Source organism: Micrococcus sp. 63XJN7_8_ISO-PGPR-S23-253, from assembly GCF_056173425.1.
The window spans coordinates 1,182,959-1,240,629 of the sequence record NZ_CM149673.1; the positions used below are offsets into that span (position 1 = coordinate 1,182,959).

45 protein-coding genes and 1 tRNA gene (1 of these 46 cut by a window edge) are annotated in these 57,671 nt (G+C 72.9%); 7 read left to right on the top strand and 39 right to left on the bottom strand.

Features of this window, described 5'->3' with window-relative positions:
• The 9 genes from AC0VX4_RS05435 to uvrA all read right to left on the bottom strand — a co-directional run.
• Positions 1-534, bottom strand: partial view of a phosphoglycerate kinase gene (locus tag AC0VX4_RS05435; RefSeq protein ID WP_002855648.1) — the start only. The gene continues 714 nt to the left of window position 1, outside the view; 534 of the gene's 1,248 nt are visible here — the first part of the coding sequence; it begins with the start codon at positions 532-534; its stop codon lies off the left edge, out of view.
• 108 nt (positions 535-642) lie between these two features.
• Positions 643-1,653: a type I glyceraldehyde-3-phosphate dehydrogenase gene (gene gap / locus AC0VX4_RS05440; protein WP_002855649.1), complete on the bottom strand. Its 1,011-nt coding sequence runs from the start codon at positions 1,651-1,653 to the stop codon at positions 643-645.
• Between the two features lie 185 nt (positions 1,654-1,838).
• Positions 1,839-2,465 carry a superoxide dismutase gene (locus tag AC0VX4_RS05445; protein WP_002855650.1) on the bottom strand — a complete coding sequence of 209 codons (627 nt, stop codon included), beginning with the start codon at positions 2,463-2,465 and terminating at the stop codon, positions 1,839-1,841.
• Between the two features lie 149 nt (positions 2,466-2,614).
• Positions 2,615-3,580 (bottom strand): DNA-binding protein WhiA, encoded by a 966-nt coding sequence (gene whiA / locus AC0VX4_RS05450; RefSeq protein ID WP_002855651.1) that lies wholly within the window; start codon positions 3,578-3,580, stop codon positions 2,615-2,617.
• A 31-nt stretch (positions 3,581-3,611) separates the two neighbouring features.
• A complete protein-coding gene (locus tag AC0VX4_RS05455) occupies positions 3,612-4,658 on the bottom strand; it encodes a gluconeogenesis factor YvcK family protein (protein ID WP_036334520.1) in 1,047 nt (348 codons plus the stop codon).
• Positions 4,655-5,551, bottom strand: coding sequence for an RNase adapter RapZ (gene rapZ / locus AC0VX4_RS05460; protein ID WP_002855653.1), 897 nt, complete (start codon positions 5,549-5,551; stop codon positions 4,655-4,657). The genes AC0VX4_RS05455 and rapZ overlap by 4 nt, the downstream gene beginning before the upstream one ends.
• On the bottom strand, positions 5,548-7,473 hold the full coding sequence (gene uvrC / locus AC0VX4_RS05465; RefSeq protein ID WP_002855655.1) for an excinuclease ABC subunit UvrC: 1,926 nt from the start codon (positions 7,471-7,473) through the stop codon (positions 5,548-5,550). Before uvrC ends, rapZ begins: the two co-directional genes overlap by 4 nt.
• Entirely contained in the window at positions 7,466-8,137 is a 672-nt protein-coding gene (locus AC0VX4_RS05470) for a lysophospholipid acyltransferase family protein (protein ID WP_060774937.1), read from the bottom strand. The genes uvrC and AC0VX4_RS05470 overlap by 8 nt, the downstream gene beginning before the upstream one ends.
• A gap of 40 nt (positions 8,138-8,177) precedes the next feature.
• Positions 8,178-11,162, bottom strand: coding sequence for an excinuclease ABC subunit UvrA (gene uvrA / locus AC0VX4_RS05475; protein ID WP_002855659.1), 2,985 nt, complete (start codon positions 11,160-11,162; stop codon positions 8,178-8,180).
• Between the two features lie 114 nt (positions 11,163-11,276).
• On the opposite strand from uvrA, the gene AC0VX4_RS05480 reads away from it, so the two are divergent.
• The gene (locus AC0VX4_RS05480; RefSeq protein ID WP_002855661.1) at positions 11,277-11,957 is read left to right on the top strand and encodes an MBL fold metallo-hydrolase; all 681 of its coding nucleotides are present in this window, start codon (positions 11,277-11,279) and stop codon (positions 11,955-11,957) included.
• A 30-nt stretch (positions 11,958-11,987) separates the two neighbouring features.
• On the opposite strand, the gene AC0VX4_RS05485 is transcribed toward AC0VX4_RS05480, so the two are convergent.
• On the bottom strand, positions 11,988-12,911 hold the full coding sequence (locus tag AC0VX4_RS05485) for a methyltransferase domain-containing protein (protein WP_002855662.1): 924 nt from the start codon (positions 12,909-12,911) through the stop codon (positions 11,988-11,990).
• A gap of 42 nt (positions 12,912-12,953) precedes the next feature.
• Between AC0VX4_RS05485 and AC0VX4_RS05490 the strand changes: the two genes are divergently transcribed.
• A complete protein-coding gene (locus tag AC0VX4_RS05490; RefSeq protein WP_475464668.1) occupies positions 12,954-15,587 on the top strand; it encodes a DEAD/DEAH box helicase in 2,634 nt (877 codons plus the stop codon).
• A gap of 32 nt (positions 15,588-15,619) precedes the next feature.
• Positions 15,620-17,086: an alpha/beta fold hydrolase gene (locus AC0VX4_RS05495; RefSeq protein ID WP_002855666.1), complete on the top strand. Its 1,467-nt coding sequence runs from the start codon at positions 15,620-15,622 to the stop codon at positions 17,084-17,086.
• A 53-nt stretch (positions 17,087-17,139) separates the two neighbouring features.
• On the opposite strand, the gene AC0VX4_RS05500 is transcribed toward AC0VX4_RS05495, so the two are convergent.
• The 7 genes from AC0VX4_RS05500 to coaE (AC0VX4_RS05530) all read right to left on the bottom strand — a co-directional run bounded on the left by AC0VX4_RS05500 (position 17,140) and on the right by coaE (AC0VX4_RS05530) (position 26,421).
• Positions 17,140-18,399: a TerC family protein gene (locus tag AC0VX4_RS05500; RefSeq protein WP_002855667.1), complete on the bottom strand. Its 1,260-nt coding sequence runs from the start codon at positions 18,397-18,399 to the stop codon at positions 17,140-17,142.
• Between the two features lie 245 nt (positions 18,400-18,644).
• The gene (locus tag AC0VX4_RS05505) at positions 18,645-19,688 is read right to left on the bottom strand and encodes a TerC family protein (protein ID WP_002855671.1); all 1,044 of its coding nucleotides are present in this window, start codon (positions 19,686-19,688) and stop codon (positions 18,645-18,647) included.
• 76 nt (positions 19,689-19,764) lie between these two features.
• Positions 19,765-20,529 carry a hypothetical protein gene (locus tag AC0VX4_RS05510; RefSeq protein ID WP_002855672.1) on the bottom strand — a complete coding sequence of 255 codons (765 nt, stop codon included), beginning with the start codon at positions 20,527-20,529 and terminating at the stop codon, positions 19,765-19,767.
• The gene (locus tag AC0VX4_RS05515; protein ID WP_002855673.1) at positions 20,526-21,164 is read right to left on the bottom strand and encodes a SatD family protein; all 639 of its coding nucleotides are present in this window, start codon (positions 21,162-21,164) and stop codon (positions 20,526-20,528) included. The genes AC0VX4_RS05510 and AC0VX4_RS05515 overlap by 4 nt, the downstream gene beginning before the upstream one ends.
• Before the next feature lie 76 nt (positions 21,165-21,240).
• Positions 21,241-23,370: an excinuclease ABC subunit UvrB gene (gene uvrB / locus AC0VX4_RS05520; RefSeq protein ID WP_002855674.1), complete on the bottom strand. Its 2,130-nt coding sequence runs from the start codon at positions 23,368-23,370 to the stop codon at positions 21,241-21,243.
• A 37-nt stretch (positions 23,371-23,407) separates the two neighbouring features.
• Positions 23,408-24,055: a dephospho-CoA kinase gene (gene coaE / locus AC0VX4_RS05525; protein WP_002855677.1), complete on the bottom strand. Its 648-nt coding sequence runs from the start codon at positions 24,053-24,055 to the stop codon at positions 23,408-23,410.
• Positions 24,052-26,421, bottom strand: coding sequence for a dephospho-CoA kinase (coaE, locus tag AC0VX4_RS05530; protein WP_002855679.1), 2,370 nt, complete (start codon positions 26,419-26,421; stop codon positions 24,052-24,054). The genes coaE (AC0VX4_RS05525) and coaE (AC0VX4_RS05530) overlap by 4 nt, the downstream gene beginning before the upstream one ends.
• 154 nt (positions 26,422-26,575) lie before the next feature.
• Between coaE (AC0VX4_RS05530) and AC0VX4_RS05535 the strand changes: the two genes are divergently transcribed.
• Both AC0VX4_RS05535 and AC0VX4_RS05540 read left to right on the top strand, forming a co-directional pair.
• On the top strand, positions 26,576-27,277 hold the full coding sequence (locus AC0VX4_RS05535) for an IMPACT family protein (protein WP_098471674.1): 702 nt from the start codon (positions 26,576-26,578) through the stop codon (positions 27,275-27,277).
• On the top strand, positions 27,270-28,487 hold the full coding sequence (locus AC0VX4_RS05540) for a class I SAM-dependent methyltransferase (protein WP_410992334.1): 1,218 nt from the start codon (positions 27,270-27,272) through the stop codon (positions 28,485-28,487). Before AC0VX4_RS05535 ends, AC0VX4_RS05540 begins: the two co-directional genes overlap by 8 nt.
• Before the next feature lie 136 nt (positions 28,488-28,623).
• On the opposite strand, the gene rpsA is transcribed toward AC0VX4_RS05540, so the two are convergent.
• From rpsA to polA, 3 genes are all read right to left on the bottom strand, one after another.
• Positions 28,624-30,081 carry a 30S ribosomal protein S1 gene (rpsA, locus tag AC0VX4_RS05545; protein WP_060774931.1) on the bottom strand — a complete coding sequence of 486 codons (1,458 nt, stop codon included), beginning with the start codon at positions 30,079-30,081 and terminating at the stop codon, positions 28,624-28,626.
• Between the two features lie 142 nt (positions 30,082-30,223).
• Entirely contained in the window at positions 30,224-31,597 is a 1,374-nt protein-coding gene (locus AC0VX4_RS05550) for a GNAT family N-acetyltransferase (protein WP_060774930.1), read from the bottom strand.
• Positions 31,581-34,394 (bottom strand): DNA polymerase I, encoded by a 2,814-nt coding sequence (gene polA / locus AC0VX4_RS05555; protein ID WP_475464669.1) that lies wholly within the window; start codon positions 34,392-34,394, stop codon positions 31,581-31,583. Before polA ends, AC0VX4_RS05550 begins: the two co-directional genes overlap by 17 nt.
• A 67-nt stretch (positions 34,395-34,461) precedes the next feature.
• Between polA and AC0VX4_RS05560 the strand changes: the two genes are divergently transcribed.
• The gene (locus AC0VX4_RS05560) at positions 34,462-34,983 is read left to right on the top strand and encodes a PaaI family thioesterase (RefSeq protein ID WP_036334547.1); all 522 of its coding nucleotides are present in this window, start codon (positions 34,462-34,464) and stop codon (positions 34,981-34,983) included.
• A 60-nt stretch (positions 34,984-35,043) separates the two neighbouring features.
• Here the strand turns inward: AC0VX4_RS05560 and mnhG are convergent, their stop codons facing one another.
• The 7 genes from mnhG to AC0VX4_RS05595 all read right to left on the bottom strand — a co-directional run bounded on the left by mnhG (position 35,044) and on the right by AC0VX4_RS05595 (position 41,231).
• Entirely contained in the window at positions 35,044-35,421 is a 378-nt protein-coding gene (gene mnhG, locus AC0VX4_RS05565; RefSeq protein ID WP_002855692.1) for a monovalent cation/H(+) antiporter subunit G, read from the bottom strand.
• Positions 35,422-35,434: 13 nt separating this feature from the next.
• Positions 35,435-35,725, bottom strand: a complete 291-nt coding sequence (locus AC0VX4_RS05570; RefSeq protein WP_002855694.1) for an MrpF/PhaF family protein — start codon at positions 35,723-35,725, stop codon at positions 35,435-35,437.
• Complete coding sequence (locus AC0VX4_RS05575; protein ID WP_002855696.1) at positions 35,722-36,162, bottom strand: Na+/H+ antiporter subunit E; 441 nt, start codon at positions 36,160-36,162, stop codon at positions 35,722-35,724. Before AC0VX4_RS05575 ends, AC0VX4_RS05570 begins: the two co-directional genes overlap by 4 nt.
• Positions 36,159-37,790 (bottom strand): monovalent cation/H+ antiporter subunit D family protein, encoded by a 1,632-nt coding sequence (locus AC0VX4_RS05580; RefSeq protein WP_475464670.1) that lies wholly within the window; start codon positions 37,788-37,790, stop codon positions 36,159-36,161. Before AC0VX4_RS05580 ends, AC0VX4_RS05575 begins: the two co-directional genes overlap by 4 nt.
• Positions 37,787-38,242, bottom strand: a complete 456-nt coding sequence (locus AC0VX4_RS05585) for a sodium:proton antiporter (RefSeq protein ID WP_002855699.1) — start codon at positions 38,240-38,242, stop codon at positions 37,787-37,789. The genes AC0VX4_RS05580 and AC0VX4_RS05585 overlap by 4 nt, the downstream gene beginning before the upstream one ends.
• Complete coding sequence (locus AC0VX4_RS05590; RefSeq protein WP_145031708.1) at positions 38,239-41,079, bottom strand: DUF4040 family protein; 2,841 nt, start codon at positions 41,077-41,079, stop codon at positions 38,239-38,241. Before AC0VX4_RS05590 ends, AC0VX4_RS05585 begins: the two co-directional genes overlap by 4 nt.
• A gap of 70 nt (positions 41,080-41,149) precedes the next feature.
• Positions 41,150-41,231, bottom strand: a tRNA-Leu gene (locus AC0VX4_RS05595).
• Positions 41,232-41,404: 173 nt separating this feature from the next.
• On the opposite strand from AC0VX4_RS05595, the gene AC0VX4_RS05600 reads away from it, so the two are divergent.
• The gene (locus AC0VX4_RS05600; RefSeq protein WP_145031711.1) at positions 41,405-42,001 is read left to right on the top strand and encodes an ANTAR domain-containing response regulator; all 597 of its coding nucleotides are present in this window, start codon (positions 41,405-41,407) and stop codon (positions 41,999-42,001) included.
• A gap of 18 nt (positions 42,002-42,019) precedes the next feature.
• Here the strand turns inward: AC0VX4_RS05600 and pyk are convergent, their stop codons facing one another.
• From pyk to hisF, 12 genes are all read right to left on the bottom strand, one after another.
• On the bottom strand, positions 42,020-43,507 hold the full coding sequence (pyk, locus tag AC0VX4_RS05605; RefSeq protein ID WP_145031714.1) for a pyruvate kinase: 1,488 nt from the start codon (positions 43,505-43,507) through the stop codon (positions 42,020-42,022).
• Between the two features lie 76 nt (positions 43,508-43,583).
• Complete coding sequence (locus tag AC0VX4_RS05610) at positions 43,584-45,044, bottom strand: glutamate synthase subunit beta (RefSeq protein ID WP_145031719.1); 1,461 nt, start codon at positions 45,042-45,044, stop codon at positions 43,584-43,586.
• Positions 45,037-49,689 (bottom strand): glutamate synthase large subunit, encoded by a 4,653-nt coding sequence (gltB, locus tag AC0VX4_RS05615; RefSeq protein WP_065573022.1) that lies wholly within the window; start codon positions 49,687-49,689, stop codon positions 45,037-45,039. Before gltB ends, AC0VX4_RS05610 begins: the two co-directional genes overlap by 8 nt.
• Before the next feature lie 203 nt (positions 49,690-49,892).
• Positions 49,893-50,876, bottom strand: coding sequence for a prolipoprotein diacylglyceryl transferase (lgt, locus tag AC0VX4_RS05620; protein WP_002855715.1), 984 nt, complete (start codon positions 50,874-50,876; stop codon positions 49,893-49,895).
• A gap of 2 nt (positions 50,877-50,878) precedes the next feature.
• Positions 50,879-51,685, bottom strand: a complete 807-nt coding sequence (gene trpA, locus AC0VX4_RS05625; protein ID WP_145031722.1) for a tryptophan synthase subunit alpha — start codon at positions 51,683-51,685, stop codon at positions 50,879-50,881.
• On the bottom strand, positions 51,682-53,007 hold the full coding sequence (gene trpB, locus AC0VX4_RS05630; RefSeq protein ID WP_060774921.1) for a tryptophan synthase subunit beta: 1,326 nt from the start codon (positions 53,005-53,007) through the stop codon (positions 51,682-51,684). Before trpB ends, trpA begins: the two co-directional genes overlap by 4 nt.
• Before the next feature lie 29 nt (positions 53,008-53,036).
• Positions 53,037-53,843 carry an indole-3-glycerol phosphate synthase TrpC gene (gene trpC / locus AC0VX4_RS05635; protein ID WP_002855718.1) on the bottom strand — a complete coding sequence of 269 codons (807 nt, stop codon included), beginning with the start codon at positions 53,841-53,843 and terminating at the stop codon, positions 53,037-53,039.
• Positions 53,844-53,848: 5 nt separating this feature from the next.
• On the bottom strand, positions 53,849-54,163 hold the full coding sequence (locus AC0VX4_RS05640; RefSeq protein WP_002855719.1) for an HGxxPAAW family protein: 315 nt from the start codon (positions 54,161-54,163) through the stop codon (positions 53,849-53,851).
• A 125-nt stretch (positions 54,164-54,288) separates the two neighbouring features.
• Positions 54,289-54,894, bottom strand: a complete 606-nt coding sequence (locus AC0VX4_RS05645) for a Trp biosynthesis-associated membrane protein (protein ID WP_136940650.1) — start codon at positions 54,892-54,894, stop codon at positions 54,289-54,291.
• Positions 54,894-56,444 (bottom strand): chorismate-binding protein, encoded by a 1,551-nt coding sequence (locus AC0VX4_RS05650; RefSeq protein ID WP_002855721.1) that lies wholly within the window; start codon positions 56,442-56,444, stop codon positions 54,894-54,896. The genes AC0VX4_RS05645 and AC0VX4_RS05650 overlap by 1 nt, the downstream gene beginning before the upstream one ends.
• A complete protein-coding gene (gene hisI / locus AC0VX4_RS05655; RefSeq protein ID WP_002855722.1) occupies positions 56,441-56,821 on the bottom strand; it encodes a phosphoribosyl-AMP cyclohydrolase in 381 nt (126 codons plus the stop codon). The genes AC0VX4_RS05650 and hisI overlap by 4 nt, the downstream gene beginning before the upstream one ends.
• 44 nt (positions 56,822-56,865) lie before the next feature.
• Entirely contained in the window at positions 56,866-57,636 is a 771-nt protein-coding gene (gene hisF, locus AC0VX4_RS05660; RefSeq protein WP_002855738.1) for an imidazole glycerol phosphate synthase subunit HisF, read from the bottom strand.
• Between the last annotated feature and the right edge of the window lie 35 nt (positions 57,637-57,671).

Here is a 57,671-nt window from a genome sequence, read left to right on the forward strand (position 1 = left end):
ACCCTGGTAGGCCGGCAGCTGCGCCGCGACGTCGAACACGGAGGCGTGCTTGCGGTGGACCGCGCCGAAGGCGTCGCCCACGTAGGCGCCGTCCTCGCCGGCCAGGGCCGCCATCTCGCCGGCGAGTGCGGCGCGCTCGGCATCGTCCTTGGAGGTCTCGCGAGCGTCGAAGCGCACGTTCTCCAGCAGCAGCACCTGGCCGTCCTGCAGGGCGGCGGCCTGGGCGCGTGCGTCGTCCCCGGTCACGTCCGCGGCCAGGGCGACGTCGGTGCCCAGCAGCTCGGCCATGCGCGCGGCGACGGGGCGGAGGGAGTACGCGGGGTCCGGCTCACCCTTGGGGCGGCCCAGGTGGGCCATGACGATCACGCGCGCGCCGGCCTCGGCCAGGTCCCGGATCGCGGGCAGCGAGGCGCGGATGCGGCCGTCGTCGGTGACGGTGTCCCCGTCCAGCGGGACGTTCAGGTCGGACCGGATGAGCACGGTGCGGCCGGCGACGCCGGCCTCGAGCAGATCGTTGAGGGTCGATGCGGGCATGATGCCTCCTGGGGTGCCGGAGCGGGGTCGGTTCACGGTGCAGTCTAGGGGCGGACGGCCCGGGCCGACGGGGGAACCATCGGCCCGGGCCGTCGGGCGCCGTGGGGCTCAGAGCTTCGAGCCGATGAGGTCCGCGAAGTCCATGAGCTGGGAGGTGTAGCCGTACTCGTTGTCGTACCAGCCGATGATCTTCACGGTCTGGCCGATGGACTTGGTCAGCGGGGCGTCGAAGGTGCACGCCGCCGGGGAGGTGATGATGTCCGAGGACACGATCGGGTCCTCCGAGTAGACCAGGCGGCCCTGCAGCGGACCGGACTCCGCGGCCTTCTTGAACGCCGCGTTGATCTCCTCGACCTCCACGTGGCGGGTCAGCTCCACGGTCAGGTCGGTGGCCGAGCCGGTGATGGTCGGCACCCGCATGGCGAAGCCGTCGAGCTTGCCCTTCAGCTCCGGGATGACCTCGCCGATGGCCTTCGCCGCGCCCGTGGAGGTGGGCACCATGTTCTGGGCGGCGGCGCGCGCCCGACGGCGATCCTTCTTGTGCACGTTGTCGTGCAGGTTCTGGTCGCTGGTGTACGCGTGGATCGTGGTCATGATGCCGTCCACGATGCCGAACTCGTCGTTGAGGACCTTCGCCATCGGGGCCAGGCAGTTGGTGGTGCACGAGGCGTTCGAGACGATGTGCATCGTCTCCGCGTCGTAGGTGTGCTCGTTCACGCCCATCACGAAGGTGCCGTCGACCTCCTTGGCGGGAGCGGAGATGAGGACCTTCTTGGCCCCGGCGTCGAGGTGGGCCCGCGCCTTCGGGCCGGTCGTGAAGATGCCGGTGCACTCGATGACCAGGTCCACGCCGAGCTCGCCCCACGGCAGCTTCGTCGGGTCGGCCTCCTGGAAGAACGCGACGTCGCGGCCGTCGATGCGGAACCCCTTCTCGGTCCGCTCCAGCTCGCCCGGGTAGCGGCCCAGGATGGTGTCGTACTTGGTCAGCCAGAACAGGTCCTCGGGGTCGGCGAGGTCGTTCACCGCGACCAGCTCGAGGTTCTCGTGGCCGCGGTCCTTGAGCACGCGCACGATGTTGCGTCCGATGCGGCCGTAGCCGTTGATGGCGATCTTGGTCATGGTGGTCCCTCTCGTCGGTTCTCGTTGCGTGGTGCCCGTGGCGGTGGGTGTGGGGCGGTGCGGTCGAGCGGTCGCGCCCGGTCCGGGCGCGCGGTGGGGACAGGGCCGGAGAGCCGAGCCCCTCCCCGCACCGGGGCGCTGACGTCGTGGGGCCACGACGTCAGCGCCCCGGTGCGGGGTGTGGATCAGGCCGGGAGGATCAGGCCGGAGGCGCCGGTGCGGGCGGCCTCGAAGCGGGCCTGCACGTCGGCCCAGTTCACGATGTTCCAGATCGCCTTGACGTAGTCCGCCTTGACGTTCTGGTAGTCGAGGTAGAAGGCGTGCTCCCACATGTCCAGCTGGAACAGCGGGATGGTGGCGACCGGCACGCCGTTCTGCTGGTCGTAGAACTGCTCGATCACCAGGTTGCCGCCGATGGGCTCGTAGGCCAGCACGGCCCAGCCGGAGCCCTGGATGCCGAGGGCGGCGGCGGTGAAGTGGGCCTGGAACTTGTCGAACGAGCCGAAGTACTCGTCGATGGCGGCGGCCAGCTCGCCGGTCGGCTTGTCGCCGCCCTCCGGCGAGAGGTTCTTCCAGAAGATCGAGTGGTTCGTGTGGCCGCCCAGGTTGAAGGCGAGGTCCTTCGACAGCTGGTTCACGGAGCCGAAGTCCCCGGCCTCACGCGCGGCGGCCAGCTTCTCCAGGGCGGTGTTCGCGCCCTTGACGTACGTGGCGTGGTGCTTGGAGTGGTGCAGCTCCATGATGCGCGCCGAGATGTGCGGCTCCAGCGCGGCGTAGTCGTAGTCCAGCTCCGGAAGGGTGTATTCGGTCATGCTTCCTCCTTGATCAGGCGAGGCTGCGGGCGGGACACCCGCGGCCTCCACCTCGGGCAACCCCGCGTCTCGGCGGCGTATTCCGTACGTCCCCATTGTGATCGGGGGCGGAGCGACGGGGCCAGATCCCGTCGACCGTGATCCCGCGCTCAGCCCTCGGAGGCCGCGTCCGTCCCGGGGATGCCCCGCTCGGCGGCCCGCTTGTCCGCCATGGCCAGCAGCCGGCGGATGCGCCCGGCGACGGCGTCCTTGGTCATCGGCGGGTCCGCGAGGCGGCCGAGCTCGTCGAGGGAGGCCTGCTTGTGCTCGAGGCGCAGCCGACCCGCGTAGCGGAGGTGGTCGGGCACCTCGTCGCCGAGGATCTCGAGGGCCCGCTCCACCTTCGCCCCGGCCATGACGGCGGCCTGGGCGGAGCGGCGCAGGTTGGCGTCGTCGAAGTTCGCCAGGCGGTTGGCGGTGGCCCGGACCTCCTTGCGCTCGCGCCGCTCGCGCCAGAGGGTCGCGGTCTGCACCGCGCCGACGGCGGCCAGCAGCGTGGCGATCGCCTCGCCGTCGCGGACCACGACGCGGTCCGACTGACGCACCTCGCGGGCCTTCGCCGCCACGTGGAGCCGACGCGCGGCCCCCACCAGGGCGAGGGCGGCCTCCGGGCCCGGCGTGGTCACCTCGAGGGCCGCCGAACGGCCGGGTTCGGTGAGGGAGCCATGGGCCAGCAGGGCCCCGCGCCACACGGCGGCGGTGGCCGCCGTCGTCCCGCTGACGAGGACCGGCGCGAGGCCGCGCACGGGCCGTCCCCGCTGGTCGATGAGCCCGGTCTGCCGGGCGAGGTCCTCTCCCCCGCGCACGACCCGGAGCACGTACCGCTGACCACGGCGAAGGTTGCCGCCGGAGACCACCACGATCTCCGGGGCCAGGCCGTACAGCTCGGTGATGGCGGCGCGCAGGCGGCGCGCGCTGGCGCCGTGGTCCAGCTCGGCCTCGACGACGACGCGGCCGGCCACGAGGTGCAGTCCCCCGGCGAACCGCAGCATCGCCGCCGTCTCCGCCCGCCGCTCCGGGGTCGCGGCGACCGGCACACGGGCCAGCTCCTCCTTGAGGGTCATGGTCAGCGCCATGCTCGTGCTCCTTCTCGGCGAGGTGCGCGCGTCAGTGGGTCATCGCCTCGTCGATCGCGACGGCCAGGCGCAACGGGTCGTGGACCTGGGGATCCTGGGCACTGCTCACTCTACTGAACGCCACGCGCGCGCCCATGCGGGCCGCCTCGGCCTCCACCGCCGCCCGGTCGGTGACCGCGTCCACGTCGGCGATCACCACGTCCAGCCGGAGGTCCGGCGCATACGAGCGCAGCACCTTGAGGTGGTCGGCGTGGGCGAGGCCGGTGGTCTCCTGGTCGCCCGTGCGCAGGTTCAGCACCATGAGGCGCCGGGCGGTGGTGGCGGCGAGCGCCGAGCGCACCTCCGGCATCAACAGGTGCGGCAGCACCGACGTGTACAGCGAGCCGGGTCCGAGCACCACCCAGTCGGCCAGCTCGATCGCCGAGAGCGCCTCCGGGGTGGCGGGGGCGTCGGACGGGCTCAGGCGGACGTCGGTGACGCGCCCCTCGAACGCGGCGACCGCGAGGGCCACCTGGCCCTCCACGCATCGGGTGCGCAGCCGGCCGTCCGGACCGGCGCTGAGCACGTCCCCGCCGATGGTCAGCGGCACCCGCGAGACCGGCAGGACCTCGCCGTGCGCCCGCAGCAGGGCGCCGGCCCAGCGCAGCCCGTCCACCGGGTCGCCCAGCAGCTCCCAGAGGGCGACGATCAGGAGGTTCCCGAGCGCGTGGTTGTCCAGGGTGGCCTGGTCGGCGGGCACCTCGGTGGAGCGGAAGCGGTGCTGCATGACGTGGGCCCAGGTCCGACCCCAGTCGGTGTCGTCGCACAGGGCGGCCAGCGCCATGCGGAGGTCGCCGGGCGGCAGCACGGCCATCTCCCGGCGGATGGTGCCGGAGGAGCCGCCGTCGTCCGCGACCGTGACGACGGCCGTGAGGTGCCCGGCCACGTGCCGCAGGGCCGCGAGGGACGCGGAGAGGCCGTGGCCGCCGCCGAGGGCGGTGACCCGGGCCGTGGGGCGGGACATGCCGGCGCCCACCCCGCGCCCTTCCGAACCCATCCCGGGCGGCAGGGGCAGCTGGCCGGTGAGCGGGGACGTCATTCGCGCCCCATGTCCCGGTGCTGGACGTGCACCGTCACGTGGGGCACCTGGGCCAGGCGCCGGGCCAGCTCCTCGGCGACGGCCACGGAGCGGTGCTTGCCGCCCGTGCAGCCGATGGCGAGCGTGGCGTAGTGCTTGTTCTCCCGCCGGTAGCCCTCGAACACCGGCCCCAGCATGGCGACGTACCTGCGCAGGAAGTCCTCCACACCGGGGCGGGAGAGCACGTAGTCCGCGACCGCGGCCTCCGTGCCCGTGTGCGGGCGCAGCGCCGGCACCCAGTGGGGGTTGGGGATGAAGCGCATGTCCGCCACGAAGTTCGCGTCCGCCGGGACGCCGTACTTGAACCCGAAGCTCATGATGGTCAGGCGCAGCGTGACGGGGCCGGACTCCGTGAACAGCTCGGTGATCTCCGTGGCCAGGCCGTGCACGTTCAGCTCGGTGGTGTCCACCACGACGTCGGCACGCGCCTTGAGCGGCTCGACGACGTCCCGCTCCGCGCGGATGCCGTCCAGCAGCCGGGCGTTGCCCTGCATCGGGTGGGGGCGGCGGCCGGCCTCGAAGCGCCGGAGGAGCACGTGATCGTCCGCATCGAGGAACACCGTGCGGTACTCCACCCCGCTGTTGGCCAGGTGCTGCAGGGCGGCGTGCAGCTCCTCGAAGTAGGAGCGCGAGCGCACGTCCACCACGATCGCCAGGCGCGGGAACGCCTCCGGCGAGCGGGCGATGAGCTCGGCCAGCGTGCCGAACAGGGCCGGCGGCATGTTCTCCACCACGTCCCAGCCGTGGTCCTCGAGCGCGTGCGCGGCGGTGGTCCGTCCGGCGCCGGACATGCCGGCGATCACGAGCACCTCCGACGTCGGCGGCTTCTCCGGCTGGAGGGTCTCCTCGGTCATGGCTCCACTGTATCCGCGGGCGTGTCGGCCGTGAGCGCCGTGTGGACGGCCTCGGCCAGCCGCGGCCCGATGCCGGCGACCTCGGTCAGCCGGTCCACGCCGGCGGCCCGGATCTCGGCGACGGAGCCGAAGTGGTTCAGCAGCGCGGTGCGCTTGGCCGGGCCCAGACCCGGGATCCCGTCCAGGGCGGAGACGGTCATCGCCTTGGACCGCCGGCTGCGGTGGCCGGCGATCGCGAACCGGTGCGACTCGTCGCGGATGCGCTGGAGCAGGTACAGGCCCTCCGAGGTGCGCGGCAGGACCACCGGGAACTCGTCGCCCGGCAGCCACACCTCCTCGAGCCGCTTGGCCAGCCCGACCACGGGCAGGTCGTCCAGGCCGAGCTCCTCGAGGACCGCCGCGGCCGCGGCCACCTGGGGCGGGCCGCCGTCGACCACCACGAGCGAGGGCGGGTATGCGAAGCGGCGCCCCGACTCCTGATCGTCCCCCTCGACCTGGCCGGAGAGCGGGGCTCCCTCGGCGCGCTCCTTGGCCAGGCGGGCGAAGCGGCGCCGCAGGACGTCGCGCAGGGACGCGGTGTCGTCCCGGGCGGCCTCCCCCGTGACGTTGAAGCGGCGGTAGTCCTTCTTCTTCGGCAGGCCGTCCTCCATGACGACCATCGAGCCGACCACGTTGGTGCCCTGGGAGTGGGAGATGTCGTAGCACTCGATGCGCAGCAGGGGCTCGGTGATCTCCAGGGCCTCCTGCAGCTCCCGCAGGGCGGCGGAGCGGGTGGTGAGGTCCCCGGACCGCCGCGACTTGTGCAGCTTCAGGGCCATCTCCGCGTTCTCCCGGACGGTCTCCATGAGGTCCGCCTTCGAGCCCCGCCGGGGCACGCGCACGGCGACGCGGGACCCCCGCAGGCCCGAGAGCCACTCGGTGAGCTGTGCGGCATCGTCGGGCTCGACCGGGACGAGGATCTCGTGCGGGATGCGCTCCGACCCCTCGAGGTCGCCGTAGACCTGCTGGAGCAGGTGCGCGACCATCTCCGGCTCGGCGACGTCCTCCACGCGCTCCATCACCCAGCCGCGCTGGCCGCGAATGCGTCCCTGCCGGACGTGGAACACCTGCACCGCGACCTCCAGCTCGTCCGCGTGCAGGGCGAAGATGTCCGCCTCCGTGTTCTCCGGCAGCACCACGGCGTTGCGCTCGAACACGCGGCGCAGCGCGGCGATGTCGTCCCGCAGCCGTGCCGCGTCCTCGTAGCGCAGCTCCTCGACGGCGCGGGCCATGGCCTTCTCCAGCTCGCCGATGAACCGGTTCGCGTCCCCGGCCATGAAGTCGCAGAAGTCCTGGGCCAGCGCGCGATGGTCCGCCGGGCTGATCCGGCCCACGCAGGGCGCCGAGCACTTGCCGATGTAGCCGAGCAGGCACGGCCGGTCCTGGGCGCGGGCCCGCTTGAACACGCCCGCCGAGCACGTGCGGACCGGGAAGACGCGCAGCATCAGGTCCACGGTCTCGCGGATCGCCTTGGCCGGGTGGAACGGGCCGAAGTACTTCACGCCGGGCTTCCGGTCGCCGCGCATCACCTGGACCCGCGGGAACTGCTCGTTCATGGTCACGGCCAGGTACGGGTACGACTTGTCGTCCCGGTACATGATGTTGAACCGGGGGCGATACTCCTTGATCCACGTGTACTCGAGCTGGAGGGCCTCCAGCTCGGAGCCGACGACGGTCCACTCGACCGCGGCCGCCGTGAACACCATGGTCCGGGTCTTGGTGGCCAGCCGAGCAGGGTCCTGGAAGTAGGAGTTCAGGCGCGCGCGCAGGTTCTTCGCCTTGCCGACGTAGACGACGCGTCCGTCCGCGTCGCGGAAGCGGTAGACGCCGGGGGACGTGGAGATCTCGCCCGGAGCCGGGCGGTAGGAGGCCGGATCAGCCACGGGCACCCGGGGCGGCGTTGTACGCGTCCACGCGCTCCTGCCCCGAGAGCGCGCCGATGGCGTCCATGATCGCCGCCGTCGCGTCGCGGCGCTGCGGCAGGGTGTGACGACGCCCGGGGTGGCCGAAGTCCAGGGGGGCGCCCACGCGCACGGAGAACCGGTGGGGACAGAAGCCGTTGGTGTCCGGCGGCTGGAGGTGCTGCGTGCCCACGAGGCCCACGGGCACCACGGGGGCGCCGGTGGCCAGGGCCAGCCAGGCCGCACCGGTGCGGCCGCGGTAGAGGCGGCCGTCACGGCTGCGGGTGCCCTCCGGGTAGATGCCGACGCCCTGGCCGGACTCGAGCAGGCCCACGAGGGACTCGAGCGCGGCCACGGAGGCGGCCTGCTCGCCCCGGCGGACGGGCACGGAGCCCACGGACTCGAAGAACCGCCGCCGGGCCCGGCCCCGCAGGCCCGTGCCCGTGAAGTACTCCTCCTTGGCGAAGAAGTGGACCGGGCGGGGGGCGAGGGCCTGGAGGATCACCGAGTCGAAGAAGGACAGGTGGTTGGAGGCCATGACGAAGGGGCCCCGCGCGGGGACATGCTCCATGCCGACGACCTCGGGGCGGCAGGTGAGCCGCAGCAGCGCGGCGGCGCTCCTGCGCACGGGCTCCGACGTCGCCATGGCACTCCTTCGTCCTCGTCCTGCGTGGGCGGGGTCCATGCTACGCGAGCAGTTCCGCGAGGAACCGGCCCGTGTGGCTCTCCGCGACGCGTGCGACCTCCTCGGGCGTGCCCGTGGCCACGATCGTGCCGCCCCCGGAGCCGCCCTCGGGACCGAGGTCGATCACGTGGTCCGCGCTCTTGATCACGTCGAGGTTGTGCTCGATGGTGAGCACCGTGTTGCCCTTGTCCACGAGGGACTGGAGCACGTGCAGGAGCTTGCGGATGTCGTCGAAGTGCAGCCCCGTGGTCGGCTCGTCCAGCACATAGATGGTGCGGCCGTTGGAGCGCTTCTGGAGCTCGGCCGCCAGCTTCACGCGCTGGGCCTCGCCGCCCGAGAGCGTGGTGGCGGGCTGGCCCAGGCGGACGTAGCCCAGGCCGACGTCGACGAGCGTGTCCAGGTATCGCGAGATGCGGGTGTACGCGCTGAAGAAGTCCGCGGCCTCCTCGATCGGCATGTCGAGGACCTCGGCGATGTTCTTGCCCTTGTAGGTAACCTCGAGCGTCTCCCGGTTGTACCGGGCCCCGTGGCACACCTCGCACGGCACGTAGACGTCCGGCAGGAAGTTCATCTCGATCTTCAGCGTGCCGTCGCCCGCGCACGCCTCGCAGCGCCCGCCCTTGATGTTGAAGGAGAACCGGCCCTGCTGGTAGCCCCGGACCTTCGCCTCGGGGGTCTCCGCGAAGAGCTTGCGGATCGCGTCGAACACGCCCGTGTAGGTGGCGGGGTTGGAGCGCGGCGTGCGCCCGATGGGGCTCTGGTCCACGTGCACCACCTTGTCCAGGTGCTCGAGCCCCTCCACGGACCGGTGCCGGCCGGGCACGAGCTTGGCGCCGTTGAGCCGGTTGGCCAAGACCTTGTAGAGGATCTCGTTGATCAGCGTGGACTTGCCGGAGCCGGACACGCCCGTCACGGCCGTGAGGACCCCGAGCGGGACCTCCACCGAGACGTCCTTCAGGTTGTTCTCCTGAGCGCCGCGGACCGTCAGCACGCGCCCCTTCTCCGGGACGCGACGCCGCTCCGGCACCGCGATGGAGCGGCGGCCGGAGAGGTAGTCGCCGGTGACGGACCGCGTGTTCGCCTTGAGATCCGCCAGGGAGCCCGAGTGCACGACCTCGCCGCCGTGCTCGCCCGCGCGAGGACCGATGTCCACGATCCAGTCCGCCTCGGCGATCGTGTCCTCGTCGTGCTCGACGACGATGAGGGTGTTGCCGAGGTCCCGCAGGCGCAGGAGGGTCTCGATGAGGCGGCGGTTGTCCCGCTGGTGCAGGCCGATGGACGGCTCGTCGAGCACGTAGAGGACGCCGACCAGCCCGGAGCCGATCTGCGTGGCCAGGCGGATGCGCTGGGCCTCGCCTCCGGAGAGGGTGCCGGCCGGCCGCTCCAGGTTGAGGTACTCGAGGCCGACGTCCAGCAGGAACGCCAGCCGGGCCAGGATCTCCTTGAGCACCTGGTCCGCGATCTGCCGCTCCCGGTCCGTCAGCCGCAGCCCCGAGAAGAACTCCATGGCCTCGCGCATGGGCAGGCGGGTGGCGTCCGCGATGGACAGGCCGCCCACGAGCACGTTCAGGACCGTGGGGTTGAGGCGGGCCCCGTGGCACGCCGGGCACGGGATCTCCCGCATGAACGACTCGTAGCGCTCGCGGGCGCCGTCCGACTCGGTCTCCCCGTGCTTGCGCATCACGTAGGGGATGACGCCCTCGAAGCCCGTGGTGTAGCGGCGCTCGCGGCCGAACCGGTTGCGGAACGTCACCTCCACCTTGAAGTCCTTGCCGTGCAGGACGGCGTCGCGCTCCGCCTCCGTCAGCTCCTTCCACGGGGTGTCCAGGGAGAAGCCCATCTCCTTGCCGAGCCCGCCGAGCACGCGCAGCCAGTAGTCCGAGGTGGACTTGCCCAGCGACCACGGCACGACGGCGCCCTCGCGCAGGGACAGCTCGTCGTTGGCGACGACGAGGTCCGGGTCCACCTGCAGGCGGGAGCCGATGCCGGTGCACTCGGGGCACGCGCCGAACGGGTTGTTGAAGGAGAACGAGCGCGGCTCGATCTCGTCCACGGTCTGTTCGTGCCCGTTGGGGCAGGAGAGCTTCTCGGAGAACGAGCGGTACCGGGGGTTGCCCTCGGCGTCCCGCCCGCCGAACTCCGCGGTGTTCTTCTTGCCCTTCTCGGCGACCGGCTCCACGTCCACGAACTCGGCCACGACGAGGCCGTCCGCCAGCTTCAGGGCGGTCTCCACCGAGTCGGTGAGGCGCTGGCGGATGCCCTCCTTCATGGCGAGGCGGTCCACGACGACGGCGATGGTGTGCTTGACCTGCTTCTTCAGCACGGGCGGGTCCGAGAGCTGGACGGCCTCCCCGTCCACGACGGCGCGGGCGAAGCCCTGCGTGGACAGGTCCTTGAACAGGTCCACGAACTCGCCCTTGCGGCCGCGGACCACGGGCGCGAGCACCTGGAAGCGGGTGCGCTCGGGCAACTCCTCGAGCTGGTCCACGATCTGCTGCGGGGTCTGCCGGCTCACCGGCTCTCCGCACTGCGGGCAGTGCGGCACCCCGACGCGCGCCCAGAGCAGGCGCATGTAGTCGTAGATCTCGGTGATGGTCCCCACCGTGGAGCGCGGGTTGCGGTTGGTGGACTTCTGGTCGATGGACACGGCCGGGGACAGGCCCTCGATGAAGTCCACGTCCGGCTTGTCCACCCGGCCCAGGAACATGCGGGCGTAGGAGGAGAGCGACTCGACGTAGCGTCGCTGGCCCTCGGCGAAGATCGTGTCGAAGGCCAGGGAGGACTTGCCCGAGCCGGACAGACCCGTGAACACGACCATGGCGTCCCGCGGGAAGCTGACGTCCACGTCCTTCAGGTTGTGCTCGCGGGCGCCCTGGACGACGATGCGGTCCCGCTCGCCCGAGCGCGCGCCGCCGGGGCCGGAGGCGAGGCCGCCGGCATGGGTCTCGACGGCGGAGGAGACGGTGGTGGAGGAGTTCTTGGGCACGCGGCCAGCATAGGGGCGGGCGCGGACACGACACCGGGGTCTCGCCTGTGGGCGAACCGACCGCCGGCCCGGCCCGCCCTGGCGCGTCGCCGACCCGTCCGTACACTGTTGCGCATGCCCGAGACCGCCCGGAACCGCCTCCTGCACGATCTGCCCGCCGTCACGGTGCGCACCTGCTCCGTGTCGGAGATGGACAACAACGTGTACCTGCTCACCTCCAAGACCACGGGGGCGCAGGTGCTGATCGACGCCGCCGCCGAGGCCGAGGCCATCCGCGACCTCATCGCCTCGGCCGCGGGCGACACCCCGTGCGAGCCGCGCCTCGAGATGATCGTCACCACGCACCGACACTGGGACCACGTGCGGGCGCTGCCGGCGCTGGCGTCCCTGACCGGGGCCCGCACCGCGGCCGGCGAGGACGACGCCGACGCGATCGCCGAGGACACGGGGGTCGCCCCCGACGTGCGCCTGCGCCACGGGGACATCGTGGGGGCGGACGGGCTCCGGCTCGAGGTGGTGGCCCTGCGCGGCCACACGCCGGGGTCGATCGCGCTGGTGTGCCGCCCCGAGGCGGACGAGCCGGCCGTGCTCTTCACCGGCGACTCCCTCTTCCCGGGCGGGGTGGGCAACACCGAGGGCGACGACGGCCGGTTCCGTCAGCTGTTCACGGACGTCACGGAACGGATCTTCGACGCGTTCGACGACGACGTGGTGGTCCACCCCGGCCACGGCGCCTCCACGACCCTGGGCGCCGAGCGCCCCCACCTGCCGGAGTGGGCCGAGCGCGGCTGGTGATGGCCCGCCCGGGCGGCCCCGGGCCCGGCGTCAGGCCGGCTTCTGCCCCACCATGAACAGGCGCCGGGCCGGGAAGATCGTGACCGGGCCGCCGTCGTCGGCTGTGACGCCGGGCACAGGCGGATACGCCTCGCGCATGGCGGCGCGGTACCTGTCCACGAACGCCTCGAGCAGCCCGGCGCCCTCGGCGGAGCCCTCCTCGGCGTCCCAGCGGGCCAGGGCCTGCAGGCTCGGTCGCAGGGCCGCGCCGGAGGTCCACCGGAACACCGGGTCCTCGCCCGTCAGGACCTGCTGGTACTCCGTCTCCCAGACGACCGGGGACCACCCCGCCTCGAGGAACAGCCGCGTGTACTCCTCGGGCGGCGCCACGGTGCGGGTCGTCGCCACGCCGTGCAGCGGCTCGGAGAAGGCCGGGTCCTCGGCCAGCGCCACGATCGCCGCGTGGGAGGGCTGCTCGTAGGGCCGCGGGATCTGCGCCGCGAACCAGGCCCCCGGCGTGAGGTCCCCGAGCCAGCGCCGGATCAGGCGACGGTGCGTCGGGATCCACTGGAGCATCGCGTTGGACACCACGACGTCCGTCGCCCTCGACGGGCGCCACTGCGAGGCGTCGACCGCCTCGAAGCGCAGGTTGGCGGGGGCGCCCGTGCGGGCCGCCTGCTCCCGGGCCCGCTCGAGCATCGCGGGCGAGTCGTCCAGACCGATCACCTCGGCGTCCGGCCAGCGCTCGGCCAGCGTCCGGGTCAGGGTCCCCGGGCCGCAGCCCAGATCCACCACGACGCGCGGCGCCTCGGCGCGCACGCGCCCCACCAGGTCGTGGAAGGGGCGGGCGCGATGCTCGGCGAAGCCCTCGTACTGCGCGGGATCCCAGGTGAACCCCCCGCCCTGTCGGCCGGTCACGTCCCCGACGACGGCGTCGGTGTCCGGGTGCGGGCTCTCAGGCGCGATCTGACTCATGGCGGCACCGTATCGCGCGGAGCGGCCGATACGCTGGGAGCGATGACTTCTCCCGCCACGAACCCGCCCTCGCTGACCGACCGCATCAACGCGCTCCCGCCGACCCCGGACGCCGACGACGTCTTCGGGGCCTTCGCGGCCTGGACCGAGGACCGCGGCATCTCGCTCTACCCCGCCCAGGAGGAGGCCGCCCTCGAGCTCGTCCAGGGCCGGCACGTGATCCTGGCGACGCCCACCGGCTCCGGCAAGTCCCTGGTGGCGCTGGCCGCACACGCCGACGCGCTCGCCCACGACGCCGTCTCCTACTACACGGCGCCGATCAAGGCGCTCGTCTCGGAGAAGTTCTTCGCGCTGGTGGACGTGTTCGGCGCGGAGAATGTGGGCATGGTCACGGGTGACTCCACCGTCAACGGTGACGCGCCGATCATCTGCTGCACCGCCGAGATCCTCGCCAACCGCGCGCTGCGGGAGGGCTCGGGCATGGAGATCGGCACCGTGGTGATGGACGAGTTCCACTACTACGCGGACCCCTCCCGTGGCTGGGCTTGGCAGGTCCCCCTCCTCGAGCTGCCGCAGGCCCGGTTCCTGCTGATGTCGGCCACCCTCGGCGACACGACCCGCCTCGAGGCGGACCTGATCGAGCGCACCGGGCGCGAGGTCGCCGTCGTCGCCCACGCGGAGCGGCCGATCCCGCTGACGTTCGAGTGGTCCGAGGTGCCGCTGCAGGAGAAGGTCGAGGAGCTCGTGAGCACCCACCAGGCACCGGTGTACATCGTGCACTTCTCGCAGCTGGACGCCGTGGAGACGGCCCAGGGGCTGTCCTCGATCTCGGTGACGTCCAAGGAGGAGAAGGAGGCGATCGCCGCGCGGATCGCCGGCTTCCGCTTCTCCGCGGGCTTCGGGCACACCCTGAACCGCCTCGTCCGGGCGGGCATCGGCGTGCACCACGCGGGCATGCTGCCCAAGTACCGCCGCCTCGTGGAGAAGCTGGCCCAGGACGGGCTCCTCAAGGTCATCTGCGGGACGGACACGCTCGGCGTCGGGATCAACGTGCCGATCCGCACCGTGCTGCTCACCGCGCTGTCCAAGTTCGACGGCGAGAAGACCCGCCTGCTCCAGGCCCGCGAGTTCCACCAGATCGCCGGCCGGGCGGGCCGGGCCGGCTTCGACACCTCCGGCACCGTGGTGGTCCAGGCCCCCGAGCACGTGATCGAGAACAAGGCGGCCGAGCGCAAGGCCGCCGCGAAGTTCGCGAACGTCAAGGACGAGGCCGAGCGGGCCAAGCGCATGAAGCAGTCCGTGAAGTCCGGCAAGCGCAAGACCCCGCCCGCCGGCTTCGTCTCGTGGGGGCCGGCGACGTTCGAGCGCCTCGTCTCCGCCGAGCCGGAGCCGCTGGTCTCCCGCATGCGGATCACGCACTCCATGCTGCTGAACATCCTCGACCGGCCCGGCGACCCGGTGATCGCCGTCCGGCGCCTGCTGCGCGGCACCCACGAGACCCCGGCCCGCCAGGCGGTGCTCATGCGCCGCGCGCTCGGGATCTTCCGGGAGCTGTTGGCCACGGGCGTCGTCGAGCGTCTGCCCGAGCCGGACGCCGAGGGCCGCACCGTGGACCTCACAGTGGACCTGCAGCCGGACTTCGCCCTCAACCAGCCGCTCTCCCCCTTCGCCCTCGCCGCGCTCGACCTGCTGGACCCGGCCGAGCCCGACCACGCCCTCGACGTCGTCTCCGTGATCGAGGCGACCCTCGACCCGCCGCGCCAGGTGCTCTCGGCCCAGGTCAAGCACGCCAAGGGCGAGGCCGTGGCCGCCATGAAGGCCGAGGGCATGGACTACAACGACCGCATGCGGGCCCTCGACGAGGTCACCCACCCGCGCCCGCTGGCCGAGCTGCTCGAGCAGCAGTTCGAGCTCTACCGGCAGGACGCCCCGTGGCTCGCGGAGTTCGAGCTGACCCCCAAGTCCGTGGTGCGCGACATGTTCGAGCGGGCCATGGGCTTCGGCGACTACGTCCGGTTCTACGGGATCGCCCGGTCCGAGGGCGTGCTGCTGCGCTACCTCACGGACGCGGTCAAGGCGCTGCGCCACACGGTGCCCGAGGCGGCCCGCACCGAGGAGCTCCAGGTGCTGTTGGACTGGCTCGACGAGATGGTGAAGCAGACCGACTCGTCCCTCCTGGAGGAGTGGGAAGACCTGGTGGCCGGGGACATCGACGAACTGCGCCGGGACATGGAGGCGCTCGAGCCGCCGGCGCCGCCTCGCCTGACGGACAACGAGCCCGTGTTCCGGGTGATGGTCCGCAACGCGATGTTCCAGCGGGTGCGCCTGTTCGGCGACGAGCGGGACGCGGCGCTCGCGGCCCTGTCCGGCGACCTGTCCGCCGACGACTGGGCCGACGCCCTCGACGCCTACTTCGACGACCACGAGGACATCGACGACGGCCCCGCCGCGCGTGGCCCCGAGCTGTTCCGCGTGGCCGCGGCCCCCGACGTCGCCGCTCCGGTCGAGCTGGTCGGCCCGCGCTGGTGGGCGGTGCGGCAGGTCCTGAAGGACGCGGACGGGGACCTGGACCACGGGATCAACGCCGTGGTCGACCTGGACGCCTCCGATGAGGCGGGCCACCCCGTGATCCGGGTGGTCTCCGTGGGCGCGCCCGAGTCCGGGTGGGGCCTGTGAGCGCCGGGGACGCCCGGGCGGCAGGACGGCCCGTGGCGGGCGACCCGCGCGGCTTCGCCCCCCTCGAGCCGGCCCGCCACCGCGTGGGCGAGCGCACCGAGCTCTACGACGGCACCGTCACGGTGGACCACTGGTTCACGGTGCCGATCGACCACGCACTGGGTCTCGCCGAGGCCGAGGCGCAGGACGCGGAGGGCACCGGCGTCGGGCCGCACCGGCGCGGCACGCTGACCGTCTTCGCCCGCGAGATCCGGGCGAAGGACGACCCCGAGGGCGAGCGTCCCTGGGCCCTGTACCTCCAGGGCGGCCCCGGCAGTGCCGGGCCCCGCCCGGCGCGCCTGAACGGCTGGCTCGGCGCGCTGGCCGAGAGCCACCGCGTGCTGCTGCTGGACCAGCGCGGCACGGGTCGCTCGACCCCGGCCACCGTGGCGACCCTCACCGCCCCGGGCGCCTTCGCCACGGACGAGGCCCGCGCCGAGCACCTGGTGCACCTGCGGGCACCCTCGATCGTGCGGGACGCCGAGATGCTGCGCCTCGCCCTCGGCGCCGGACCGTGGACCACGCTGGGCCAGAGCTTCGGCGGGTTCTGCACGCTGAGCTACCTCTCCTTCCACCCGGAGGGCCTGCAGCGCAGCCTGGTGACCGGCGGCCTCGCTCCGCTCACCGGCCACGCCGACCGGGTCTACCGGGCCACCTACGCCCGGATGCGCGCCCGCGCCGAGGAGTTCTTCGACCGGCACCCGGCCGACCGCGACGCGTGGTCGGAGGCCGTGGGACTGATCCGCGCCGCCGAGGCCGCGGGCGACCCGCTCCCCCTGCCCGGCGGCGGGCCGCTCACCGTGGGACGGGCCCAGGCCCTGGGCATGCTGCTGGGCGGCAACACCCGCGTGGACCGCCTGCACTGGGTCCTCGCCGAGGCCGTGGACCGCACCGGCCCCGCGCCGCGCCTGTCCGAGACGTTCCTGGCCGCCGTCGCCGAGCAGGACGACCGCCTCGTCAACCCGCTCTACACGGTGCTGCACGAGGCGATCTACGCGCAGTCGGCGGACCTGGCCGACGGCCGGTCGGACACCGGCTGGTCGGCGTCCCGGATGCTCGCCGAGCACCCGGACTTCGACCCCGAGGCGACCGCGGTCCCGCTGCCCACGGGCGAGCACGTCATGCCCTGGTCCGTCGAGGTCGACCCCCGGCTGCGGCCCCTGGCCGGCACGGCGCGGCTGCTCGCCGAGCGCACGCAGTGGGGCCCGCTCTACGACGTGGCCGCCCTGGCGCAGAACACCGTTCCCGTGGCCGCCGCCGTCTACGCCGACGACGTGTACGTGGACCGGGACCTCTCGCTCGAGACGGCGGGGCGCGTCCGTGGCCTGCGGGTGTGGGAGACCGACGCCTTCCACCACGACGGCATCGCCGACGACGGGCCGGCGATCCTCGACCGGCTCCTGGCGATGACCGCGGCGGACGGCGCCGGGACGACGACGGCCCCCGACCCGGTCGACTGACCGGCTCGGGGGCCCGGGCGCCAGCGGAGTGCTCCCCCGGCGCCGTGATCGGCTCAGACGGTGGGCCCGTCCTGCCGCACGATCTGCTCGGAGACCCCGCGCGCGTCGTCGTCACGGGGATCCGCGAACCGGGTCTCGTGGGCCGTGCGGATGATCGCCGACCACGCGTCCTTGTGCTCGAGCAGCTGGTCGCGCCAGCGCTGGTCCAGGGCCTCGGCCCGGGCCGTCCAGCGGTCCATCAGGGCGGCGGCGCGCTCGCGCTCGGCCGGGTCGGCGTCCTCGGCCAGCTTCGAGTACCGGTACGAGTACTTCTCGGCGTTCTGCAGCGCCCGCAGGGCCTGGCCCTTGGGCGAGTACAGGGACACGAGCACGGTGATGGCCAGGATGACCACCACGACGACGAGCGAGAGGTTCGTGGGGATCTCCGCCACCGGCACGTTCTCGCCGCCGTTGATGAACGGCAGGTTGTTCTCGTGCAGCGCGTGCAGGATGAGCTTGACGCCGATGAACGCCAGCAGCGCGGAGAGCCCGTAGGCCAGGTAGACGAGGCGGTCGAGCAGGCCGTCGATCAGGAAGTACAGCTGGCGCAGGCCCATCAGGGAGAAGGCCGTGGCGGTGAAGACGATGTACGCCTCCTGGGTCACGCCGAAGATCGCGGGGATGGAGTCGAAGGCGAAGAGGATGTCCGTGGCGCCGATCGCGATCATCACGAGCAGCATCGGCGTCATGAGGCGCTTGCCGTCCACCGTCGTGAAGAGGCGTTCGCCGTCGAACTGGTCGGAGGCGGGCAGGAACCGCTTGACGAGGCGGACCATCACGTTGTCCGCCTCGTCCTGGGCGCCCTCGGCGTCGCCGGACATCTCGCCCTTGAGCTGGCCGCCGGCGATGATCAGCAGGAACAGGCCGAAGAGGTAGAACACGTCCGACCACGCGGCGATGACGGCGGCGCCGAGCAGGATGAACAGGGTGCGCGAGATCAGCGCGAAGGTGATGCCGAACAGGAGCACCTTCTGCTGGTACTCGCGCGGCACCCGGAAGCTGGCCATGATCACGAGGAACACGAACAGGTTGTCGACGCTGAGCGCCTTCTCCAGCAGGTAGCCGGTGTAGTACTCCACGGCGTGCTGCGTGTCGCCGAAGGCGAAGAACACGAGGCCGAAGACGAGCGCGAGGCCGACGTAGACGCCCGACCAGACCGCGGCCTCCTTGATGGTCGGCGTGTGCGCCTTGCGCACGTGGGCGAAGTAGTCGAATGCGAGGAGTCCGACGATCAGGGCGATCGTCAAGCCCCACGTGAGTCCATTGATTTCCACAGGGTCACCTTTCGGCGTCAGGGGTCAGTTCTGCGCCGCAAGTCTCTCCGCCCCACCGTGGGTTCTCCGGTGCAGGCCCCTGTGTCCGGCCGGCGGCGCGCTCTCGGCGGCCGCGGCGTGCTGACGTCCACAGTGTTCGGGATACTCCCCTACGTCGCCGGTCAGTCTACCCCGTCACACGACGACGCCCCGCTCCGCGGCGGGCAGAACGGGGCATCGACGGGCCGGCTGGCGCGGGCGGCGGGTCAGCGGTCGTCGCGGCGGGCCCGGTCGGCGTAGTCCTCCATGCGCTGGACCTGGCCGGTGAGCGGGGAGGCGGACTCCCGGTCCGTGCGGCCCCAGATCAGCGACGCCACGGTGGCCAGCACCAGGGTGCCGAGGATGACGCCGAGGGAGACGAACGTGGAGATCTCCGGGACGGCCGTCACGGGGTGACCGCCGTTGATGAAGGGCAGCTCGTTCTCGTGCAGGGCGTGGAACACGAGCTTGACGCCGATGAAGGCGAGGATGAACGCGAGCCCGTGCTTGAGGAACACGAGACGGTCCATGAGCCCGCCCAGCAGGAAGTAGAGCTGGCGCAGGCCCATGAGGGCGAAGATGTTGGCGGTCAGGACGATGAACCAGTTCTGGGTGAGGCCGAAGATCGCCGGGATGGAGTCCACCGCGAACATCACGTCCGTCAGGCCGATCGTGATGAACACGACCACCATGGGGGTGAACATGCGCCGGCCGTCCACGGTGGTGCGCAGTCGGTTGCCGTCGTAGTCGGGCGCCACGTTGAGGCGGCGGGTCAGGCGGGCCACGACGCCCGGCTCGGACTCCTCGTCCTCGCCGTCGTCCTTGAGCTGCTGCCAGGCGGTCCAGAGCAGGAAGGCGCCGAAGATGTAGAACACCCACGTCAGGTGCTCGATGGCGACGGCACCGACCGCGATGAACACCGCGCGGGCGATCAGCGCGATGATGATGCCCACCATCAGCACCTCCTGCTGGTAGCGGCGGGGCACCTGGAACTTGGCCATGATGATGAGGAACACGAACAGGTTGTCCACGCTGAGGCTGTACTCGGTGACCCAGCCGGCGAGGAACTCGGTGCCGTGCTGCGCATCGCCCAGGGCGAAGAGCAGCCCCGCGAAGACCAGCGCCAGCGCCACGTAGAACCCGATCCACAGGCCGGCCTCCTTCATGGAGGGCTCGTGGGGGCGGCGCGCGACGTACAGCAGGTCGAGCAGGAGGATGACGCCGAGGACCACAAGGGTCGTGGTCTCGAAGACGGGACTGAGCACGTCCATGGAGGGGTTCCTTTCGTGGGGGCCGCGCCAGTCTAGACGGGTGCGGCCCCGCGCTCGGCCGCGGGTGGGCCCGGTCTCAGGCTGCGCCGGGGGCGGTCAGTCCCAGGGCGAGCCAGACGACGACGGCACCGGCGGCGGCCAGGCCCCAACTGGCGAGGGAGCCGATGAGGAACTCCTCCGCGCGTGAGCCGGCACCTCGGTCCGCCGAGATCTCCGGGAAGCGGACGATGCCCTTGGCCGCCATCAGGGCCGCGATCACCGGATAGGCCTGCGCGAGCCCCAGCACGACCATGAGCAGCCGCTCCATGGGTCCGATGTAGCGGCCGCCGCGCAGGCCGTCGGCCGCGGCGTCCGTGGGCGCGGCGGACGGCACGGTCGCGGGCTCCGCCGCGGGCTCCTCCGCCTCCTCGTCGCCCCCGTCGGCGGGCCGGCCCGCCAGGGCGAGGACCGCGCGGGTGACCCGGTTGCCGGTCTCGGTCAGGGCCAGCGCCACCGCCAGCAGCGTGAGGGCAGGGGGCGCGGAGCGCAGGCCCGCGGGCGCCAGGGTCGACTCGAGCACGGCCACGAGGCCGACCGTGGCCACCACTGCGACCACCCCGAGCGGCCGGTCCGGGTGCAGCCATGTCCAGCCCATCAGCAGGCCGAGGGCCACCAGGCCGCCGCCCACCGCGACGGAGAGGGCGGTCGGCGCCAGGACGGCCACGAGCACCGCGGCGAGGACGGCGGCCACGGCCGCACCGGCCCGGGCGAGCCACCGCCGCCGGGGGGCGGGCCAGGCGCCGGGCAGGACGGCGTCGAGCAGGTCGTGCAGCCCCAGGGCGAGCAGTGCGAGGGCGGTCACGGCGCGACCTCCGTCGCCGCGGCGGCGAGCTCGGCGTCCAGCTCGAGCAGCCGGTCGATCCCGGACCGCGCGACGGCCTGCGACACCGCGGACTGCGTGATCCGCTCCGCCCGGGCGGTCTGCGCCTGGGTCGCCCCGCCCAGCAGGGCTGCGGCGATCCGGCGCTCGCGGGCCTTGAGCCGGCCGAGGACGTGGTCGCGCAGCAGGACGAGCCCGTCCACGGCGGCGGTGAGGGACGGGTCCGCGGCGCGGAAGGCGGTCCCGGCACCGGCCGCCCGCTCGTGTGCACGCTCGACGGCCTCGCGGGCCCGATACCAGGCCGTGCCGTCCTCGATGCCGTCTCCGCCGGCGTCCAGGGCCCGCCGCTGCCCCAGGCCGATCCCGAACCGCAGGTCGAGGCCCGGGGGCAGGGCGAGCGTGACGCGGACGGTCAGCCGGAGCGCGTCCGGCCAGGCGCGGTGCAGCGCCTGGAACTCGTCGCCGACGCTGGCCCAGGCGGGCCGCAGCGGCGGGACATCCCGTTCCGCGGCCGCGAAGGCGGCCAGGATCTGCTCCTGCGCCCGCTCCCGGTCCGGGAGCGCGCGGGAGCCGACGATGTCCGCGATCACGGCCGCGACCGGGGGTGCTGCGCTCATGGCGTCACACTATCACTGATATGACGACATTCATCAGTGTTTTCATAACACCCTGGGCGCGGAACGCGCCGGGCGGTCACTGCTCCCGCTTCATCTGCCGCAGCTCCTTCTTGAGCTCGCCCACCTCATCGCGCAGGCGGGCCGCAAGCTCGAACTGCAGGTCCGCCGCCGCCTGGTGCATCTGCTGCGACATCTGCTCGATCAGATCGGCCAGGTCCTTGGCGGGCAGCGACGCCGGGTCCACCGCCGGGGCCTCGGCGCCCTCCCCCGTGGCCGGGGCCCGGTCCAGCGAGCTGAGGCCGCGGTGGCCCATGCCGAAGTCGAACCCGGACTTCACGCCGCCCATGCCCTTGAGGAAGTCGGCGGTGTCCGCGTCCTCCCGGGCCAGCTGGTCCGTGATGTCCGCGATGCGCTTGCGCAGGGGCTGGGGGTCGATCCCGTGCTCCTCGTTGTACGCGATCTGCACGGCCCGGCGCCGCTCGGTCTCCTCGATCGCCCGGCGCATGGAGTCGGTGACGTTGTCCGCGTACATGTGGACCTCCCCGGACACGTTGCGGGCGGCGCGGCCGATGGTCTGGATGAGGGAGGTGGTGGAGCGCAGGAAGCCCTCCTTGTCCGCGTCCAGGATCGCCACGAGCGAGACCTCGGGCAGGTCCAGGCCCTCGCGCAGCAGGTTGATGCCCACCAGCACGTCGAAGGTGCCCTTGCGCAGCTCCCGCAGCAGCTCCACGCGGCGCAGCGTGTCCACATCCGAGTGGAGGTACTCGACCTTCACCCCCGCCTCGAGCAGGTAGTCCGTGAGGTCCTCGGCCATGCGCTTGGTCAGCGTGGTCACCAGGACGCGCTCGTCCTTGGCCGTGCGCACGCGGATCTGCTCGAGCAGGTCGTCGATCTGGCCCTCGGTCGGCTTGACCACCACCTGCGGGTCCACGAGCCCGGTGGGCCGGATGATCTGCTCGACATAGCCGTCCGCCTGGCCGAGCTCGTAGGCGCCCGGCGTGGCGGAGAGGTACACGGTCTGCCCGATCCGCTCGAGGAACTCGTCCCACTTCAGCGGGCGGTTGTCCATGGCCGAGGGCAGGCGGAAGCCGTGCTCCACGAGGGTGCGCTTGCGGGACATGTCCCCCTCGTACATCGCGCCGATCTGCGGGATGGTCACGTGGGACTCGTCCACCACGAGCAGGAAGTCGTCCGGGAAGTAGTCCAGCAGGCAGTGCGGGGCGGAGCCGGCGGGACGGCCGTCGATGTGACGCGAGTAGTTCTCGATGCCGTTGCAGTAGCCCATCTGCTGCATCATCTCGAGGTCGTACGTGGTGCGCATGCGCAGCCGCTGCGCCTCGAGGAGCTTGTCCTGGGACTCCAGCTCCTGCAGCCGCTCGCGGAGCTCGTCCTCGATGGTGGTGATCGCCCGGCCCATGCGCTCGTCGCCGGCCACGTAGTGCGAGGCAGGGAAGATGTACATCTCCTCCTCCTCGCGCACCACCTGGCCGGTGAGCGGGTGCAGGGTCTGGATGGACTCGATCTCGTCCCCGAAGAACTCGATGCGCACCGCGAGCTCCTCGTACATGGGGATGATCTCCACGGTGTCCCCCCGCACACGGAAGGTGCCGCGGTGGAAGTCGACGTCGTTGCGCACGTACTGCATCTGCACGAACCGCCGCAGGAGCACGTCCCGGTCCATCTCCGCACCGCGGCGCAGGGTGACCATCTGCTCGATGTACTCCTCGGGCGTGCCGAGGCCGTAGATGCAGGAGACGGTGGCCACCACGATCACGTCCCGCCGGGTCAGCAGCGCGTTCGTGGCCGAGTGGCGCAGCCGCTCGACCTCCTCGTTGATGGAGGAGTCCTTCTCGATGAAGGTGTCCGTCTGCGGGACGTACGCCTCAGGCTGGTAGTAGTCGTAGTAGGAGACGAAGTACTCGACCGCGTTGTTGGGCAGCAGCTCGCGGAACTCGTTGGCCAGCTGCGCCGCGAGCGTCTTGTTCTGCACCATCACCAGCGTGGGCCGCTGGAGGCGCTCGACGAGCCACGCCGTCGTCGCCGACTTGCCCGTGCCGGTGGCCCCCATCAGGACGACGTCCTTCTCCCCCGCCTCCACGCGCTCGGCGAGCTCGGCGATGGCCTTCGGCTGGTCACCGGAGGGCTGGTACGGGGAGATGACCTCGAACGGGGCGACGACGCGGTTGATCTTCTGGGCCAGGCTCATGGCAGAACCCTACGCCGCGCCCCGGACACCCCGGCGGTCAGTCCGCCGAGGGCTCAGCCGCGTCGGGGGCGAGGAACCGGTCCCACACCTGGTTCGCCACGGACGCGAGCCGCTCGAGGTCGGCGTCGTTGACGATGACCACGTCCGCGACGGCGCGCCGCTGCTCGTCCGTGGCCTGGGCCGCGATCCGCGCCTCGGCGTCCGCGCGGCTCATGCCGCGGTCCTCCACCATCCGGCGCAGGCGCTCCTCGAGCGGGGCCTCCACCACGATCACGAGGTCGAACGCGTCCGCCTGCCCGGTCTCCACCAGCAGCGGCACGTCCTGCACCACGACGGCGTCCGGCCCGGCCTCGGCGACGATGCGCCGGGCCGCGGCCCGGATCCGGGGGTGCACGATGCGGTTCAGGCGCTGCCGGGCGCCCTCGTCCCCGAAGACGATGCGGGCCATCTCGACGCGGTCGAGCTCACCGTCCGCAGTGATGACGCGGTCCCCGAACTCGTCCCGGACGGCGGCCAGCCCGTCGGTGCCCTTCTCGAGGACCAGCCGGGCGAGGGCGTCCGAGTCCACCAGGAGCGCGCCACGCTCCTGCAGGACGCGGGCCACCGCGGACTTGCCGGCGGCGATCCCGCCGGTCAGGCCCACATGGACGCGCGGCCGTTCGGCCACCGGGTCGGTCTCGGTCATACGCGCTCCCCTCGGGCGGCCTCGAGCTGAGGCTGGATCTTGGCCTCCCAGTATGCCCGGACGGCCTCCTGCAGGTCCTCGAGCGAGCCGTCGTTCTCGATCACGGTGTCCGCGATCTCGGCCCGCTCCTCGTCCGCCGCCTCCTCGTCGATGAAGGCCCAGGCCCGCTCGCGGGTCATGTCGTGGGACTCCATGAGCCGGGCGACGCGCACCTCGGCGGGAGCAGAGACGGCCAGCACCTGGTCGAAGTCGCGCTCGGAGCCGGTCTCGGCCAGCAGGGCCAGGTCGACCACCAGCACGGAGTCCTCGCCGATCTCGCGGGCCCGGCGGTTCGCCTCGTCGCGCACCGCCGGGGAGACGATCTCGTACATTCGCGTCCGGGCGGTCGAGCTCTCGGTGGTGAGCCGGTTGAGGGCGCGCGCGTCCAGGGTGCCGTCCGCGCGGACGATGTCCTCGCCGAAGACCGACCGGAGCTCCTCGAGCACGGGGTTGCCGGGCACGAGGATCTCCCCCATCAGGTCGTCGAACTCCACGACGACGGCGCCCCGCCGCTCGAGCTCCGCGCCGACCTCGGTGCGGCCCGCGGCGATGCCGCCGGTCAGGCCGACGGTGACGAGGGCCTTGGCCGCGTCGATGCGCTGCTGGTGCCACGTCTTCGGGGTGTGCGTGTCGTTCTCCGGCTCGGTACCGACCTCGAACTCGGGGCGGATCACGAAGTCCGAGACGTCGACGCCGTCCTCGGTGGCGCGGCGGCGGTACTCCTCGGCCGGCAGCACCTGCTTCCACTGGCGGGTCCGCATGGGCCGCGCGGCACCCGCGTCCTCGCGCAGGGCCTGCAGCAGCAGTGCGGCCTGCGTGACGGTGATGAGCAGGATGGGCAGGCCGATCACGATGATCACCTCCTGCAGCGCAGCCAGGCCGTTCTCGCCCGCGGTGAGGATGATGGCCGCGCAGACCGCACCGATGGACACGGCCCAGAACACGGACTGGCGGCGGGGCGCCGCATCCTCGTGGCCGTTGGCCATCGCGTCCATCACGAGCGCGCCCGAGTCGATCGAGGTGATGAAGAACAGCGTGATGACCACGAGCGCCACGACCGCGGCCACCGTGTAGAGCGGGGTGCCCTGCAGGTGCTGGAACAGGGCGGCCTGGACGTTGCCGTCGGTGACGATCGTCTGCGTGAGGTCGCCGCCCTGGCCCGGCGCCGGCGCGGTGGCGCGGTCCGACTGGAACGCGGAGTAGCCGTAGATGCCCATCCAGATGATGACGAACGCCGTGGGCAGGCCGAGGCCGGCCATGATGAAGGAGCGGATGGTGCGGCCGCGTGAGATGCGGGCGAAGAACATCCCCACGAAGGGCGCCCACGTCACGGTCCAGGCCCAGTAGAAGACGGTCCAGTCACCGGACCACTGGCCCGAGTTGTACGTGTCGTTGTAGGTGGAGAGCAGGGGCAGCATCGAGGCGTACTCGCCGATCGCCTGCACGGTGCCGCGGATGACGTCCATGCTGGAGACGGCCCACATCAGGACGTACACGAGCAGGGCGATGGCCAGCAGGATGTTGGCGTAGGACAGCCGCTTGACGCCCTTGTCCATGCCGGCCAGCACGGAGGCCGTGCCCACGGCGGTGATGACGGCCAGGATGAGCGCCTGGACCCAGCCGGCCACGGGGGTGCCCAACACGTAGTTCATGCCCGCGTTGATCTGCAGGGCGCCCAGGCCCACGGACACGCCGAGGCCGAACACGGTGGAGACCACGGCGATGATGTCGATCGTCTTGCCGATGGGGCCGTGGATGCGATCGCCCAGGAGGGGCTGGAAGGCGGAGGACACGCGCGGGGGCAGCTTGCGCTTGTACGTGAAGTAGCCGAAGCACAGGCCCGGGACGAGCAGGATCGCCCACATGTGGATGCCGAAGTGGAAGTTCGCGATCGACATGGCCTCCGAGGCCGCGCGGTCGGAGAATGGCTCCGTCCCCGCCATGGGCGGGTTGGCGTAGTGGTTCATCGGCTCGGCGATGCCCCAGAACATCAGCACCGCGCCGACGCCGGCGGCGAACATCATGCCGAACCAGGTCAGGCCGGAGTACTCCGGCACCGCGTCGTCGTCGCCGAGCTTGACCCGGCCGTACCGGGTCACGGCGAGGATGAACAGGAACGCCACCAGCAGGGTCAGGCTGAGCGTGTAGATCCAGCCGACGTCGTAGCGCAGCCAGCTCGAGACCGCGCCGAAGGCCGCCTGGACCGGACCCGGGAACAGGCCCATCGCGGCGGTGAAGAGGACGACCACGGCGGCCGAGCCGAAAAAGATCGCCGGACTCGTGCGGAGCCCCAACGTGTCGTGCAGGCGAGTGAGCGGGGAAGTCATGAGTCTCCCGGGACAGGGTCGTGGGAGGCCCGCGGCGGCACGCGTGCACGCTCACCGGTGGGCCGGTGCCGGGTGGCACGGTCCCCCACTGTACCGAAGCTCACGTCCGGGCTCGACGGCGTGCCCGTCCTCGGCCAGCCCCTAGGGTGGGGTCATGCCCGATCCCGCCCCCGCCCCGACCGCGCGCTGCACGGTCCTGCCGGCGTCCGCCCGCGACCCCGACGGCTGGCTGGAACGGGAGGTGGAGATCCGCCGCAGCCGCTTCCTCACCTACCTCGGGCGCGTCGAGGACGAGGCGCAGGCGCGCGAGATGGTCGCCGTCCTGCGGCGCCGGCACCACGACGCGCGGCACGTGTGCAGCGCGTTCGTCCTCGGCTCCGCCCGGGACCGGATGCGTTCCAGCGACGACGGCGAGCCCGCCGGCACCGCCGGCGTCCCCATGCTCGAGGCCCTCGTCCAGCGCGAGACCGCGCCGGGCCGGACCGACCTGACGGACGTGTGCGCCGTCGTCGTGCGCTGGTTCGGGGGGATCAAGCTGGGCGCCGGGGGCCTGGTGCGCGCCTACTCGGACTCGGTGTCCGGGGCGCTCGACGCCGCCCCGCTGCGCACCCGCTCCCGGCTGGCCCTGCTCGCGGTGGAGGCGCCCCACACCGACGCCGGCCGGTGGGAGAACGAGCTGCGCGCGGCGGGCGTGTCGGTGCTGGAGGCGAGCTACGGCGCCGCGGCGGTCCGCCTGACGGTCGGTGTGCCGGACACCGAGGAGGCCCGCGCGGCGTTCGCGGCGCGGCTCGCGGACGTCACGGCCGGCGCCGGGCATGCGGAGCGGATCGGGGAGGACTGGGTGGACCATGAGTGAGCCGTTGCCCCGGGGGGTCACCCCCGATGTCGCCCGCGGCGGGCTGCCGGACGACCTCACCGCGGGCGTGGACTTCGCGGCGCTGGACCGGTGGCCGCTGCCGCCCGAGCCCGACCGTCAGGCCCACGACGCGGCGGACCTGCTCCTGCTCGACACCCTGGCCGGGTGGATCGCGAGCGGGCACGTCCCCGGCCCGGTGGCCGTGCTGGAGGACCGGCACGGCGCGCTGACCCTGCCCCTGCTCACGGCCGGCCACGACGTGCGGGTCCACCAGGACGACGCCTCCGCCGAGCGCTCGCTGGACGCGAACCTCGCCGCGTGGCGCGCCGCCGGTCGCCTCGGCGGGGAGACGGGCGAGCTCGAGCGGTCGGCCACGCCCGAGGAGGCGGCCCGGGGCGCCCGGACGGTCCTGCTGCCGCTGCCCCGCTCGCTCGACGAGCTCGACCGGCTGTCCCGGATCGTGGCGGGCGCGGCCGACCCCGGCGTGGTCCTGCTGGCCGGCGGCCGCGACAAGCACATGAGTCCGCGCATGAACGCGGTGCTCGGCGCGGCGTTCGAGGACGTCGTCGCCGGGCGGGGCCGCCGCAAGGCGCGGGTGCTCACGGCCCGGGGCCCGCGTCCCGGCGTGACCGCCCGGCCGCCGGAGGAGGCCGACCGCGACGTCCCCGGCGTGGGGCGCCTGCGCCTGGTGGCCCACGCCGGCACCTTCGGCGGAGCCGCCGCCGACCCGGGCTCCCGTCTGCTGCTCGCCTCGCTCGCCGACGACCCGCGCCCGCCCGGGCGCGTCGTGGACCTGGGCTGCGGCAACGGGCTGCTCTCGGTCGGGGCGGCGCGGCTGTGGCCGCACGTCACCGTGGTGGCCACCGACCAGTCCGCCGTGGCGGTGGCCTCGACGCTCGCCACGGCTCGCGCGAACCGCGTGGCGGACCGCGTCCGGGCCGTGCGCGACGACGCCCTGGCCACGTGGCCGGACGGGACGGAGGAGTGCGTGCTCCTGAATCCCCCGTTCCACGACGGCAACGCCGTGGACCCCTCCGTGGCCCACCGGCTGGTGGCGGCCGCGGCGCGGGTGCTGGAGCCGGGCGGCCGGCTGTGGTGCGTCTGGAACTCGCACCTGCGGTACCGGCCGGTGCTGGAGGACCTCGTCGGGCCGACCCGGCAGACGGCGCGCGACCGCACGTTCACCGTGACGGTCTCCGAGCGCCGCTGAGCGCGGCTGCCGGGTCCCGTCCGCTCCCCCGCGGCCGACTCCCCCGGGACGCGACGACGCCCCGCCCCTCCGGAGGGAGGGACGGGGCGTCGGGTGCTCGGCGCGGGCCGTCAGGGACGGTCACGCACGGCGTCGATCAGTTGCCGGTGAGCTTCTCGCGCAGGGCGGCGAGGGCCTCGTCCGAGGCCAGGGTGCCGCCGTCCGAGGACGGGGCCTCGGAGGAGTAGGACGAGCCGCCCACGCCCGCGCCGGCGTCGGCGCCGGCGGTGGCCTCCTCCTCGAGGGAGCGGCGCACCTGCTCCTTGTGGGCCTCCCAGCGGGCCTGGGCGTCGGCGTACTGCTGCTCCCAGGCGGCGCGCTCGGCCTCGAAGCCCTCCATCCACTCGTTGGTCTCGACGTCGAAGCCCTCGGGGTACTTGTAGTTGCCCTCCTCGTCGTACTCCGCGGCCATGCCGTAGAGCGCCGGGTCGAACTCGGTGCCCTCGGGGTCCACGCCCTCGTTGGCCTGCTTGAGGGACAGGGAGATGCGGCGACGCTCGAGGTCGATGTCGATGACCTTGACGAACAGCTCGTCGTTGACCGACACGACCTGCTCGGCGGTGTCGATGTGGCGCGAGGCCAGCTCCGAGATGTGCACGAGGCCCTCGATGCCGTCCTCGACGCGGACGAACGCACCGAACGGCACGAGCTTGGTGACCTTGCCCGGCACGACCTGGCCGAGGGCGTGGGTGCGGGCGAAGAGCTGCCACGGGTCCTCCTGGGTCGCCTTCAGCGACAGGGAGACACGCTCGCGGTCCATGTCCACCTCGAGGACCTCGACGGTGACCTCCTGGCCCACCTCGACGACCTCGGACGGGTGGTCGATGTGCTTCCAGGACAGCTCGGAGACGTGCACGAGGCCGTCCACGCCGCCCAGGTCCACGAAGGCGCCGAAGTTGACGATCGAGGACACGGTGCCGTTGCGGACCTGGCCCTTCTCCAGCTTGTGGAGGAAGTTGGAGCGGACCTCGGACTGGGTCTGCTCGAGCCAGGCGCGGCGGGACAGGACCACGTTGTTGCGGTTCTTGTCCAGCTCGATGATCTTCGCCTCGAGCTTCTGGCCGATGTAGGGGGCCAGGTCGCGCACGCGGCGCATCTCCACGAGGGAGGCCGGGAGGAAGCCGCGCAGGCCGATGTCGAGGATGAGGCCGCCCTTGACCACCTCGATGACGGTGCCCTCGACGACGCCGTCCTCCTCCTTGATCTTCTCGATGTCGCCCCAGGCGCGCTCGTACTGGGCGCGCTTCTTCGAGAGGATCAGGCGACCCTCCTTGTCCTCCTTGGTGAGGACCAGGGCCTCGACGGTGTCGCCCACGGCCACGACCTCGTCCGGGTCCACGTCGTGCTTGATGGACAGCTCGCGGGACGGGATGACGCCCTCGGTCTTGTAGCCGATGTCGAGCAGGACCTCGTCGCGGTCCACCTTGACGACGGTGCCCTCGACGAGGTCGCCATCGTTGAAGTACTTGATGGTCGCGTCGATGGCGGCGAGCAGGTCCTCGGCGGAGCCGATGTCGTTGATGGCGACCTGCGGGGCGTTGGAAGTGGTGGTCATGTAGGAGGGACTCCGTTGGGATCGGGGGTCACGTCGGGATCGATGCCGCTGGTGAGCGGCATCCGGGCACCAGAGGGGCCCCACCCGGCGTGGGTCGTGATGGACATGTAACAAATGCGCACGAATGTGCCCGTCCAGCGTATCAGAAGCCGACGAGGGTGTGCAGAGGTCGTCCGGGTCGCACGAGCGCGTCGAAGGCGTCCGCCGCGCCGGCCTGCAGCTCCGCCAGGACACCGGCCTCCGCCAGCACCGCGGCGCCGGCCCCGCGGGAGTGCCCGCCGAGCCAGAGCGCGGAGAACCGGGCCGCGTCGAACCGGAGCCCCGCGCCCAGGCCCACGGCGTCGGCCGCGGGGCCCAGCCGCTCGGCGGCGCCCCGTCCCTGGCGGACGGTGAGCCGCCACGTCCCGTCGATTGCGCCGAGCGCGTCCTCGACGGCGACGACGACCTCCCCGTCGCCCGCCCAGCCACGGGCCGCCATGGCGGCGGGAAGGTTCAGGACCCGCAGGTACAGGTCGTCGGAGCCGCGGTGCCGGCTCACCCGCCGCTCGTCGACGAAGAGCGCCTCGAGCCAGCCGGGCTCGGGCGCGCGGCCCCACTCGATCCGCTCGACCAGGTCCAGCCGGGCCAGGTGGTGGACGAGCCCGCGCCGCGCGTCGGCGGTCGCCGCGAGGAACGCGGTGACGGTGATCGTGGGCGGCTCCTTCTCCCAGCCCTCGAAACGGTACAGCGCGACGCCCTGGACCCGCCCGGCGTCATCGCGGTGGACCGCCGCGTACAGCCCCGAGCCGCGTCCCTCGTTCCGGCTCGCCTCGCGGTCCTCCCAGCGAGGCACGCTGAACGCGGTCCGCTGGACCGAGCCGGGGGTGGCCGGCAGCACCCGTCCGTACAGCTCGTCCACGAGGCCGGGGATCTCCCGCGGCTCCTCGACCGTGATCCGCCCGCCGGCCGGGGCGCCCGTGAGCGCGGGGGCGCCCGAGACGTCGATCCGCACGGCGTGCCACCGGGTGGCGGCCCCGAAGCCGAAGCGGCCGTAGATGGCGGCCTCGGTCGCGGTCAGGGCGGCCGCGCACAGGCCGGCGTCGCGCGCGTCCGCGAGGGACCTGAGCATCATGGCCCGCAGCACGCCGCGCCGGCGGGCGTCCGGAGAGACGGTCACGTCGGTGATCAGCCACGCGTCGACGGTGCGGCCGGGCCACGTGGTCAGCGGCTGCACGAAGTCCTCGAAGGTGGCGGCGGGGCGGCGGGCCGCCGGGTCGTCCCCCGGCGCGTAGACGCCGAGCCGGCGCCGTCCGTCGGCCGCGTGGGCCTCGAGCTGCTGGCGGAGCGCGGCGCCCGTGGGCACCGTCTCGTAGAAGCCCCGTTCGACCGCGGCCGCGAAGTGCGCTGCGGCGGGGTCCTCGGGGCCGAGGACCCCGAGGTCGCGCAGCGCGAGGCCGTGCTCTCCGAGTCGGGCCTCGGCGGCGTCGGCCAGCCGCCGCAGCGACGGACCCTCCGGCGCGTCAGTGTGCGGCGTCATGCCAGCTCCTTCCCCGGCCGACGTGCACGTCGAGCGGCACGGAGAGCTCGGCGGCCCGGCCCATCCGCTCCTTCAGGAGCGCCGTGGCCTGCTCGAGCTCGGCGGCCGGGACCTCGAGGATGAGCTCGTCGTGGACCTGCAGCAGCAGGCGCGAGGCCAGCTTGTGCTCCTCGAGGCCGGCCTGCACGTCGAGCATCGCGCGCTTGATGATGTCCGCGGCCGAGCCCTGGATGGGGGCGTTGAGCGCGGCACGCTCGGCCATGTCCCGCAGCTGACGGTTGTCCGAGCTGAGGTCCGGCAGGTAGCGACGGCGCCCCTCGATCGTCGAGGTGTACCCGTCCTGCCGCGCCTGAGCGACGACGTCGCGCAGGTAGTCGCGCACGCCGCCGAAGCGGTCGAAGTAGCCCTTCATGAGGCCGCGCGCCTCGTCCACCGAGATCTTCAGCTGCTTGGACAGCCCGAAGGAGGACAGCCCGTAGGCCAGGCCGTAGCTCATCGCCTTCACCTTGGCGCGCTGCTCGGCCGTGACCTCGTCCGGGTCCACGCCGAACACCTGCGAGCCGACGAACGAGTGCAGGTCCTCGCCCTCGCGGAAGGCCTGGATCAGCCCCTCGTCCTCGGACAGGTGCGCCATGATGCGCATCTCGATCTGGGAGTAGTCGGCCGAGAGCAGCACGGCCTGCTCGCCGGCCACCTCGTCCGCCACGAACACCCCGCGGATGCGGCGGCCCGCCTCGGTGCGCACCGGGATGTTCTGGAGGTTCGGGTGCAGCGAGGACAGTCGGCCCGTGGCGGCGGCGGTCTGCGAGTAGGTGGTGTGGATGCGGCCGTCCGGGGCGACGGTCTCGAGCAGCCCCTCCACGGTCTGCCGGAGCTTCGTGGCGTCGCGGTGGGCCATCAGGTTCTCGAGGAACGGGTGCTGGGTCTGCTCGAGCAGGTCCTGCAGCGAGTCCACGTCCGTGGAGTAGCCGGTCTTCGTCTTGCGCGTGCGCGGCATGTTGAGCCGCTCGAACAGCACCTCCTGCAGCTGCTTGGGCGAGCCGAGGTTGACCTGCATCCCGCCGGTCTCCTCTGCGACGGACGCCCACGCGGACTCCTTGGCGGCGTCGGCGGCGGCGGTGAAGTCCTCGCGCAGGCCGGTCAGGGCGTCGACGTCGACGGCGATCCCGGTCAACTCCATCCGGGCGAGCAGCCGCGAGAGCGGGATCTCGAGCTCCTGCAGCAGCCGCTGCGCCCCGCGGTCGAGCACCTGGGGCGTGAACTGGGTCGAGAGACGGCGCACCACCCAGGCGGCCCGCACGGCGTCCGCGGCGCGGGCCGCGCGTTCGGCGGCGGCCTGACCCCCGTCGAGGTCGAACGTCCCCTGCGCCCGCTGCTGAGCGGGCTCGCGCGGGGCGGTGAGGGGGGTGTGCAGATGCGCCTCCGCCAGCGCCTCGAGCGAGGTGTCCCGCCGGTCCGGCTGGATCAGGTAGGCCGAGAGCAGCACGTCGTCCACCACGCCGTCCAGGGCCGCGTCCGGGCCGAGCCCGTCGCCCTCGGTGGGCGCGGTCAGCGCCTTGAGCGTGCGCTTGAGGTCGTGCACGGCCTTGGCCAGTCCGCCCTCGCCGAGGGCGTCGCGCACGGCGGCCACCAGCGCCGGGTCCGGGGTGTCGCCGTCGAGGCTCACGTGCAGGCCCGCGTGCTCGCCCACCAGCGCGACGCCGACGGGCGTGCCGAACGTGCCGGGCACGGGCACCTTGCGGCGGGGCAGCAGGGCCGGGCCCTCGACGTCCACGTGGACGCCGAGCAGGGTGCCGGCCTCGGCGGCGAGGAAGGCGCGCACGTCCTCGGCCGTCGTCGCCTCGGTGAACTCCGGGGCGGCCTCGACCTCGGGGGGCGGCGCGTCCTCGCCCACCCGCTCGCCGAACACCTCGAACACGCGCTCCCGGATGCGGTTGAACTGCAGCGCGTCGAACAGCTCCTCCACGGGCTCGCGCTCGGGCATCTCGAGCCGCATCGCCTCGAGCCCGATCGGCAGGTCGAGGTCGCGCACGAGGGCGTTGAGGCGGCGGTTGCGGCGCACGTCCTCGAGATGCTCGCGCAGCGCCTCCCCCTTCTTGCCCGTGATCTCGTGCGCGTGCGCCAGCACGCCGTCGAGGTCCCCGTACTGCTTCAGCCACTTCGCAGCGAACCCGGGGCCGACGCCGGGCACGCCGGGCAGGTTGTCCGCGGCCTCGCCGACGAGGGCCGCGAGCTCGGGGTACTGGGCGGGGGCGACCCCGTACTTGGCCAGGACGGCGTCCGCGTCCATCGGCGGGATGTCGGAGACGCCCTTCTTGGGGTAGAGCACGGTGGTGCGCTCGGAGATGAGCTGGAACGCATCCCGGTCACCGGAGACGACGACGGCCTCCCACCCCGCCTCCTCGGCGCGCGCGGACAGCGTGGCCACGATGTCGTCGGCCTCGTAGCCCTCGAAGGTGAGCGTGGGGATGCCCAGGGCCTCCATGACCTTCACGGTCAGCTCGATCTGGCCCGCGAACTCCGCGGGCGTCTCGGAGCGGCCGGCCTTGTACTCCCCGTACTCCTCGGAGCGGAACGTGGGCCCGGAGAGGTCGAACGCCACGGCCACGTGCGTGGGCCGCTGCTGCCGGATCATGGTCAGGAGCATGGCGGTGAAGCCGTACACGGCGTTCGTGTGCTGGCCCGTGTCCGTGGCGAAGTTCTCGGCGGGCAGCGCGTAGAACGCGCGGAACGCCATCGAGTGCCCGTCCAGGACCAGCAGCCGCTGCGGGGCCTCTGGGGTCGGATCTGCCGCCATGGGTGCTCACGTCTCCTCTCGGCGCGTGGCGCGGGGCGCGCCGGTCGCGTGTGCCAGCCTAGTGCTCATGAGTGAGCACACCGCGACCACCCCCGCCGCCTCCGAGCGAGTCTACCGCCCCGGCGTCACCCCCGAGCTGAGCCCCGCCGAGCTGGCGGCGGCCTGCGCCGAGGCCGGTCTGACGCCCGAGCTTGTCACCGCCCTCGGCGGCGCGGCGATCAGCCCCCTGGCCCAGAAGATGGGTCTGCGCTTCGTCGAGCTCACGGCCGAGCGCGCCGTCGCCACCCTGCCCGTGGCGGGCAACGAGCAGCCCGTCGGGCTGCTGCACGGCGGCGCCCACCTCGTGCTCGCCGAGTCCCTGGGCTCGATGGCCGCGAAGATCCACGCCGGGCCGGACCGCAACGTCGTCGGGGTCGAGATCAGCGCCACGCACCACCGGGCCGTCCGCTCGGGCCTCGTGACCGGCACCGCGACCGCCGTCCACCTGGGCGGCACCCTCGTCACCCATGAGGTGGTGATGACGGACGAGCAGGGCCGACGGCTCTCGACCGCCCGCATCACCAACCTGGTCCTGGCGCCGCGCCCCTGAGGCGGCACGGCCCGCCCCGGGGGACGGGACGGGCCGTGCCGACGGCATGTGCGGGCGGTCTCAGACCTCGTCCGGCGCGCGTGGAGCGGGCTCGCTGTGCTCGCGCCCCGGGGTGTCCTCGGCGAGCTCGTCGTAGTGCCCGGGGTTCATGGGCACCCCGGTGAGGTAGGTGGAACGGGCCAGGGCCATCGTGGCCACCGACGCCGTCCCGAGCTGCAGGACCACGATCAGCACGACCTTGACCACGTTGGCCACCGAGGGCATGTGGAGCAGGGCCCCGACCACGAGCAGGATCATGCCGACGCCGCCGGCCGTGCCGGTGGCGGAGATCCGCGTGTAGGGGTCCGGGAAGCGCACGAGGCCCAGGGCGGCGCCGAGGAAGACGAGCGCGCCCAGCACGATCATGAGCGAGCCGATGATGTTCATCGCCGTGTCCATGGGGATGGCCTCCTCAGCGTCGCCCGCGCGTCAGCGCGCGGGCCAGGGACATGCCGGTCAGGAACCCGGTGATCGCGGCGATGAGCACCAGGTCGAACGTGAAGGCGTTGGCCGCCCGGACGCCGAACAGCGTGACCATGCCGGTGACGCTGAACGTGAGCAGGTCGCCGGAGACGGCCCGGTCGGCGTCCAGGGGCCCCATGAGGATCCGGTAGGCGGAGACGACGGCGGCGACGAGCAGCAGGGCGATGCCCACGTCGATCCCGATCAGGGACCAGTCGTAGTGCAGGTCGGTCAGGCTCACGCGGCCACCCCCGTCCGACGCAGCGCATGGAGCATGCGCCGCTCCATGTCGTGGATGTCCGCGCGCAGGCCGTCCGCGTCGTCGAAGTACAGGCCGTGCACGTAGAGCAGGCGGCGCGCATCCGGATCGCCCGGCTCGTCGTCGACGGCGCCCGCCCGGCGGGTGCCGAGGGTGAGGGTGCCCGGGGTGAGGGTGATGAGCGAGGACAGGACGGTGACCTCCAGGTCCGTGCGGCAGCTGGTGCGCACCCGGGCGATGCCCGAGCGGGCGTCGTCGCCGGGGGTGATGAGGTCGTGCAGGACCGCGCCCGAGGACGTGACGAGGGCCCACAGGTACCAGAGCACGAAGCCGGCCAGGCGCAGGGGCCACGACCACACGCTGGCCGTGCCGTCGTGGAAGTCCTGCGTGCCGTCGTCGTACTGGTGTGCCTGGCTCATCGGCCGATCACCGCCTCCACATACGCGTGCGTGTCCGTCAGCCCCTGGGCGGCCGTGTCCGAGACCAGCCACAGGCCCTGCGCGCCCAGGCCGAGCGCGAGGGACAGGGCCGCGGTGAGGACCGTCGGCAGGGCCAGCGAGAAGGGGATCCGGGAACGGGTGAGGTCCTCGTCCCGGTTGAAGACAACGGGCAGCACGCCCGTGGGGGTGTGGACGGCCGCGGGGGCGCCGGCCGAGGCGGCCGGGCCGTCCGCGCGGGCCTCCACGATGGGCAGGGCGGCCGTCTCGAGGCGCTCCCGGTGGTGGCGGGGCATCTCGGGTTCACCCCAGAACCAGCCGTTCCAGATGCGCAGCAACCCCCACAGGCTCAGCAGCGACGCGATGAGCACGACGGCCACGACGACGGTCCGACCCGCCTCCACGCCGGCGACCACGAGCATGAGCTTGCCCGCGAACCCGGAGAACGGCGGGATCCCCACCAGGGAGAGCAGGCCCGCGAAGTACGCGGCGGCGATCAGCGGCTCACGCCGGGCCAGGCCCTGCAGGTCCGCCAGCCGGCCGGAGCCGTACCGGACCTCGACGGCGCCCGTCGCGGTGAACAGGGAGGTCATGACGACCATGTGGTGGATCATGTAGAAGATGCCGGCGGCCAGGCCGAGCTGCGTGGACAGGCCGACGCCGACCAGGATGCCGCCGATGCCGCTGACCATCTGCCACGAGAGGATCGCACGGGTGCTCTGCTCCCCGAGGGAGGCGACCGCGCCGATCATGAGCGTGAGCGAGCACAGGACCAGGATGGCCCACAGGTACCGAGGCTCGCCGTCGTAGAGCACGGAGTAGATGCGGTAGATCGCGTAGACGCCCACCTTCGTGTGCAGGGCGGAGAAGATCGCGGTGACCGCCGGCGACGTCGAGGGGTACGCCTTGGACAGCCAGCCGTGCAGGGGCACCACGGACGCCTTGATGGACAGGGCGAACAGCACCATGAACCCGGCGACGGCGACCCGCTCGTCCCGTGCCGCCGCGCCGGCCAGCACGGCGAGGTTGACGCTGCCCGTGATGCCGTAGATGAAGCCGACGCCGACCACGAGGATCGTGGAGGTGAACAGGTTCAGCGTGACGTAGAGGCGGGCTCCGTCCACGCGGCGCAGGGGCTCACGCCGGTTGGCGGAGAGGACGAACAGGCCGTAGGACGGCAGCAGCATGACCTCGATGAACACGAAGAGGTTGAACAGGTCCGCCGTCAGCAGGGCGCCGTTCACCCCGGCCGTGAGGACGAGCAGCAGCGGCGCGAAGTATACGGAGTTCGTCACGCGGGAGCCGTAGGCGAACAGGGCGCCCACCCACGAGAGCCCGGCGGTGAGGGTGAGCATCAGGCTGGTGAACGTGTCGGCGGCGAACGCGATGGCGATGCCGTCCGGCCAGCCGCCCACGCCCCCGGCCACCACGGTGCCGTCCAGGGTCAGCAGGATGAGCCCGGCGCCGCCGAGCGAGCTCAGCCCGAGCAGCGAGAGCAGGACCCGGCGGTGCAGCCCCGGACGCTCCCCCGCGATCACGAGCAGGCCGCCGGCCAGCAGGGGGACGGCCACGAACAGCGGCAGGGCCAGGCCCAGGGCGTCGAGGCTCACCGGCGCTCCTCCCGGTCGTCATGGCGGTGGCTGCCGTGCAGCACGGGCTGGGGCTGCGTGGCGAGGTGGCGCACGGCGGCGCCCAGCTCGGCGCGCGGGAAGCGGGCGTCCGCGGCGGCGAGCTCGTGCGGGTCGGCGTCCTCGGAGGGGTCGGCCACCTGGTCGTCGGACCGGCCCGTCACGGCGAGCACGAGCAGCAGCACGGTGACGGCGAAGGAGATGACGATCGCGGTCAGCACGAACGCCTGGGGCAGCGGGTCGGCCTGCGCGGCCACGTCCCCGTTCCCGATGAACGGCAGGGCGCGCCGGTCGGTGCCGCCCGCGGCGAGGATGGCGAGGTTGCCGGCGTGGCCCAGCAGCACCATGCCGAGGATCACGCGCAGCAGCTCGCGCTTGGAGAACAGGTAGACCGCGCCGAACATCAGCAGGCCCACGGTGATCGCGACGGTCATCGGGTCGCCTCCTCTCGCGTCGTGGCCGCGCCGGGGGCGGCCTTCTCGGGTGCGTCGCCGTCGCCGGGCGCCTGGTCGACCGTGTCCGGGCCCAGCAGGGTGAACGCGGCGACCACGAGGCCGAGCACGCACAGGTACACGCCCATGTCGAAGACCAGGGTGGTGGACAGTCCGTAGCCGAGGATCTTGACCCCGGAGGCGGCCAGGAAGCCCTCACCCGTGAGGTAGCCGGTCAGACCGGCGGCGGTGCCCAGGGCCACCCCGCTGCCGATGAGCGTGAGGTAGGGCCACCGCAGGCGCCGGTCGCGGTCGGTGTCGGCCGACAGGTACATGAGGGCGTAGCCCGCACCGGCCACGAGGGCCGCGATGAAGCCGCCGCCCGGCTCGTAGTGCCCGCGCAGCAGCAGCAGGGCGGACATCGCGATGATCACGGGCCCGAGACCGCGGCCGAAGGTGCGCGCGTAGACGAGGTTCTCGTGCACGTGCGCGAGCGGGGAGCGCTCGTCGACGATGCTGCGCAGCGCGCGGACGGGGGCGCGGTTCATCAGCAGCGCCGCGACGGTCAGTCCCGTCACGCCGAGCACCGTCATCTCCCCCAGGGTGTCGAGCGCGCGGAAGTCCACGAGGATCACGTTGACCACGTTCACGCCGCCGGCCTGCTCGTAGGTCTCGGTGAGGTAGTAGCGCGCGATCTCGGACATCTCGCGCCGACCGGTGAAGGCCAGGACGCCGACGGTGGAGGCGACGCCGGCGATCGTCGCGGCCACGAGGGCGCCGGCGCGGCGCGGGGCGGGGTCGCGCCGGAAGCGGCGCGGCAGGCGGCGCAGCAGCAGCACCATCACGCACACGGTGAGGACCTCGACGAGCATCTGGGTCAGGGCCACGTCCACGGCGCCGAGGGTGAAGAACCACAGCGTCACGCCGAAGCCGACGGTGCCCACGACCACCATCGCGGCGATGCGGGTGCGGGCGCGCAGGGTCGCGGCGACGCCCACGGCCACGAGGACGACGAGCGCCCAGTCGTGCCAGCGCGCGGTCTGACCGACCACGTCCGGCAGCTCGTCCACGAGCAGGACCCCGACGACCGCGAGGACGCCGAGCATGACGGACGGGATGAGCAGGTGTGCCCGGGGCGCCATGCCGCCGGAGTGACGCCCGACGACCTCGCCCAGCCGCACCAGGCCGAAGCGGATGTCGTCCACGATGTCCAGGGCTGAGAAGGGCAGGCCCGCGCGGGCGGCGACCCGCTCCACGGGGCGGCGCAGCAGCACCAGGACGAGGCCCGCGGCGATCACGGCGGCGGAGAGGAGCAGCGCCGGGGTGACGCCGTGCCACAGGGCCAGGTGCGCGTGCGCCTGCGCGCCCGCCACGGTCTGGGCGGCGGCGGAGACGGGGGCGTCCAGCGCCTGCGGGGCGAGGCCGAGCACGACGCCGGCCACGGCCGCCAGCACGGGCATGGTCCAGAAGGCCGGGCTCGCCTCGTGGACCTCCTCGCCGCGGGTGGACTCCCACGGCTGGGCAGTGCCGGCCGGGCTCGCGCCCCACCTGCCGAGCGCGCCGAGCACCAGCCGGCCGGAGTAGGCGACGGTGAAGACGGAGGCCAGCGCGATCGCGCCCGTGACCACCGGGGCGGCCCAGGCCGGGCCCGGGGTGCCGAGGGCGGCGTCGAGCAGCCCCTCCTTCGAGACGAAGCCGAGCAGGGGCGGCACCCCGGCCATGGACACGGCGGCGAGTGTCAGGGCCGTGCCTGTGATCGGCATGCGCACGTGCCTGCCGGCGAGGACGCGCAGGTCCCGGGTGCCGGCCTCGTGGTCCACGATGCCGATCAGCATGAACAGGGCGCTCTTGAACAGCGCGTGCGCGACGGTGTGGACGACCGCGGCCGTCAACGCCGCGGGCGTGCCGATGCCGATGACGGCGGTCAGCAGGCCGAGCTGGCTCATGGTCGAGTAGGCGAGCAGGCCCTTCAGGTCGTGCTGACGCAGGGCCGTGATCGCGCCGAACAGCGCCGTGATGAGCCCGCATGCGATCAGCAGTGTGGACCACACGGCGTGGCCGGCCAGCACGGGGCTGAACACGAGCAGCAGGAACACGCCGGCCTTCACCATCGCCGCGGCGTGCAGGTACGCGGAGACCGGGGAGATGGCGACCATGGAGTCCGGCAGCCAGGCCTGGAACGGGAACTGTGCGGACTTCGTGAAGGCGGCCAGGGCCAGCAGGACGGCCAGCACGGTGCTGGTGGCGGGGTCCTGCCAGATGTCCGAGGCCAGGACGCCGCTGAGCGAGGCCGTCCCGGCGGTGACCATCATGATGGCGACGGCGGCCAGCAGTGCGAGGCCGCCGCCCACGGTCACGAGCAGGGTCCGGATCGCGGGGTCGCGGGCATGGTCCCCCGAGCGCCCGATGAGGAAGAAGGAGGTGAAGGAGGTGAACTCCCACGCGACGAAGAGGACCACGATGTTGTCGGCGAGCACCAGCAGCAGCATCGACGCCGCGAACGCGGTCATCAGCAGGTAGAAGGAGCCGGGGCGGCTCTCCGTGCGGTCCCGGCTGAGGTACCGGCTGGAGTAGGCGAGGATCGCGGCGCCGATGACGAGGACGATCATGGCGAACACCAGGGCCAGGCCGTTCAGCCGGAGGTCGAGGTCCACCCCGACCGCAGGGATCCACGGATGGTGCTCCGTCCGGACGTCGCCCGTCCACGCCGCGATCAGCACGCCGGCCGCGGCGAGCAGGGGTGCGGCCAGGACCCAGCCCGCGTCCCTGCCCAGCGCGCGGGAGGCCGGGACGGCCGCCACCACCGAGAGGAGGGTCAGCAGGAGGCTGGTCAGGAGCACAGGACACCACTCAGCTCGGGTCGATCGGTCACGGACACGGCGCACACGGCGGGTGGCCGCGCGCCGACGGTGCCCGAAGTGGGACTCGAACCCACACGCCTCTCGGCACCGCATTTTGAGTGCGGCGTGTCTACCGATTCCACCATTCGGGCAGTGCCGCCCGGAGGCGGGACTCGATCACCCTATCAGCGCCCCGAGCCGGCGCCCCGGCCTTCCGGCGCGGTCTCCGCCGACGCGCCCGCGCCGCGCCCATCCCGCACGGTAGCCTGGTGGACCACCAGCGGCGCCGCACCGACGCCGTCCCGGCCCGCACGAAGGAGCTGCCGTGTCCACGCTGACGCCTCCCGAGGAGACCGGCCTGCGGGCCGTCGTCGCCGAGGACGAGACCCTCATCCGCCTCGACCTGGTGGAGGTGCTCACCGGGGCGGGCTACCGGGTGGTCGCCGAGGCCGGCGACGGCCGCGCCGCCGTCGAGGCCGTGCGCGAGCACCGGCCGGACATCGTGGTGCTGGACGTGAAGATGCCCGTGATGGACGGCATCGCGGCCGCGGGCGAGATCGCCGGGGAACGGCTCGCCCCCGTGGTCATGCTGACCGCCTTCAGCCAGCGCGAGCTGGTGGAGCGCGCCCGGACCGCCGGGGCCATGGCCTACGTGGTCAAGCCCTTCACCGAGGCCGACCTGGTCCCCGCCATCGAACTGGCCGTGGCCCGCTTCGACGAGCTGCGCAGCCTCGAGGCCGAGGTGCGGGACCTCGGGGACCGCCTGGAGACCCGCAAGATCGTGGACCGGGCCAAGGCGCTGCTCCAGGAGCGGATGCGCCTGACCGAGGCCGAGTCCTTCCGCTGGATCCAGAAGACCTCCATGGACCGGCGCCTGACCATGCGGGAGGTCGCGCAGGCCGTCATCGACCAGGTCGGCTGAGCTGCGCCCGCGCGCTCGTCAGAGCGGGGAGCGGGCCGGCCAGAAGCCGAGCGGCTCGCGCGTCTGCGGCGAGGCCGCGGACGAGCCGCCCGCGGCGTCGTCCCCCACGCGGTGCACGCGCAGCGTGTTCGTGGAGCCCACGGTCCCGGGAGGGGACCCGGCGGCGATGACCACGAGGTCGCCGTGCTGGGCGATGCCCTCCGACGTGAGCGACTGCTCCACCTGGAGGGTCATCTTGTCCGTGGAGTCCTGGAACGGGACCATCTTCGGGTAGACGCCCCACGTCAGGCACAGGATGTTGTGCGTGTGCTCGTGGTGGGTGAACGCGTAGATCGGCTGACGCGGCCGCAGGCGGCTGAGCCGACGGGCCGAGTCGCCGGACTCGGTGAACGCGGCGAGGAACGGGATGTCGAGCTGGTTCGCGACCTCGACGGCGGCCCGGGTGATCGCGCCGCCGCGCGTGCGGGGACGCGAGCCGAGCGGGTGGATGAGCTCGAGGCCGTGGGTCTCGGTGGACTCGATGATCCGGGCCATCGTCTGGACCGTCTCGACCGGATACGCGCCCACCGAGGTCTCGCCCGAGAGCATGACGGCGTCCGCGCCGTCGAGCACGGCGTTGGCGCAGTCCGAGGCCTCGGCGCGCGTCGGGCGCGGGCTGTCGATCATCGACTCGAGCACCTGCGTGGCCACGATGACCGGCTTCGCCCAGCGGCGGGCGAGGTCCACCGCGCGCTTCTGCACCACGGGCACGTCCTCGAGCGGCAGCTCCACGCCGAGGTCGCCGCGGGCCACCATGACGGCGTCGAACGCGTCCACGATGGCCTCGAGGTTCTCCACCGCCTGGGGCTTCTCGATCTTGGCGATGACCGGGACCCGGCGCTCCTCCTCGTCCATGATCTCGTGCACCCGGTCCACGTCCGCGGCGTCCCGCACGAAGGACAGCGCCACCATGTCCACGCCGGTGCGCAGCGCCCAGCGCAGGTCCCGCTCGTCCTTCTCGGACAGGGCGGGCACGTTCACCGCCACGCCCGGCAGGTTGATCCCCTTGTTGTCCGAGACCATGCCCGGCACCTCGACCTCGGCCAGCACGTCCGTGTCCGTGACCTCGACGGCGCGCAGGCGCACCTTGCCGTCGTCCACCAGGAGCACGTCGCCGGGGGCGACGTCCCCGGGCAGCCCCTTGTGGGTGGTGCCCACCAGCTCGCGGGTCCCGGGCACGTCCCGGGTGGTGATGGTGATCCGATCGCCCCTCTCGAGCAGATGCGGGCCGTCGGTGAAGCGCCCGAGGCGGATCTTGGGGCCCTGGAGGTCGGCGAAGATCGCGACGGGGCGGCCCTCCTCCACGCTCAGCCGACGCACCCGCTCGTAGGACGTCTCATGCACCGCGTGGTCGCCGTGGCTCATGTTGAGGCGGACGACGTCCGCCCCCGCGCGGATGATGGCGCGGGTGGTCTCGTCGGAGTCGGTGGCGGGCCCAAAGGTGGCGATGATCTTCGCGTGTCGCATGCGACCCACGATAGGGGGCGGGCCCGCCCTCGGTGGAGGGCGGGCCCGCGTGGCGTCGGAAGATGAGACGGAGGACTCAGCCGAGGACGAGGCCGCGGTCGTCCGGGTCCACGGGGTGCGGCAGTCGGGACCAGCGCTCGAGCGAGTCGTCGACCTGCTGCGCGCACGCACGCCCCTCGGCGATGGCCCAGACCACCAGGGAGGCGCCGCGCCCGGCGTCGCCGCATGCGAACACGCCCGGCTCGTCGGTCTCGTACCCGTCCTTCCGGGCCACGAGCCCGCGCGTCACGTACACGCCGAGCTGCTGCGTGAGCAGCTCCTCCTCGATGCCGGTGAAGCCCAGCGCCAGCAGCACCAGGTCCGCCTGGACCTCGCGCTCGGTGCGCGCCTTGGGCCCGCGCGTGCCGTCCTCGCGGTACTCGGTCTCCGCCACGCGCAGGGCGCGCACGCGGCCGTGCTCGTCGCCGAGGAACTCGACCGTGGAGGCGAGGTGCTCGCGGGCGCCGCCCTCGGCGTCGGCCGTGGTCTGCTGGTGGACCTTGGGGATCGTGGGCCACGGCTGGTGGACGGGGCGCTCGACCGGCAGCTGCTGGCCGATCGCCAGCGTCGTCACGGACGCCGCCCCCTGGCGGTGCGCGGTGCCGATGCAGTCCGCGCCAGTGTCGCCGCCGCCGAGGATCACCACGTGGCGCCCCTCGGCGGAGATCTGGTCCGGGACCTCGTCGCCGGCGACCGCGCGGTTGGACTGCACGAGGTAGTCCATGGCGAGGTGGATCCCGTCGAGGCCGCGGCCGGGGACGGGCAGCTCGCGGGCCACGGGGGCGCCGGTCGCCACGATCACGGCGTCGAAGCGGGCCTTGAGCTGGTCCCAGGGCAGGTCGACGCCGATCTGCACGCCGGTGCGGAACCGGGTGCCCTCGGCCTCCATCTGCGCCAGGCGCCGGTCCAGGACGTCCTTCTCCAGCTTGAAGTCCGGGATGCCCAGCCGCAGCAGGCCGCCGAGGCGCTCGTCGCGCTCGTAGACCACCACGGTGAAGCCGGCGCGGGTGAGCTGCTGCGCCGCGGCCAGTCCCGCCGGGCCCGAGCCGACGACGGCCACGGTGTGGCCGTTCAGGCGGGCCGGCACGACCGGCTCGAGCCAGTCGTTGTCGAAGATCTGCTCCGCGATCGCCACCTCGGTCTGCTTGATGGTGACCGCGGGCTGGTTGATGCCCAGGGTGCAGGAGTCCTCGCACGGGGCGGGGCAGATCCGCCCGGTGACCTCGGGGAAGTTGTTGGTCGAGTGCAGTCGCGCGGCGGCCTCGTCCCAGCGTCCCCGCCGGACCAGGTCGTTCCACTCCGGGATGAGGTTGCCCAGCGGGCACCCGGAGTGGCAGAACGGGATGCCGCAGTCCATGCACCGGCCGGCCTGGGTGCGCACGATCGCCTCGTCCTGGCGGACGTACACGTCCTTGAAGTCCATGATGCGCACCGGCACCGGACGCGTGGGGCGCTCGACGCGCTCCCGGTTCTTCAGGAATCCGCGCGGATCAGCCACGGGTCACCTCCAGCAGTCGGTCCCAGACGGCCTCCCCGTCCGGGTCGAGTCCCTCGGCCGTCGCGGCCTGACGGGTGCGCAGCACGAGGTCGTACTGCCGGGGCAGGACGGTCGTGAAGCGGTCCCACGCGGCGTCGGCGGCGTCCCCGCCGGCCCGCAGGTCGGCGAGCAGCGCGGCGGCGACGGCGGAGCCCGTCTCCGCGCGGTGCAGCTCCAGCAGCTCGGCGATCCGCAGCCGGTCCTGCGCGGACGGCGCCTCGAGGATCAGGGCGTCCTCGCGGACGGCGAGTGGGTTCAGGTCCTCCCGGTCCAGGTCCAGCACCCAGGCCCGCCCGCCGGACATGCCGGCGGCGAGGTTGCGGCCGGTCTCGCCGAGGATCAGCGCCTCGCCGCCGGTCATGTACTCCAGGCCGTGGTCGCCGATGCCCTCGGCCACCGCGGTGGCGCCGGAGTTGCGCACGAGGAACCGCTCCCCCACGCGGCCGCGCAGGAACAGCTGGCCCGAGGTGGCGCCGTAGCCGATCACGTTGCCGGCCACGGTGTTCTCCTCGGCCACGAACGGGGCCTCGGCGTCGGGGCGGACGATCACGCGTCCCCCCGACAGGCCCTTGCCGACGTAGTCGTTGGCGTCGCCCGAGAGCCGCAGGGTGACGCCGGCGGGCAGGAAGGCGCCGAGGGACTGGCCGGCCTCGCCCGTCAGGCGCACGGTGATCGTGTCGTCGTCCAGCTCGTCGGCGAGCCGCGTGCTCGTGACGTGGTAGCCCAGCATCGTGCCCACGGACCGGTCCGTGTTCACGACGGCCTCGTCCATCACGACGGGCGTGCCCGTCGTGAGCGTGTCCCCCAGCCGGGCGATGAACCGGTGGTCGATGTGGGAGGCGAGGTCGTGGTCCTGCTCGGTGGTGCGGCGCATGGGCGCGTCCTCGTGGCCCGGACGCCGGCCGACGGAGGGGTCCGCGAGGATGCCCGAGAGGTCCAGGCCCTCGGACTTCCAGTGATGCAGGGCCGCGTCCACGTCGAGCAGCTCGCGGTGGCCGATCGCCTCGTCGAGCGTGCGGAAGCCCAGCTGCGAGAGCAGCTCGCGGACCTCCTGCGCGATGAACTCGAAGAAGTTGACGACGAACTCGGGCTTGCCCGTGAAGCGCGCGCGCAGCTCGGGGTTCTGGGTGGCCACGCCTACGGGGCACGTGTCCAGGTGGCACACGCGCATCATGATGCAGCCGGAGACCACGAGCGGGGCGGTCGCGAAGCCGAACTCCTCGGCCCCGAGCAGTGCGGCGATCACGACGTCCCGGCCGGTCTTGAGCTGCCCGTCCACCTGGACGGTGACGCGCTCGCGCAGGCCGTTGAGCATGAGCGTCTGCTGCGCCTCGGCCAGGCCGATCTCCCACGGGGTGCCCGCGTGCTTGAGGGAGTTCAGCGGGGAGGCGCCCGTTCCGCCGTCGTGGCCGGAGATGAGCACGACGTCGGCGCGCGCCTTGGCGACGCCCGCGGCCACCGTGCCCACGCCGGACTCGGAGACGAGCTTGACGTGGACCCGCGCGGTCGGGTTGGCCCGCTTGAGGTCGTGGATCAGCTGCGCCAGGTCCTCGATCGAGTAGATGTCGTGGTGCGGCGGCGGCGACACCAGGGAGACGCCCGGGGTCGAGTGCCGCGTGCGGGCGACCCACGGGTACACCTTGGTCCCCATCAGCTGGCCGCCCTCGCCGGGTTTGGCGCCCTGGGCCATCTTAATCTGCAGGTCGGTCGCGGTGGCCAGGTACAGGCTGGTGACGCCGAACCGGCCCGAGGCGATCTGCTTGATCTTCGAGCGGCGCTCCGGGTCCAGCAGGCGCTCGGGGTCCTCGCCGCCCTCGCCCGAGTTCGAGCGGGCGCCGAGGCGGTTCATGGCGATCGCGAGGGTCTCGTGCGCCTCCTGCGAGATGGAGCCGTAGGACATCGCGCCGGTGGAGAAGCGGCGCACGATCGACTCGACGGGCTCCACCTCGGAGACGGGCACCGGCGGCCGCTCGCCCGTGCGCAGGCGCATGAGCCCGCGCAGGGTCATGAGCTCCTCCGCCTGGTCGTCCACGCGACGCGTGTAGTCCTTGAAGACGTCGTAGCGCCGCTCCCGCGTGGAGTGCTGGAGGCGGAACACGGTCTCGGGGTTGAACAGGTGCGGCGCGCCCTCGCGCCGCCACTGGTACTCGCCGCCCACCTCGAGCTCGCGGTACGGGTTGATGTCGTTGCCGTCCGGCGGATACGCGAACTCGTGGCGCGCCTGGATCTCGGCGGCGACGACGTCGATGCCCACGCCGTCGAGCGGGCTCGTGGTGCCCACGAAGTAGCGGTCCACGAAGCGCCGGGACAGGCCGAGCGCCTCGAACGTCTGGGCGCCGGTGTAGGAGGCGACCGTGGAGATGCCCATTTTGGACATGATCTTCTGGACGCCCTTGCCGAGCGCCTTGATCAGGTTCGCCACGGCCTGCTCGGCGGTGACGCCCGAGACCTCCCCCGTGCGCACGAGCTCCTCGGCGGACTCCATGGCCAGGTACGGGTTGACCGCGGAGGCCCCGTAGCCGAGCAGGACGGCCACATGGTGGACCTCGCGCACGTCGCCCGCCTCGACGATCAGCGAGCTCTTGGTGCGGTTGGCCGAGGCCAGCAGGTGGTGGTGCACGGCGGAGGTCAGCAGCAGGGACGGGATCGGCGCCCACTGGGCGGTGGCGCCGCGGTCGGACAGCACCACGTACTCCACGCCGCGGTTGACGGCGGCCGAGACCTGCTCGCAGATCGCCTTCAGCTGGGCGCGGAGCTCCTCGACGCCTCCGGCCACCCGGTACACGCCGTTCACCTTGAGGGTCAGGCGGGTGCCGTCGGCGTCGCGCAGGTGCTGGATGCGGGCCAGCTGGTCGTTGTCGATCACGGGGAACGGGACGTCGACCTGGCGGGTCCGCACCTGCTCGAGGGAGAGCACGTTGCCCTGCGGGCCGATCGCGGTGCGCATCGAGGTCACCTGCTCCTCGCGGATCGCGTCGAGCGGCGGGTTCGTCACCTGGGCGAAGGACTGCACGAAGTAGTCGAAGAGCAGCCGGGGCCGCTTGGCGAGGACGGCGATGGGCGTGTCCGTGCCCATCGCACCGAGCGGCTCGGCGCCCGTCTGGGCCATCGGCCCGACGAGGATGCGCAGCTCCTCCGAGGTGTACCCGAAGATGCGCTGACGCTGCAGGATCGACTCGGAGGTGTGGCGGACGTGCTCGCGCTCGGGGAGCGACTCCAGGTCCAGGAGGTTCTGGCGCACCCAGTCCTCCCACGGCTGGGCGGAGGCGACCTCGGCCTTGATCTCGTCGTCGCCGATGATCCGGCCCTGCTCGGTGTCCACGAGAAACATGCGCCCCGGGGCCACGCGCCCCTTGCGCACCACCGCCGAGGGCTCGATCGGCACGACGCCGACCTCGGAGGCCAGGACGACGAGGCCGTCGTCGGTGACCCACCAGCGGGCGGGGCGCAGGCCGTTGCGGTCCAGCACGGCGCCCACCTGGGTGCCGTCGGAGAAGGCGACGGCGGCCGGTCCGTCCCAGGGCTCCATGAGCATGGAGTGGTACTGGTAGAAGGCGCGGCGGGCCGGGTCCATGGTCGCGTGGTTCTCCCACGCCTCCGGGATAATCATCATGATCGCCTGGGTGAGCGGGCGCCCGGAGAGCATGAGCAGCTCCGCGACCTCGTCGAAGGAGGCCGAGTCCGAGCCGAGGGGGCTGATCAGCGGGAACAGGTCCTCTGGGACCTCGCCGAGCATCGGGTGCTTGAGCTGGCCCTGACGGGCGCGCATCCAGTTGCGGTTGCCCTTGACCGTGTTGATCTCGCCGTTGTGCGCGATGGTGCGGAACGGCTGGGCCAGCGGCCACGAGGGGAACGTGTTGGTGGAGAACCGCGAGTGGACCACGCCCAGCCGGGTGGTGAACCGCTCGTCGGAGAGGTCCGGGTAGAACGGCTCCAGCTGGGCGGTCGTCAGCATGCCCTTGTAGACGATCGTCTGGGACGAGAGCGAGGGGAAGTAGACGCCGGCGCGGGACTGGGCGCGGCGGCGCACCCGCCACGCCCGCACGTCCAGCGACTGCCCCGGCTCGGTGCCGTCCTGACCGTCCGCCAGGGACAGGAACAGCTGCTCGAACGCGGGCATGGCCGCCCGGGAGCCGACGCCCAGGGCCGAGGGGTCGGTGGGCACCTCGCGCCACGCCAGGACCTGCAGCCCCTCCTCCTCGGCCAGCCGCTCGACGGCCTCCTTCGCCTCGGCGCGCTCGCCGTCGACGGGCGGCAGGAAGGCGGTGCCGGCGACGTACTCGCCCACGGGGGGCAGCTCGGCGTCGACGACGGCACGGAACAGCTCGTCGGGGATCTGGGTCAGCAGGCCGGCGCCGTCGCCGGTGCCCTCGTCGGCGCCCACCGCCCCGCGGTGCTCGAGCGCGCGCAGGGCGGTCAGCGCGTGCTGGACGATGTCGTGGTTCGGGGTGCCCCGCAGGGTGGCGATGACGGCGAGGCCGCAGTTCTCGGTCTCCCGGGACGGGTCGTAGAGGCCCTGGGCGGCGGGGACGTCCGCATAGCGGACGAAGGGATCCACCGGTCCCCCCGCGCGGGGGGCCGAGGCGGGCGAGGATGCCACAGGCATGGTGCCGTCCTTTCCGGAGAGCAGGGGCTCGGACGGGGACGGCGCTGGCCCCGACGCTCGGGGCCGACGGCCCCGAGGTGGAAGAGACGCTACCGGGCGCGACGTCCCACTGTGCGGAACCGGACGTTCTGTGACACGCCGAATGTCCACCATGTGGGACACCGGGGCCCCGGGCGCCCCTCGCGGGCGCGCCGGGGAGCGGGTCAGCGCCGGACGGCGTCGTCCTCCGCCGCGCCCACGGCGTGGGACCCGGAGCGGCCCGCGGCGACGGCGGCGCCGTCGTCGCCCTCGGGGGCGTGCCCGGCGCGCCACACGCTCTGGTGGGCGTGGGGGCCGGCGGCCGCGCCGCGATGGCGCAGCAGGATCCCGACGATGAACGCGAGGGCGATGACGAACACCAGCAGGGACGTCCACACGTTGAGCCGCTGGGTGACGCCGAAGAGCGTGACCATCTCGGCGTCGTCGATGCGCAGCATCTCGATCCACGTGCGGCCCGCGGTGTACCAGGCGACGTAGGACCACAGCATGAGGCCGTGGCGCATGTGCAGCGCGCGGTCCACGAGGAGCAGCAGCGCGACCCCGGCCAGGTTCCACAGGCACTCGTAGAGGAACGTGGGGTGGAACAGCGTGTCCGGGGCGTAGCCGGCCGGGAAGTTCGGGCTGGCCGGGTCGACCTCGAGCCCCCAGGGCAGGGTCGTCGGGCCGCCGAAGAGCTCCTGGTTGAACCAGTTGCCCCACCGGCCGATGGCCTGGGCCAGCAGGATGCCCGGCGCGACGACGTCGCCGAAGGCCGTCAGCCGCAGCCCGTAGCGGCGGCACGCGATCCACGCGCCCACGGCGCCGAGGGCGATCGCGCCCCAGATGCCCAGTCCACCGTTCCACACGTACAGGATCTGGATCGGGTCGCCCGTGCCGTCGAAGCCGGGCCCGAAGTACCGGTCCGGTGAGGAGAACACGTGGTAGAGCCGACCGCCCACGAAGCCGAACGGGATGGCCCACAGGGCGATGTCGAGCACACGGTCCTCGGGGCCGCCGCGGGCGCGCCACCGACGCTCGGCGAGCCACAGCGCCAGGACGATGCCCAGGATGATGCACAGCGCGTACGCGTGGATCTTCACCGGACCCAGCTGGAACCCGTCCCACCCGGGGGCGGGGAAGGCGGCGAGCGGGGCCAGGGCGGCGGTCACCCTCAGCCCTCTCGGACCGTGCCGGCGGCGAGCTCGCGGGTCAGCGTGCCTACGGCCTGCGGCCCGCCGTCCGTCAGCGCTCGCACCAGGGCCGTGCCGACGATCGCGCCGTCGGCGTAGGCGCCGATCTCGCGGACGTGCGCGGCCTGGGAGACGCCGAGGCCGACGCACACATGCTCCGCCCCGGCATCCTGGGCCCGGCGGACCACGGTCTCGGCGACGGTGGACACCGCGTCGCGAGCGCCGGTGACGCCCATGACCGACACGGCGTACACGAATCCGCGGGAGGAGTCGACGGTGAGGCGCACACGCTCGTCCGTGGACGAGGGCGCGGTGAGGAACACGCGGTCCAGGCCGTGGCGGTCCGAGGCCTCCATCCAGGCGCCGGCCTCCTCGGGCACGAGGTCAGGGGTGACGAGACCGGCGCCACCGGCCTCGGCGAGGCGGCGCGCGAACTCGTCGACGCCCATGCGGTCCACGAGGTTCCAGTACGTCATCACCAGCACCGCGGCGTGGGTGCGCTCCGTCACCCGTCGGATGACGTCGAAGACGTCGGCCACGCGGAAACCGGCCTGCAGCGCCGCCTGGGTCGCGCCCTGGATCACGGGGCCGTCCATCACGGGGTCCGTGTAGGGCAGGCCCAGCTCGATGACGTCGGCGCCGTTCTCCGCGGCGGCGACGACGGCCTCGACGCATTCGTCCACGGACGGGTAGCCGGCCGGCAGGAAGGCGACGAGGCCGGTGCGGCCGGCCGCCTTCGCGGCGTCCAGGGCCGCGGCGGTCTTGGAGTGCACGGTCATGCCGGTCACTGCTCCTCTCCGGGGGTCATCTCCTCGAGCGGGTCCTTCTCCTGCGCGGCCGTGCCGAGGCCGAACCAGGCCGCCGCGGTGGCGACGTCCTTGTCCCCGCGGCCGGAGAGGTTCACGATGATGATCCGCTCCTGACCCTCCGGGGCGTCCGGACCCACGAGGCCCTCGTCCGACCAACGCCGGGCCAGGCGCAGCGCGCCGGCCAGGGCGTGGGCCGACTCGATGGCGGGTGTGATGCCCTCGGTGCGCGTGAGCCGGAGGAAGGCGTCCATGCACTCGGTGTCCGAGACCGGCTCGTAGACGGCGCGGCCCGTGTCGTGCAGGAAGGCGTGCTCCGGGCCGACGGCCGGGTAGTCCAGGCCGGCGGAGATCGAGTGGGAGTCGATCGTCTGCCCGTCCTCGTCCTGCATCAGGTACGTGCGGGCGCCGTGCAGCACGCCGGTGCGTCCGAGCGTGATGGACGCGGCGTGGCGCCCGGTCTCGAGGCCCTCGCCCCCGGCCTCGAAGCCGTAGAGCTCCACCTCGGGGTCGTCGAGGAAGCCGTGGAACAGGCCCATCGCGTTGGACCCGCCGCCCACGCACGCCGCGACGGCGTCCGGCAGGCGGCCGGCCTGGGCCAGGATCTGCTCGCGGGCCTCTTCGCCGATCACGGAGTGGAAGTAGCGCACCATGGCGGGGAACGGGTGCGGGCCCGTGACCGTGCCCATCAGGTAATGCGTGGTGTCCACGGAGGCGACCCAGTCCCGCAGGGCCTCGTTGATCGCGTCCTTGAGGGTGCGGGCACCGATCGCCACGGGGACCACCTCGGCGCCGAGCATCTGCATGCGGGCCACGTTCAGGGCTTGGCGGCGGGTGTCCTCCTCCCCCATGTACACGGTGCACTCCATGCCGAACAGCGCGGCCGCCGTCGCCGTGGCCACGCCGTGCTGGCCGGCGCCGGTCTCCGCGATCAGGCGCGTCTTGCCCATGCGGCGGGCGAGCAGCGCCTGGCCGATCACGTTGTTGATCTTGTGCGAGCCGGTGTGGTTGAGGTCCTCGCGCTTGAGGAAGATGCGCACGCCGGGGGTGTCCGCGGCGAACCGCGGCACCTCGCTCAGCAGGGAGGGCCGGTTCACGTAGTCCCGGAACAGGGTCCGCAGCTCGGCCTCGAAGGCGGGGTCCTGCCGCGCCTCCTCGTAGGTGCGGGTGAGCTCCTGCAGCGCGGCCATGAGGGACTCGGGCATCCACTGCCCGCCGTAGTCGCCGAAGTAGGGCCCGGCCTGACCCTGATAGGGCCCCTCGAACTCGATCGCGGGCTCGGTGCTCGGACGGTCGGCGCTCATGGCGACCACGCTCCTCGGGTCTGGTTCGGTCAGCGGACGGTGAGGGACGCGGCGCGGAACGCGCGCAGCGCCTCCTCGGGGGCGCCGTGGCGCACGAGGGCCTCGCCCACGAGCACGACGTCGGCGCCCGCGGCGGCGTAGGCCTTGATCTGCTCCTCGGACTCGACGCCCGACTCGGCGACCTGGACGACGTCCTCGGGCAGCCCGTCGGCCAGCGCTGCGTAGCGGGCCGGGTCCACGTCCAGGGTCTTGAGGTTGCGCACGTTGACGCCGAGGATGCGGGCGCCGGCGGCGACGCCGCGCTCGATCTCCTCGGGCGTGTGGGCCTCCACGAGGGCGTGCATGCCCAGGGACTCGGTGAGCTGCAGGAAGCCGACCAGCTCGGCGTCGTCGAGGGCGGCCACGATCAGCAGCACGAGGTCGGCCCCGTGGGCGCGGGCCTCGTGGATCTGGTACTCGGTGACGGTGAAGTCCTTGCGCAGGACCGGCAGATCGACGGCGGCGCGCACGGCGTCCAGGTCGGCCAGGCTGCCGCCGAAGCGGCGGGCCTCGGTGAGCACGGAGACGGCGCTGGCGCCACCGCGCTCGTACGCGCGGGCCAGGGTGGCCGGCTCGGGGATCTCGGCGAGCGCGCCCTTGGAGGGGCTCGCCCGCTTCACCTCGGAGATCACCCGGATCCCCGCCGGGTCGGTGCGTCCGCCGTGCAGGGCCGCGTGGGCGTCACGCGGCGCGGGGGCGGCGGCCACCAGCTCGGCCAGGCGCGCCTCGGGCACGGCACGGCGACGAGGCTCGAGGTCCTCGCGGACGCCGTCGATGATCTCCTGGAGGACGGACACGCGGATCAGTGACCGTGCTGGCCGCGACCCGCGCCGGCCTTGCCGGCGATGAGGCCCACGACGACGCCCACGGCCATCAGGGCCACGCCGATCCACACGACGACGCTCCAGTCGGCGAGCAGGCCGACGCAGCCGGCCACGAAGCCGACGAGCACGAGCGCCACCATGGCCCACGCGCCGGGCGTGCTGCCGTGGCCGGGCAGCTCGAGGTGGGTCGGGTCGTTGAGCACCCGGCCGTCCTCGGTGACGACGACGTCCTCGACGGCGCCGCTGCGGGCGGCGCGACGGGTGGTGGGCTCGGTGTTCGCGGTGTGGCTCATGGCTGTCCCTCACTGGTGCGTGGTGTACATGACGACTGTCCCTCATTGTGCCATGCGGGCACGGGGCCGGGCCCGCGTGACCCGGGACGACCCGGGCGGTGTGGGACGCGCCGAGAGACGGGCGCTCAGGTGGGGTCGTTGCCGCGGGACAGCTCGTCCCACGCGTCCATCTGGTCCACGCGTCGGCGCTGTGCCGCCTCGCGGGCGGACTGCGCGGGCTGCTCCCCGGCCGCGGCCGGGCCGGGCTCGGAGGCCGCCGGCGTCTTCTCGTAGCGCCGGGACGAACGCCAGCCGCGGCCCGCCACGGCCGCCGCGACGCCGCACAGTGCCGCGAGGACGCCGCCGGCCGCCGCGACCCACGGCCACGCGGTCACGGCGTAGTCCTGCGCGAGCGCGGTGGTCCCCGTCGCGTCGGCGACCGCGGCGGCCGCCGTCGTCGCCGGATCCAGGGCGGCGGTGACCGAGGTCGAGGCGATCACGACCCCGGCCAGCGCCATGAGCACCCCGACGATCACGGCGCCGAGCCGCCGGGCGGTGGTCAGGGCGAGGGCACCGGCCATCACGACGAGCGCCATGGCTGTGGCGACGGGCGCGGCGGCCCCGCCCGACGTCGTCGCCTCAGAGGCGATCCCGCCGGACAGGCCCGTGGCGGTCACCCAGGTGCGGCCCGCCGTGAGCAGCACGAGCGCGCCGGCGGCCAGCGCGGCGAGGACGACGGTGCGGCGGCGCATCACGCCTGCCCCAGCTCGCCCGCGGTCAGCACGGACCGCAGCGGCGCCGTCGCCTTGGTGACGGTCTCGGCGGTCTCGGCGTCGGGATCGGAGTCGGCGACGATGCCGGCGCCGGCCTGCACGTGCGCCTGGCCGCGGTGCAGCGTGGCCGAGCGGATGTTGATCGCCATGTCCATGTTGCCTGCCAGGTCGAAGTAGCCGACCACGCCGCCGTAGGGCCCGCGCTCGGTCGGCTCCCACTCGTCCAGCAGCTGCAGGGCGCGGGGCTTCGGGGCGCCGGACAGCGTGCCGGCGGGGAAGGCGGCGCGGAGGACGTCGAGCGCGTCGACGTCGTCGCGCATGCGGCCCTCCACGTGCGAGACCAGGTGGAGGATGTGACTGAAGGCCTCGAGCTCCATGAACTGGGTGACCTCGACGGTGCCGGGGCGGCACACGCGCGAGAGGTCGTTGCGGGAGAGGTCCACGAGCATGAGGTGCTCGGCTCGCTCCTTCTCGTCCTCCACCAGGTCCTTGCCGAGGAGGCGGTCGTCCTCCTCGGTGGCCCCGCGCCGCCGTGAGCCGGCGATCGGATGGGTGACCACGCGGCGGTCCCGCACGGTGACGAGCGCCTCGGGTGAGGAGCCCACGATCTCGTACGGCTCCCCGTCCGGGGTCTCGAAGGAGAAGAGGTACATGTAGGGGCTCGGGTTCACCATGCGCAGGACGCGGTACACGTCCAGACCGGTGGCGTCCGTGGTGACCGAGAGGCGGCGGGAGACGACGGCCTGGAACACCTCGCCGTCGCGGATCGCCCGCTGGGCCTTCGCGACGGCCTCGCGGAAGCCTTCGGGGCCCCACCGGTCCTCGGCCTGGGCGGCGACCTCGTCCGCGTCCGCCTCGAGCCAGCGGCGCGGGACGTCGCTGACCGGGTCCGCGGCCGGGGCGGCCAGTCGCTCGACCATGGCGTCCAGGCGGGCGAGCGCGTCGTCGTAGGCGCGGTCCGCGCCGGTGGCCAGGCCGTTGCCGTTCACCGCGTTGGCGATCAGCGTCACGGTGCCGTCCATCGCATCGTGCACGGCCAGGTCGGTGACGAGGTTCATCGCGAGGTCGGGCAGGCCGAGGTGGTCCTCGGGCGGATGCGGCAGGCGCTCCCACGCGCGGACCGTGTTCCAGCCCAGGAAGCCGGCCATGCCGGAGACGAGGTGCGGCAGAACGCCTCCGACCTCGGCGCGCACGTCCGTGCGCAGCAGGCGCAGGCACGCCGCGAGCACGTCCAGGGCGCGGCCCTGCGTGGGCAGCCCCTCGGGCGGGGTGCCCCGCCAGTGCGCCTCACCGTCCCGCGAGGTCAGGGTGACGGCGGAGCCGGCCCCGATGAAGCTGTACCGGGACCACGCCGCGCCCGGGGCGGCGGACTCCATCAGGAAGGTGCCGGGGCGGGAGCCGGCCAGACGCCGATGGATCGCCAGCGGCGTGAGGCCGTCCGCCAGCACCGTGCGGACCACGGGGATCACGCGGGCGGTGTCCGCCAGACGCAGGAACTCCGCGCGGGAGGGAGTGGTGGCGGCGGTCATCGGGCGGCCTCCTCGGGGTCGACGGCGGCCGGCGCCATGACGAGCTCGCGGCCGGTGAAGCAGGTGCGGGTGCCCGTGTGGCAGGCGGGGCCGGTCTGGTCCACGGTGAGCAGCAGGGTGTCGCCGTCGCAGTCCGTGTGGACCGCGCGCACCCGCTGCAGATGGCCCGAGGTCTCCCCCTTACGCCACAGCTCGCCGCGCGAGCGGGACCAGTAGGTGGCCCAGCCGGTCTCGAGCGTCGCGCGCAGGGACTCCTCGTTCATCCACGCCATCATGAGCACCTCACCGGTGCCCTCCTGCTGGGCGATGGCGGGCACCAGGCCACGGTCGTCGAAGGTCACGGAGGCCACGAGGTCGTCGGGCGGGGAGATGCTCATGGAGGTCCAGTCTAGGGAGCCGGAGCGGGGCGTGGCCGCCGGGGTCAGCGGACGGTGTGCCCCGCCTGCCGCAGCGCGTCCTTGACGCGGGCGAGCATGTCGTCCGGGCCGAAGTGGAACAGGGAGGCGGCGAGCACCGCGTCCGCACCGGCCGCGACGGCGGGCGGGAAGTGCTCGGGCTCGCCGGCGCCGCCGGAGGCGATCAGCGGCACGCGTGTCACGGCGCGCACGTCCCGGATCATCTCCAGGTCGAAGCCCTCGCGGGTGCCGTCCGCGTCGATCGAGTTGAGCAGGATCTCCCCCACCCCGCGCGCGGAGGCCTCCCGGCACCAGGCGACGGCGTCGATGCCCGTGCCCTGGCGGCCGCCATGGGTGGTGACCTCGTAGCCGGAGGCGCAGCCCGGGTCCTCCGTGCGCCGGGCGTCGAGGGAGAGCACGAGGACCTGGGACCCGAAGCGTCGGGTGATCTCCGTGATCACCTCGGGCCGGGCCACGGCCGCCGTGTTGACGGAGACCTTGTCCGCCCCCGTGCGCAGCAGCCGGTCCACGTCCTCGACGGTGCGCACACCGCCGCCCACGGTCAGCGGGATGAAGACCTCCTCGGCCGTGCGCGTCACGACGTCATAGGTGGTCGCGCGGTCCGAAGTGGAGGCGGTGACGTCGAGGAACGTGATCTCGTCGGCGCCGGCGGCGTTGTAGCGACGGGCGAGCTCGACCGGGTCGCCCGCGTCGCGCAGGTTCTCGAAGTTCACGCCCTTGACCACGCGCCCGGCGTCCACGTCCAGGCAGGGGATGACACGCACGGCGAGGCTCACGTCGGCTCCTTCGTCTCGGGGGGCTCAGGCGGGAC

Bases quoted from the DNA above. Each gene is read 5' to 3' on its own strand.
- gap (WP_002855649.1), bottom strand. From the start codon at position 1,653: ATGACCAAGATCGCCATCAACGGCTACGGCCGCATCGGACGCAACATC.
- AC0VX4_RS05445 (WP_002855650.1), bottom strand. From the start codon at position 2,465: ATGACCGAATACACCCTTCCGGAGCTGGACTACGACTACGCCGCGCTG.
- whiA (WP_002855651.1), bottom strand. From the start codon at position 3,580: ATGGCGCTGACCATGACCCTCAAGGAGGAGCTGGCCCGTGTGCCGGTC.
- AC0VX4_RS05455 (WP_036334520.1), bottom strand. From the start codon at position 4,658: ATGACGTCCCCGCTCACCGGCCAGCTGCCCCTGCCGCCCGGGATGGGT.
- rapZ (WP_002855653.1), bottom strand. From the start codon at position 5,551: ATGACCGAGGAGACCCTCCAGCCGGAGAAGCCGCCGACGTCGGAGGTG.
- AC0VX4_RS05470 (WP_060774937.1), bottom strand. From the start codon at position 8,137: ATGGCGACGTCGGAGCCCGTGCGCAGGAGCGCCGCCGCGCTGCTGCGG.
- AC0VX4_RS05480 (WP_002855661.1), top strand. From the start codon at position 11,277: ATGCCCGAGACCGCCCGGAACCGCCTCCTGCACGATCTGCCCGCCGTC.
- AC0VX4_RS05485 (WP_002855662.1), bottom strand. From the start codon at position 12,911: ATGAGTCAGATCGCGCCTGAGAGCCCGCACCCGGACACCGACGCCGTC.
- AC0VX4_RS05490 (WP_475464668.1), top strand. From the start codon at position 12,954: ATGACTTCTCCCGCCACGAACCCGCCCTCGCTGACCGACCGCATCAAC.
- AC0VX4_RS05505 (WP_002855671.1), bottom strand. From the start codon at position 19,688: ATGGACGTGCTCAGTCCCGTCTTCGAGACCACGACCCTTGTGGTCCTC.
- AC0VX4_RS05515 (WP_002855673.1), bottom strand. From the start codon at position 21,164: ATGAGCGCAGCACCCCCGGTCGCGGCCGTGATCGCGGACATCGTCGGC.
- uvrB (WP_002855674.1), bottom strand. From the start codon at position 23,370: ATGAGCCTGGCCCAGAAGATCAACCGCGTCGTCGCCCCGTTCGAGGTC.
- coaE (WP_002855677.1), bottom strand. From the start codon at position 24,055: ATGACCGAGACCGACCCGGTGGCCGAACGGCCGCGCGTCCATGTGGGC.
- coaE (WP_002855679.1), bottom strand. From the start codon at position 26,421: ATGACTTCCCCGCTCACTCGCCTGCACGACACGTTGGGGCTCCGCACG.
- AC0VX4_RS05535 (WP_098471674.1), top strand. From the start codon at position 26,576: ATGCCCGATCCCGCCCCCGCCCCGACCGCGCGCTGCACGGTCCTGCCG.
- AC0VX4_RS05540 (WP_410992334.1), top strand. From the start codon at position 27,270: ATGAGTGAGCCGTTGCCCCGGGGGGTCACCCCCGATGTCGCCCGCGGC.
- rpsA (WP_060774931.1), bottom strand. From the start codon at position 30,081: ATGACCACCACTTCCAACGCCCCGCAGGTCGCCATCAACGACATCGGC.
- AC0VX4_RS05550 (WP_060774930.1), bottom strand. From the start codon at position 31,597: ATGACGCCGCACACTGACGCGCCGGAGGGTCCGTCGCTGCGGCGGCTG.
- polA (WP_475464669.1), bottom strand. From the start codon at position 34,394: ATGGCGGCAGATCCGACCCCAGAGGCCCCGCAGCGGCTGCTGGTCCTG.
- AC0VX4_RS05560 (WP_036334547.1), top strand. From the start codon at position 34,462: ATGAGTGAGCACACCGCGACCACCCCCGCCGCCTCCGAGCGAGTCTAC.
- mnhG (WP_002855692.1), bottom strand. From the start codon at position 35,421: ATGGACACGGCGATGAACATCATCGGCTCGCTCATGATCGTGCTGGGC.
- AC0VX4_RS05575 (WP_002855696.1), bottom strand. From the start codon at position 36,162: ATGAGCCAGGCACACCAGTACGACGACGGCACGCAGGACTTCCACGAC.
- AC0VX4_RS05585 (WP_002855699.1), bottom strand. From the start codon at position 38,242: ATGACCGTCGCGATCACCGTGGGCCTGCTGATGTTCGGCGCGGTCTAC.
- pyk (WP_145031714.1), bottom strand. From the start codon at position 43,507: ATGCGACACGCGAAGATCATCGCCACCTTTGGGCCCGCCACCGACTCC.
- gltB (WP_065573022.1), bottom strand. From the start codon at position 49,689: ATGCCTGTGGCATCCTCGCCCGCCTCGGCCCCCCGCGCGGGGGGACCG.
- trpB (WP_060774921.1), bottom strand. From the start codon at position 53,007: ATGAGCGCCGACCGTCCGAGCACCGAGCCCGCGATCGAGTTCGAGGGG.
- AC0VX4_RS05640 (WP_002855719.1), bottom strand. From the start codon at position 54,163: ATGAGCCACACCGCGAACACCGAGCCCACCACCCGTCGCGCCGCCCGC.
- AC0VX4_RS05645 (WP_136940650.1), bottom strand. From the start codon at position 54,894: ATGCGCCGCCGCACCGTCGTCCTCGCCGCGCTGGCCGCCGGCGCGCTC.
- AC0VX4_RS05650 (WP_002855721.1), bottom strand. From the start codon at position 56,444: ATGACCGCCGCCACCACTCCCTCCCGCGCGGAGTTCCTGCGTCTGGCG.
- hisI (WP_002855722.1), bottom strand. From the start codon at position 56,821: ATGAGCATCTCCCCGCCCGACGACCTCGTGGCCTCCGTGACCTTCGAC.